The organism is Sphaerisporangium sp. NPDC088356, from assembly GCF_040685555.1.
Lineage (GTDB): Bacteria > Actinomycetota > Actinomycetes > Streptosporangiales > Streptosporangiaceae > Sphaerisporangium.
In genome coordinates, this window is sequence record NZ_JBFBIK010000023.1 from 1 (window position 1) to 55,500 (window position 55,500).

56 protein-coding genes and 1 pseudogene (1 of these 57 only partly in view) are annotated in these 55,500 nt (G+C 70.0%); 37 read left to right on the forward strand and 20 right to left on the reverse strand.

The window, feature by feature from the left end:
* Positions 1–57 precede the first annotated feature (57 nt).
* Entirely contained in the window at positions 58–1,506 is a 1,449-nt protein-coding gene (locus tag AB0O34_RS11625; protein ID WP_363915278.1) for a catalase, read from the reverse strand.
* A 76-nt stretch (positions 1,507–1,582) separates the two neighbouring features.
* On the reverse strand, positions 1,583–2,008 hold the full coding sequence (locus AB0O34_RS11630) for a Fur family transcriptional regulator (protein ID WP_363915279.1): 426 nt from the start codon (positions 2,006–2,008) through the stop codon (positions 1,583–1,585).
* 116 nt (positions 2,009–2,124) lie between these two features.
* On the opposite strand from AB0O34_RS11630, the gene AB0O34_RS11635 reads away from it, so the two are divergent.
* The 5 genes from AB0O34_RS11635 to AB0O34_RS11655 all read left to right on the forward strand — a co-directional run bounded on the left by AB0O34_RS11635 (position 2,125) and on the right by AB0O34_RS11655 (position 7,611).
* The gene (locus AB0O34_RS11635; RefSeq protein ID WP_363915280.1) at positions 2,125–3,267 is read left to right on the forward strand and encodes a CapA family protein; all 1,143 of its coding nucleotides are present in this window, start codon (positions 2,125–2,127) and stop codon (positions 3,265–3,267) included.
* Between the two features lie 70 nt (positions 3,268–3,337).
* The gene (locus tag AB0O34_RS11640; RefSeq protein ID WP_363915281.1) at positions 3,338–5,053 is read left to right on the forward strand and encodes an SDR family oxidoreductase; all 1,716 of its coding nucleotides are present in this window, start codon (positions 3,338–3,340) and stop codon (positions 5,051–5,053) included.
* Between the two features lie 23 nt (positions 5,054–5,076).
* Positions 5,077–5,856, forward strand: coding sequence for a TetR/AcrR family transcriptional regulator (locus AB0O34_RS11645; RefSeq protein WP_363915282.1), 780 nt, complete (start codon positions 5,077–5,079; stop codon positions 5,854–5,856).
* Positions 5,857–5,870: 14 nt separating this feature from the next.
* A complete protein-coding gene (locus AB0O34_RS11650) occupies positions 5,871–6,737 on the forward strand; it encodes an aminoglycoside phosphotransferase family protein (protein WP_363915283.1) in 867 nt (288 codons plus the stop codon).
* Positions 6,738–6,768: 31 nt separating this feature from the next.
* Positions 6,769–7,611 carry an alpha/beta hydrolase gene (locus AB0O34_RS11655; RefSeq protein ID WP_363915284.1) on the forward strand — a complete coding sequence of 281 codons (843 nt, stop codon included), beginning with the start codon at positions 6,769–6,771 and terminating at the stop codon, positions 7,609–7,611.
* 8 nt (positions 7,612–7,619) lie between these two features.
* On the opposite strand, the gene AB0O34_RS11660 is transcribed toward AB0O34_RS11655, so the two are convergent.
* Positions 7,620–7,967, reverse strand: coding sequence for a hypothetical protein (locus tag AB0O34_RS11660; RefSeq protein WP_363915285.1), 348 nt, complete (start codon positions 7,965–7,967; stop codon positions 7,620–7,622).
* A gap of 169 nt (positions 7,968–8,136) precedes the next feature.
* On the opposite strand from AB0O34_RS11660, the gene AB0O34_RS11665 reads away from it, so the two are divergent.
* Positions 8,137–8,670 carry a tetratricopeptide repeat protein gene (locus AB0O34_RS11665; protein WP_363915286.1) on the forward strand — a complete coding sequence of 178 codons (534 nt, stop codon included), beginning with the start codon at positions 8,137–8,139 and terminating at the stop codon, positions 8,668–8,670.
* A gap of 136 nt (positions 8,671–8,806) precedes the next feature.
* On the opposite strand, the gene AB0O34_RS11670 is transcribed toward AB0O34_RS11665, so the two are convergent.
* The 8 genes and pseudogenes from AB0O34_RS11670 to AB0O34_RS11705 all read right to left on the reverse strand — a co-directional run bounded on the left by AB0O34_RS11670 (position 8,807) and on the right by AB0O34_RS11705 (position 18,750).
* Positions 8,807–9,445: a hypothetical protein gene (locus tag AB0O34_RS11670; protein ID WP_363915287.1), complete on the reverse strand. Its 639-nt coding sequence runs from the start codon at positions 9,443–9,445 to the stop codon at positions 8,807–8,809.
* A 97-nt stretch (positions 9,446–9,542) separates the two neighbouring features.
* A complete protein-coding gene (gene clpB / locus AB0O34_RS11675) occupies positions 9,543–12,122 on the reverse strand; it encodes an ATP-dependent chaperone ClpB (protein ID WP_363915288.1) in 2,580 nt (859 codons plus the stop codon).
* A gap of 187 nt (positions 12,123–12,309) precedes the next feature.
* Positions 12,310–12,597 (reverse strand): annotated as a pseudogene (locus AB0O34_RS11680) (helix-turn-helix transcriptional regulator); the annotation flags it as partial.
* Positions 12,598–12,617: 20 nt separating this feature from the next.
* Positions 12,618–13,805 (reverse strand): molecular chaperone DnaJ, encoded by a 1,188-nt coding sequence (gene dnaJ / locus AB0O34_RS11685; RefSeq protein WP_363915289.1) that lies wholly within the window; start codon positions 13,803–13,805, stop codon positions 12,618–12,620.
* Between the two features lie 35 nt (positions 13,806–13,840).
* Positions 13,841–14,497 (reverse strand): nucleotide exchange factor GrpE, encoded by a 657-nt coding sequence (grpE, locus tag AB0O34_RS11690; RefSeq protein WP_363915290.1) that lies wholly within the window; start codon positions 14,495–14,497, stop codon positions 13,841–13,843.
* Positions 14,494–16,368, reverse strand: a complete 1,875-nt coding sequence (gene dnaK / locus AB0O34_RS11695) for a molecular chaperone DnaK (RefSeq protein ID WP_363915291.1) — start codon at positions 16,366–16,368, stop codon at positions 14,494–14,496. The genes grpE and dnaK overlap by 4 nt, the downstream gene beginning before the upstream one ends.
* A 233-nt stretch (positions 16,369–16,601) precedes the next feature.
* On the reverse strand, positions 16,602–17,057 hold the full coding sequence (locus AB0O34_RS11700; RefSeq protein WP_363915292.1) for a hypothetical protein: 456 nt from the start codon (positions 17,055–17,057) through the stop codon (positions 16,602–16,604).
* Positions 17,058–17,187: 130 nt separating this feature from the next.
* Positions 17,188–18,750, reverse strand: coding sequence for an alpha/beta hydrolase (locus tag AB0O34_RS11705; protein WP_363915293.1), 1,563 nt, complete (start codon positions 18,748–18,750; stop codon positions 17,188–17,190).
* A gap of 282 nt (positions 18,751–19,032) precedes the next feature.
* Between AB0O34_RS11705 and AB0O34_RS11710 the strand changes: the two genes are divergently transcribed.
* Positions 19,033–19,875: a proline dehydrogenase family protein gene (locus AB0O34_RS11710; protein ID WP_363915294.1), complete on the forward strand. Its 843-nt coding sequence runs from the start codon at positions 19,033–19,035 to the stop codon at positions 19,873–19,875.
* 98 nt (positions 19,876–19,973) lie between these two features.
* A complete protein-coding gene (gene proC / locus AB0O34_RS11715; protein WP_363915295.1) occupies positions 19,974–20,768 on the forward strand; it encodes a pyrroline-5-carboxylate reductase in 795 nt (264 codons plus the stop codon).
* Positions 20,769–20,886: 118 nt separating this feature from the next.
* Here proC and AB0O34_RS11720 read toward each other — a convergent pair whose 3' ends face one another.
* Positions 20,887–21,078, reverse strand: a complete 192-nt coding sequence (locus AB0O34_RS11720; RefSeq protein WP_363915296.1) for an EF-hand domain-containing protein — start codon at positions 21,076–21,078, stop codon at positions 20,887–20,889.
* A gap of 197 nt (positions 21,079–21,275) precedes the next feature.
* On the opposite strand from AB0O34_RS11720, the gene AB0O34_RS11725 reads away from it, so the two are divergent.
* The 10 genes from AB0O34_RS11725 to AB0O34_RS11770 all read left to right on the forward strand — a co-directional run bounded on the left by AB0O34_RS11725 (position 21,276) and on the right by AB0O34_RS11770 (position 30,495).
* Positions 21,276–21,779, forward strand: coding sequence for a hypothetical protein (locus AB0O34_RS11725; RefSeq protein ID WP_363915297.1), 504 nt, complete (start codon positions 21,276–21,278; stop codon positions 21,777–21,779).
* Between the two features lie 123 nt (positions 21,780–21,902).
* Positions 21,903–23,315 (forward strand): efflux RND transporter periplasmic adaptor subunit, encoded by a 1,413-nt coding sequence (locus AB0O34_RS11730; protein ID WP_363915298.1) that lies wholly within the window; start codon positions 21,903–21,905, stop codon positions 23,313–23,315.
* Positions 23,312–24,049, forward strand: coding sequence for an ABC transporter ATP-binding protein (locus AB0O34_RS11735; protein ID WP_363915299.1), 738 nt, complete (start codon positions 23,312–23,314; stop codon positions 24,047–24,049). Before AB0O34_RS11730 ends, AB0O34_RS11735 begins: the two co-directional genes overlap by 4 nt.
* On the forward strand, positions 24,046–25,230 hold the full coding sequence (locus AB0O34_RS11740; RefSeq protein ID WP_363915300.1) for an ABC transporter permease: 1,185 nt from the start codon (positions 24,046–24,048) through the stop codon (positions 25,228–25,230). Before AB0O34_RS11735 ends, AB0O34_RS11740 begins: the two co-directional genes overlap by 4 nt.
* A gap of 168 nt (positions 25,231–25,398) precedes the next feature.
* Positions 25,399–26,562, forward strand: a complete 1,164-nt coding sequence (locus AB0O34_RS11745; RefSeq protein WP_363915301.1) for an acetoin utilization protein AcuC — start codon at positions 25,399–25,401, stop codon at positions 26,560–26,562.
* Positions 26,563–26,644: 82 nt separating this feature from the next.
* A complete protein-coding gene (locus tag AB0O34_RS11750; protein WP_363915302.1) occupies positions 26,645–27,442 on the forward strand; it encodes a phosphatase in 798 nt (265 codons plus the stop codon).
* Between the two features lie 321 nt (positions 27,443–27,763).
* Complete coding sequence (locus tag AB0O34_RS11755) at positions 27,764–27,967, forward strand: helix-turn-helix domain-containing protein (protein WP_030456159.1); 204 nt, start codon at positions 27,764–27,766, stop codon at positions 27,965–27,967.
* 342 nt (positions 27,968–28,309) lie between these two features.
* Positions 28,310–28,408 carry an AURKAIP1/COX24 domain-containing protein gene (locus tag AB0O34_RS11760; RefSeq protein ID WP_018654693.1) on the forward strand — a complete coding sequence of 33 codons (99 nt, stop codon included), beginning with the start codon at positions 28,310–28,312 and terminating at the stop codon, positions 28,406–28,408.
* Between the two features lie 105 nt (positions 28,409–28,513).
* Positions 28,514–29,554 (forward strand): NAD-dependent epimerase/dehydratase family protein, encoded by a 1,041-nt coding sequence (locus tag AB0O34_RS11765; RefSeq protein WP_363915303.1) that lies wholly within the window; start codon positions 28,514–28,516, stop codon positions 29,552–29,554.
* Positions 29,555–29,601: 47 nt separating this feature from the next.
* Positions 29,602–30,495, forward strand: coding sequence for a lysophospholipid acyltransferase family protein (locus AB0O34_RS11770; protein ID WP_363915345.1), 894 nt, complete (start codon positions 29,602–29,604; stop codon positions 30,493–30,495).
* Here the strand turns inward: AB0O34_RS11770 and AB0O34_RS11775 are convergent.
* Positions 30,446–30,718, reverse strand: coding sequence for a hypothetical protein (locus tag AB0O34_RS11775; protein WP_363915304.1), 273 nt, complete (start codon positions 30,716–30,718; stop codon positions 30,446–30,448). The genes AB0O34_RS11770 and AB0O34_RS11775 overlap by 50 nt on opposite strands.
* 512 nt (positions 30,719–31,230) lie before the next feature.
* Between AB0O34_RS11775 and AB0O34_RS11780 the strand changes: the two genes are divergently transcribed.
* Positions 31,231–32,382, forward strand: a complete 1,152-nt coding sequence (locus AB0O34_RS11780) for a Fic family protein (protein ID WP_363915305.1) — start codon at positions 31,231–31,233, stop codon at positions 32,380–32,382.
* A 186-nt stretch (positions 32,383–32,568) separates the two neighbouring features.
* Here the strand turns inward: AB0O34_RS11780 and AB0O34_RS11785 are convergent, their stop codons facing one another.
* The 3 genes from AB0O34_RS11785 to AB0O34_RS11795 all read right to left on the reverse strand — a co-directional run bounded on the left by AB0O34_RS11785 (position 32,569) and on the right by AB0O34_RS11795 (position 35,022).
* Positions 32,569–33,435 carry an HAD-IB family hydrolase gene (locus AB0O34_RS11785; protein ID WP_363915306.1) on the reverse strand — a complete coding sequence of 289 codons (867 nt, stop codon included), beginning with the start codon at positions 33,433–33,435 and terminating at the stop codon, positions 32,569–32,571.
* Positions 33,436–33,612: 177 nt separating this feature from the next.
* Positions 33,613–34,302, reverse strand: a complete 690-nt coding sequence (locus AB0O34_RS11790; RefSeq protein WP_363915307.1) for a DUF5667 domain-containing protein — start codon at positions 34,300–34,302, stop codon at positions 33,613–33,615.
* Between the two features lie 120 nt (positions 34,303–34,422).
* Complete coding sequence (locus AB0O34_RS11795) at positions 34,423–35,022, reverse strand: sigma-70 family RNA polymerase sigma factor (RefSeq protein WP_363915308.1); 600 nt, start codon at positions 35,020–35,022, stop codon at positions 34,423–34,425.
* Between the two features lie 229 nt (positions 35,023–35,251).
* Here AB0O34_RS11795 and AB0O34_RS11800 point away from each other — a divergent pair, with 229 nt between their 5' ends.
* Positions 35,252–36,862 (forward strand): antibiotic biosynthesis monooxygenase, encoded by a 1,611-nt coding sequence (locus AB0O34_RS11800; protein ID WP_363915309.1) that lies wholly within the window; start codon positions 35,252–35,254, stop codon positions 36,860–36,862.
* Between the two features lie 16 nt (positions 36,863–36,878).
* Here AB0O34_RS11800 and AB0O34_RS11805 read toward each other — a convergent pair whose 3' ends face one another.
* Positions 36,879–37,127 carry a glutaredoxin family protein gene (locus AB0O34_RS11805; RefSeq protein ID WP_363915310.1) on the reverse strand — a complete coding sequence of 83 codons (249 nt, stop codon included), beginning with the start codon at positions 37,125–37,127 and terminating at the stop codon, positions 36,879–36,881.
* A gap of 241 nt (positions 37,128–37,368) precedes the next feature.
* On the opposite strand from AB0O34_RS11805, the gene AB0O34_RS11810 reads away from it, so the two are divergent.
* The 13 genes from AB0O34_RS11810 (at position 37,369) to ccsB (ending at position 50,900) form a co-directional block, all read left to right on the forward strand.
* Positions 37,369–38,064: a redox-sensing transcriptional repressor Rex gene (locus tag AB0O34_RS11810; RefSeq protein WP_363915311.1), complete on the forward strand. Its 696-nt coding sequence runs from the start codon at positions 37,369–37,371 to the stop codon at positions 38,062–38,064.
* A complete protein-coding gene (locus AB0O34_RS11815) occupies positions 38,061–39,401 on the forward strand; it encodes a glutamyl-tRNA reductase (RefSeq protein WP_363915312.1) in 1,341 nt (446 codons plus the stop codon). The genes AB0O34_RS11810 and AB0O34_RS11815 overlap by 4 nt, the downstream gene beginning before the upstream one ends.
* Positions 39,398–40,330: a hydroxymethylbilane synthase gene (gene hemC, locus AB0O34_RS11820; RefSeq protein WP_363915313.1), complete on the forward strand. Its 933-nt coding sequence runs from the start codon at positions 39,398–39,400 to the stop codon at positions 40,328–40,330. Before AB0O34_RS11815 ends, hemC begins: the two co-directional genes overlap by 4 nt.
* 50 nt (positions 40,331–40,380) lie before the next feature.
* On the forward strand, positions 40,381–42,009 hold the full coding sequence (locus tag AB0O34_RS11825) for a uroporphyrinogen-III synthase (protein WP_363915346.1): 1,629 nt from the start codon (positions 40,381–40,383) through the stop codon (positions 42,007–42,009).
* Positions 42,010–42,085: 76 nt separating this feature from the next.
* Entirely contained in the window at positions 42,086–43,075 is a 990-nt protein-coding gene (hemB, locus tag AB0O34_RS11830) for a porphobilinogen synthase (RefSeq protein ID WP_363915314.1), read from the forward strand.
* A gap of 82 nt (positions 43,076–43,157) precedes the next feature.
* On the forward strand, positions 43,158–43,811 hold the full coding sequence (locus tag AB0O34_RS11835) for a bifunctional DNA primase/polymerase (RefSeq protein ID WP_363915315.1): 654 nt from the start codon (positions 43,158–43,160) through the stop codon (positions 43,809–43,811).
* 68 nt (positions 43,812–43,879) lie between these two features.
* Positions 43,880–45,178, forward strand: a complete 1,299-nt coding sequence (gene hemL / locus AB0O34_RS11840) for a glutamate-1-semialdehyde 2,1-aminomutase (protein WP_363915316.1) — start codon at positions 43,880–43,882, stop codon at positions 45,176–45,178.
* Positions 45,179–45,257: 79 nt separating this feature from the next.
* Complete coding sequence (locus tag AB0O34_RS11845; protein ID WP_363915317.1) at positions 45,258–46,229, forward strand: LysR family transcriptional regulator; 972 nt, start codon at positions 45,258–45,260, stop codon at positions 46,227–46,229.
* 13 nt (positions 46,230–46,242) lie between these two features.
* Complete coding sequence (locus AB0O34_RS11850; protein WP_363915318.1) at positions 46,243–46,884, forward strand: histidine phosphatase family protein; 642 nt, start codon at positions 46,243–46,245, stop codon at positions 46,882–46,884.
* A gap of 89 nt (positions 46,885–46,973) precedes the next feature.
* A complete protein-coding gene (locus tag AB0O34_RS11855) occupies positions 46,974–47,552 on the forward strand; it encodes a TlpA disulfide reductase family protein (RefSeq protein ID WP_363915319.1) in 579 nt (192 codons plus the stop codon).
* Positions 47,553–47,570: 18 nt separating this feature from the next.
* Positions 47,571–48,302, forward strand: coding sequence for a cytochrome c biogenesis protein CcdA (locus tag AB0O34_RS11860; protein WP_363915320.1), 732 nt, complete (start codon positions 47,571–47,573; stop codon positions 48,300–48,302).
* On the forward strand, positions 48,302–49,885 hold the full coding sequence (locus tag AB0O34_RS11865) for a cytochrome c biogenesis protein ResB (protein WP_363915321.1): 1,584 nt from the start codon (positions 48,302–48,304) through the stop codon (positions 49,883–49,885). The genes AB0O34_RS11860 and AB0O34_RS11865 overlap by 1 nt, the downstream gene beginning before the upstream one ends.
* Positions 49,875–50,900 carry a c-type cytochrome biogenesis protein CcsB gene (gene ccsB, locus AB0O34_RS11870; protein ID WP_363915322.1) on the forward strand — a complete coding sequence of 342 codons (1,026 nt, stop codon included), beginning with the start codon at positions 49,875–49,877 and terminating at the stop codon, positions 50,898–50,900. Before AB0O34_RS11865 ends, ccsB begins: the two co-directional genes overlap by 11 nt.
* A gap of 122 nt (positions 50,901–51,022) precedes the next feature.
* Here the strand turns inward: ccsB and AB0O34_RS11875 are convergent, their stop codons facing one another.
* Complete coding sequence (locus tag AB0O34_RS11875; protein ID WP_363915323.1) at positions 51,023–51,331, reverse strand: PLDc N-terminal domain-containing protein; 309 nt, start codon at positions 51,329–51,331, stop codon at positions 51,023–51,025.
* Between the two features lie 380 nt (positions 51,332–51,711).
* Between AB0O34_RS11875 and AB0O34_RS11880 the strand changes: the two genes are divergently transcribed.
* Positions 51,712–52,551 (forward strand): hypothetical protein, encoded by an 840-nt coding sequence (locus tag AB0O34_RS11880; protein WP_363915324.1) that lies wholly within the window; start codon positions 51,712–51,714, stop codon positions 52,549–52,551.
* Between the two features lie 10 nt (positions 52,552–52,561).
* Complete coding sequence (locus tag AB0O34_RS11885; RefSeq protein WP_363915325.1) at positions 52,562–52,807, forward strand: hypothetical protein; 246 nt, start codon at positions 52,562–52,564, stop codon at positions 52,805–52,807.
* Between the two features lie 268 nt (positions 52,808–53,075).
* Here the strand turns inward: AB0O34_RS11885 and AB0O34_RS11890 are convergent, their stop codons facing one another.
* The gene (locus tag AB0O34_RS11890; RefSeq protein WP_262842220.1) at positions 53,076–53,315 is read right to left on the reverse strand and encodes a BldC family transcriptional regulator; all 240 of its coding nucleotides are present in this window, start codon (positions 53,313–53,315) and stop codon (positions 53,076–53,078) included.
* 293 nt (positions 53,316–53,608) lie between these two features.
* Between AB0O34_RS11890 and AB0O34_RS11895 the strand changes: the two genes are divergently transcribed.
* On the forward strand, positions 53,609–53,809 hold the full coding sequence (locus AB0O34_RS11895; protein WP_363915326.1) for a DUF4229 domain-containing protein: 201 nt from the start codon (positions 53,609–53,611) through the stop codon (positions 53,807–53,809).
* On the opposite strand, the gene AB0O34_RS11900 is transcribed toward AB0O34_RS11895, so the two are convergent.
* Positions 53,806–55,056, reverse strand: coding sequence for a delta-60 repeat domain-containing protein (locus AB0O34_RS11900; RefSeq protein ID WP_363915327.1), 1,251 nt, complete (start codon positions 55,054–55,056; stop codon positions 53,806–53,808). The genes AB0O34_RS11895 and AB0O34_RS11900 overlap by 4 nt on opposite strands.
* Positions 55,057–55,169: 113 nt before the next feature.
* Between AB0O34_RS11900 and AB0O34_RS11905 the strand changes: the two genes are divergently transcribed.
* On the forward strand, positions 55,170–55,500 hold the beginning of the coding sequence (locus AB0O34_RS11905) for a demethylmenaquinone methyltransferase (RefSeq protein WP_363915328.1). 404 nt of this gene lie beyond the right edge of the window; the window shows 331 of its 735 coding nt (coding positions 1–331); the start codon lies at positions 55,170–55,172; the stop codon falls past the right edge of the window.

Genomic DNA, 55,500 nt, shown 5'->3' on the forward strand with positions numbered 1-55,500 from the left:
GGCCCACCGCCCGGCGGGGCGGGGTCCCCCCGGCCCCCCCGCCGCTCGACTGACCGGTCAGAGAACGCCCAGGCCGTTGGCGACGCTGTCGCCGAGGTCCTTGTGGACGTTGGTCCAGTACTCGACGACGCGCTTCTTCATGTCGCCGGTGACCTCCGGGGAGGAGGCGTGGCCGACGATGTTGCTCACCAGGTGGGCGCGGTCGACGTCGGACAGGACGTTCTCCCACAGGGCGCGCGGCTGGACGAAGTCGTCGTCCTCCGCGTGCTTCTGGTAGGCGCTACGGATGATCTCGCCCGCCACCTGGTAGTTCTCGCCCGCGAAGAACGCCGGGTCGGCCGCGGGGCCGCCCACGGAGTTGGGCGCGTACACCGGGTCGCCGGGGTTGCTGTAGCGCATCGCGCCGTCCTTGTTGTAGCTGTGGACGGGCGACTTGGGCTGGTTGATCGGGAGCTGGAGGTAGTTCGCCCCGATGCGGTAGCGGTGGGTGTCGGGGTAGGAGAACAGGCGGCCCTGGAGCATCTTGTCCGGGGACGCGCCGATGCCCGGCACGAGGTTGGCCGGCTCGAACGCGGCCTGCTCCACCTCGGCGAAGTAGTTCTCCGGGTTGCGGTTGAGGGTGAACTTGCCGATCGTGATCTCGGGGTAGTCGCCGTGCGGCCACACCTTGGTCAGGTCGAAGGGGTTGAAGCGGTAGTCCGCCGCCTCTTCGAACGGCATGATCTGCACGTTGACGGTCCAGGACGGGTGGTCGCCGTTCCTGATCGCGGTGTGCAGGTCGCGGATGTGGTGGTCGGCGTCCTGCGCGATCACGGCGCCGGCCTCGGCGTCGGTGAAGTTCTCCACGCCCTGGTCGGTCTTGAAGTGGTACTTCACCCAGAACTTCTCGCCGCCGGCGTTGTACCAGAGGAAGGTGTGCGAGCCGAAGCCGTGCATGTGCCGCCAGCTGGTCGGCGTGCCGCGGTCGGTCATGAGGAACGTGACCTGGTGCGCCGACTCGGGCGACAGCGTCCAGAAGTCCCACTGCATGTTGTGGTCGCGCAGGTTGGTGTCCGCGCGCCGCTTCTGGCTGTGGATGAAGTCCGAGAACTTCGAGGGGTCGCGGATGAAGAAGATCGGCGTGTTGTTGCCGACGATGTCGTAGTTGCCCTCGTCGGTGTAGAACTTGATCGCGAAACCGCGGGGGTCGCGCTGGGTGTCGGGGCTGCCGAGCTCGCCCGCTACCGAGGAGAACCGGATGAAGAGGTCGGTCTCCTTGCCCTTCTGGAACAGGTTGGCCTTGGTGTACTGGCTGATGTCCTCGGTGATCTGCAGCACGCCGTGGGCGCCGCCGCCCTTGGCATGCACTACACGCTCGGGAACCCGTTCACGGTTGAACTGGGCCATCTTCTGAATGACGTAGTGGTCCTGCAGCAGCAGGGGGCCGTTGGGTCCAACGGAAAGCGAGAACTCGTCGCTCGGCGCGGGAATGCCCGCGTCCGTGGTGGTGATGGGCCGGTCGGTCATCGCGCGGTCCTCCGGATCGTCGTTGATGGAGTACGGCTTGCGCCCTGAACTCCGTTGAAGTGCTGGGGTGAGGGGGTCAACCGCTCGGAGATCGGCAGTCGGGGCAGGTGCCCCAATAGATCACGTCGGCCTCTTCGACGAGGAAGCCGGCGGCGTCCACGGGATCGAGGCAGGGAGCCTCCCCGGTCGCGCAGTCGACGTCGGTCACCGTGCCGCACCGGCGGCAGACGAGGTGATGGTGGTTGTCGCCCACCCGTGCCTCGTAGCGGGCCGGACTGCCCATGGGCTCGATCTTGTGAAGGAGCCCGGCTCGGTGCAAAGCGTGCAGCCCGTCGTAGATGGCCTGCAGGGAAACCTGGCCGACTCGGTCGCGCACACCGCGATGGATGGCTTCCACATCGAGGTGGTCACCCTCTCGAACGGTGTGCATGATCGCGACTCGGGCCGCGGTCACCCGTAGCCCGGCGTCACGAAGTCGTTCGACATCACCCACGACCTGCACCTTAGGCGGTAAACCTGAATCATTCAAGTAAAGGAATCCTCCCAGTTTGGCGAATGTCGATCGCTCTGGGGTGGCGGTGTCCATCTACGGGCGGAAGATGGCATGCTCTTGGAGCGATGAGAAGTCACCCCGTCACATCCGCCCTGCCCGGCCCGTCGAAGATCCCCCTCGCCCGAGCACGCGCCCGGCGTCTGGTCGCCGCCGCCCTGGCGGCCTCGTTCGCCGCCGTGCCGGCCGCCGCCTGCTCCGCCGCGGAGTCCGCCGGTCCCGGGGCCAAGGAGACCGGTTCGACCGCGTCCGCGTCGGCGGGGGCCAAGGACAAGCCGCAGCGCAAGCCGTTCACCATCTCCTTCGGCGGCGACGTGCACTTCGAGGGCCTGCTCAGGAACCGCCTCGCCGCCCCGCGCACCGCCCTCGGCCCGATCTCCTCGGTGTTGCGGCGGTCCGACCTGGCCATGGTCAACCTGGAGACCGCCATCACCACGGGCGGCACTCCGGCACCGGGCAAGCAGTTCACCTTCCGCGCGCCGCCTGCCGCGCTGACCGCGCTCAAGGCGGCCGGGGTCGACGTCGCCTCCATGGCCAACAACCACGGCATGGACTACATGCAGAGCGGGCTGCGCGACTCCCTCGCGGCGATCCGCGCGTCGAAGTTCCCGATCGTCGGCATCGGTAAGAACGCCGCGGAGGCGTACAAGCCGTTCCGCAGGACCGTCAACGGCAACCGGGTCGCCATCATCGGCGCCACCCAGGTGCTGGACTCCGAGTTCATCCAGGCGTGGACGGCCACCAACACCCAGGGAGGCCTCGCCTCCGCCAAGAACGAGCCGCGGCTCATCCAGGCCGTCAAGCAGGCGCGCAGAACCTCCGACACCGTGATCGTCCACCTCCACTGGGGTACCGAGCTGCAGAAGTGCCCGAACCCCGCGCAGGTCGCGCTCGCGCCCAAGCTGATCGCGGCGGGCGCCGACGTGATCGTCGGCGGTCACGCCCACATCCTGCTCGGCAGCGGGTACCTCCAGGGGCGTTACGTCAACTACGGGATGGGCAACTTCGTCTTCTACAACTCCGGCCCCGAGACCGGCGCGACCGGCGTGCTGACGTTGACGATCAACGGCAGGAAGGTGCTCAAGGACCAGTGGACTCCGGCGCGCATCAGCGGGGGCATCCCGGTCCCTGTGACCGGCGCCGCCAAGCAGCAGGCCGTGACGAGCTGGAAGGCCCTGCGCAGCTGCGCGGGGCTGGGCTCGAAGGCCTGAGGCGCGCTCGCCCCTGAATCTACGTTTGGACGTATTGTCCAATAGCTTTCCAGGGTGTGGAGTGGGGCGTATGCGGTTCATCGAGGCGGGCGACGTACGGCTGGCGCTCTACGAGCAGGGTGACCCGGCGAAGCCCACGCTGTTGCTCGTCCACGGCTACCCCGACACCCACCGGGTGTGGGACGAGGTGGCAGGCCTGCTGGAGCCGGACTTCCACGTCGTCCGGTACGACGTGAGAGGAGCGGGTCTCTCCTCGGCTCCGCGCGACGGCCGCGACTACGCCCTCGGCCGCCTGGTGGACGACCTCGCGCGCGTGCTCGACGCGATCGGCAAGGACACCGTGCACCTGGCGGGCCACGACTGGGGGTCCATCCAGGGATGGGAGGCCGCGCGGCGGTTCCCCCAGCGGTTCGCCTCGTTCACGTCCCTCGGCGGTCCCGGCCTCGACCAGTGGTCCGACTTCATGAGGAACGCGGGCACGCGGGAGGTCGCGGGGCAGGCGCTCAGGTCCTGGTACATGGCGGCGTTCCAGGCGCCGTGGGCGCCCGAGCTGGCCTGGCGCACGGTGATGCCCCGGACGCTCGCCCGCGTCATGCGGCTGTCGGAAGGCATCGTGCCGCGCGACGGTCACCCGGCCGACACGCTCGTCCAGGACGGGATGAACGGGATCAACCTCTACCGGGCGAACATGTTCGCGGAACGTGACGCCGTGGCCGAGCCGTACGTCGAGGTCCCGCTGCAGCTCATCGAGGCCGAGAAGGACGTGTTCGTCTCACCGCGCCTGCTGGCGTCCCTGCACCGCTGGGTGCCCAGCATGTGGCACCGTACGATCCCCGCGGGGCACTGGGCGCAGCGCAGCAGTCCCGGGACGGTGGCCCGCATGATCGCCGAGTTCGCCCGCCACATCGAGTACGGCACGGAGCCCTCGCGCGAGCTCCGGCGCGCGCGGGTCACCGGGGGGCGCAAACCGTACGACCAGAAGCTCGTGGTCGTCACCGGAGCGGGAAGCGGCATCGGCAGGGCCACGGCCAGGGCCTTCGCGGCCAAGGGAGCCGAGGTGATCTGCGCGGACCTCGACCTCGACGCCGCCCGCCATACGGCCGGCGAGATCGGACGCCTCTACGGAACCGCCCACGCCTATCAGGTCGACGTCTCCCGCGCGGAGGAGATGGAACGGTTCGCCGAGGCCGTGCGGGACGGGCACGGCACCCCGGACATCGTGGTCAACAACGCGGGCATCGCCGTCACCGGCCCCTTCCTGGACCACGAGCTCGCCGACTGGGAGCGGACCATCGACGTCAACCTCTGGGGCGTCATCCACGGATGCCGCCTGTTCGGGCGGCAGATGGTCGAGCGCGGCGAGGGCGGGCACATCGTCAACGTCGCCTCGCTCGCCGCCTTCGCGCCGTCGCGGCTGCTGCCCGCGTACTCGACGTCCAAGGCGGCCGTGAAGATGCTCAGCGACTGCCTGCGCGCCGAGCTGGCGGGCAAGGGCGTCGGCGTGAGCGTGATCTGCCCGGGGTTCATCTCCACCGCGATCGCGAGCAACGCGACGTACCGAGGGGGAGACCGGTCGCTGAGCGAGCGGGCGCTCCAGCGGCGCGGGTACCCGCCGGAGCGGGTCGCCGCGCACATCCTGCGCGCCGTCCACCACAACACGGCCGTCGTCCCGGTGAACGCGGAGGGCAGGATCGGGTACGCGCTGTCACGCCTGTCCCCCGGGTTGATGCGGGGATTCGCCAGAATTGCGGCTTCCGATATAGGACGACTGGCCGGTAAGGACTGACCGCTGGACCTGGAAGAGGCAAGATGAACTCTGTGTCCGGCTCACCCACTCACCACTGCGACGACGAACAGGCCCCGTTGCGCCGCAAACCCTCCCAGCGCCGCAGTGCGCGGCGCGTCGAGCGCATGCTCGACGCGTGCGCCGAGTTGCTCGACGAGATCGGCTACGAGGCCCTCTCGACCACACGCATAGCCGAGCGGGCCGACGTCGCGATCGGCTCCGTGTACCAATTCTTCCCCGACAAACGGGCGATCACCCAGGCGCTCACCCAGCGCAACGTGGACCTGTTCATCGCCCGCGTCGGCACGCGCTTCATGACCGAGGACTACCCCGGCTGGTGGCACGCCGTCGACGCCATCATCGGCGAGTACGTCGACATGCATAGGACCGTTCCAGGCTTCCGCTCGCTGCGCTTCGGCGACGCCGTCGACCTCAACCTGCTGGACTCGGTCTTGGAGAACAACACCGTCATCGCCGGGCGGCTGCGCGGCCTGATCCTCGAGGAGTTCGGCATGGCCGACAGCGAGGAGCTCGACCTGAGCCTCACCGTGGCGGTCGAGGCGGGTGGCGCGGTGCTCGCGCTGGCGTTCCGCCGCGACCCCATGGGATGGCCGCCTCTCGTCGACGAGGCCAAGCGGCTGATCCGCGAGTACCTCTCGAGCCAGCTCCGCCGCACGCAGTCGGGCCTCAAGGGTCACTTCACCTCCGAAAACCATTCGGAGAGCTCCGCGGACCCCCAGGCGTCCGCCGCCTCCCACATCGACCCGGCCGTCCCGCCTGACCGGCTACATCGCGCCCGGTAGGCCACAATGTTCGCGTGAGTTCCGCCGTCGCCGTTGCCGCCGCCGTGTCGGTCGCCGCGCGCCACGGGGTGCGCGTCACCGACCCGGTGGTCCTGAAGGACTCGTTCAGCATCCGGGTCCACCTACGTCCGGCGCCGATCGTGGCGCGCGTCCCCACGGTCACGGAGCTCGGCCGTCCCCGCCCCGCGGAGGCGCTGGCGCGCGAGGTGTCCGTCGTCTCCTTCCTGTACGAGCGCGGGGTGCCGGTCGTCCCGGTGAGCGACCTGCTGCCGCCGGGGCCCTTCGAGCACGACGGCTACGCGGTGTCCTTCTGGACCTACGCCGAGCACGACGCCGACCGGCGATACAAGCCCGCGGACGTGGGCCGGGCACTGGCGGAACTGCACGAGGTCCTTCGCGAGTATCCCGGTGAACTGCCTTATCTCGGCCCGGCGCTGGATGAGACGGCCTGCCTGCTCGACCGCCTGGGCACGCTGCCCGGCGCCGACGCCGGGACGCTCGCCGGGCTGCGCGACGACCGCGATCGGCTCGGCGCCGAACTGCGGGGCGCGCCCGGTCCCGCGCAGGCCCTCCACGGTGACGCCCACCCGGGGAACCTCCTCGCCACCGCTCGCGGACCGCTCTGGATCGACTTCGAGGAGACCTGTTCGGGCCCCGTCGGCTGGGACCTCGCGTGCCTGGCGAAGACGGGACTGCTCGACGGGCCGGAGGCACTCCGGGCGTACGGCGCGGACCCGGACGACCCGGGGCTTCGGCTGTTCCTCCGGGCGCGGCGGTTGCAGGGCGCGTTGTGGATGCTCGCGAAGGGGCGGGCGTTCCCCGGTGAGGTCGCGCGGGTGACGGCGGCGCTCGACCAGTGGCGGGAGGGCAGGATCGGCTGACGGTGGGTATTCCCCGCAGGGGAGGAAACCGATGAGCGTCATGAAGAGCGACATGCTGGCCGTGCCCGGTGCCCATATCTACTACGAGGTGCGGGGGACCGGGCCGCTCCTGCTGGTGTCGCAGGGCGGGGAGGGCGACGCCGGGCGTACGGGCGGTCTGGTCACGCGGCTCGCCGCCGACCACACGGTGGTGACCTACGACCGCCGGGGGCTGTCACGGAGCACGCCCGACGATCCGGCGAGCCCGTTGACGATGGAGACGCACGCCGACGACGTCCATCGCCTGCTGGCCGCGCTGACCGCCGAGCCCGCGATCGTCTTCGGCTCCAGCTTCGGCGGCCTCGTCGGGCTCTCGCTCGCCGCACGGCACCCGCACCAGATCGGCACGCTGGTCACCCACGAGCCTCCCGCGGTCCGGCTCCTGCCCGAACCCGCGCGGGCCGGTACGGAGCGCGTCCTGGACGAGCTTGAGGAGACCTACCGCGGCGAGGGCTGGGGCGCCGCCTTCAAGAAGCTGGCGGAGATCACCGGCTCCGGCTCCGAAGGAAGGGAGCCCGATGTCGAGCTGCCTCCGCCGCTCTCCAAGGAGCGCATCGCCAACATGAAGTTCTTCTTCTCGTACGACATCCCCGCGGTGCGCCGCTGCGAGGTGGACGTCGCGGACGTCGCCGGGCTGAAGGACTCACAGGTCCGCGTCGTGCCCGCGGCGGGGCTCACGTCCTCGCGGGAGTTCTTCCACTTCCAGTGCGTCCAGGAGCTGGCACGCATCCTCGGAACCGGCGTGGCGGAGTTCCCCGGCGGGCACAACGGGCCCACGACCCATCCGAAGGCGTTCGCCGTACGGCTGCGCGAGGTCCTCCGCGAATGTCCCTGACGCCCGCGCTACTCCTGATCCCACGCCGGATCGAGCTCCGTGTCCGGAGCCGTCACGTCCGCGGGTTTGTCCGACTTCGCCTGCGGGTGAGCCGGGGCGAGGGCCGGCTGGTCGCCGGAGGGGCCGGTGGCCGGCGTGTCGCCGGAGCGGCCACTGGCCTGCGGCTTGCACGGCGTGGACACCTGCTGGACGACCTGCCGGGCCGCCTGGAGCTCCGCGTGTAACCGGACCATCTCGTGGCGCTGCTGGGCGGCGGTTTCGAGCCGGGCGCTGGTATATCCGAGGGTTCCCGGGACGATCGCGGCGAACACGGCGGCGCAGGCGAGGGCGAAGGTCGTCTGCCAGGACATGTCCATCGCAGCTCCTCGAACGGCGTTTGTGGCCTTCCAGGCGCAACTAATATGCCCACTCGTCTCGGTCGACACGCGGAGAGTAGTCAATCATGTGCGAATCAGTACCGGAGCAATGCCTGCTGTTGTCCGCGCATAGTTGAGCGGCGCTCGGTAATCTCGTCTTGTGGCACATGTGACGCGTGGGCAGCTTGATCGGCTGCTCGAACAGGCGCTCCTGCACGACGATCACGGGGCTCTCGCCGGGAGGCTCGACGATCTGGCGCGCGGCTACGCGTCCGGCGAGGTGTCCCGTGCCGCGATCCTGGTGCTGGCCGCCGAGGAGTGGCGGCAGGCGGGCCAGCCGGCGAGGGCTCTCGAATGCTTCCAGCGGGCGCTGGACGACGGGGGTGAGGTGAGCGTGGATCCCCGGGCCGGCATCGCCGACACCCTGTTCGAGCTCGACCGTCCAGCCGAGGCCCAGGAGCTGGTCGACTCGATCAAGGCGGACGGGCGGGTCGATCCCAGCACCGCCCTGCACGTCGCCGAGACCCTGCTGGCCTACGGCGACCTCAACGGGGCGCACGAGTGGGCCACCGAGGGCGTCCTCGCGGGCGACGGCACGGGCGGCGGCACGCGTGAGGCGCTGCTGCGCACGCGCTACCGCATCCGGGTCGACCTCGGTCTCCCGGAGGACGACATCGACGCGCTCCTCGACGTCTCCTGCTGAGACCTCTGGCGCTGAGAGGTCTGGTGCTGGGCCGTCTGGTGCTGGGCCGCGCCCCCACGTGAGGGGGCCGCACGGGCCGTGACCCCCAAGTGCCACGGCCCGTACGGCGCTGGTGGCCGCCCCTGGGGCGGGCTCGTCAGCGGACTCGGAGGTCCCTGAGTGACGTGCCGAGCGAGGGGACCTCGGCGGTGATGACGGTGCCCTCGTCGTTGCCCGGCGCCACGAGGCCCGGGTCCACGATGGCCGGGTCGACGATGGCCGGGGTCTGGGGCTCGATGGGGAGCACGGCGATCGCCGGCGTGGGGTCCTGGGCCGGCGCGGGGATGACCCCGGGCGTGTCCAGCTCGCCGGAGTCGCCCGGCACGGGCGGGTCCTCGCCACGGAGCACATGCGAGAGGTCCCTGCCGCGGGTCAGGTCGTAGAGGTACTGCCCCCTCGTGGCGCGGGTGAGGCCGGTGCTCCGCACGATCGCGGGGAGATCGGTCAGGCCGACCACCGTGGTCGTGCGGGTGGGCATGCCGGACGACTGCCCGATCTGCTCGAAGCCGAGGAGCAGGTCGCCGCCGTCGCCGTAGCCGCCGTGGCCGGCCACGTGCAGCGACGGCAGCCTGAGCCCGTTGACCGTGTTCGGCGAGATGTCCGCCTTCGACGACGAGGTGAGCGGGCGGCTGTCGGCGGGCGTCGCGGCGAGCGCGCTGCCCATCCCTAGCCAGCTCGCGCCCGCCGTGACCGCGGCCACCGCGAGGACTCCCCGGAAACTGAGTGACGTACGCATGAAGACTCCCTGACTGCTTCCAGTGCTTTGACGAGCACTGAAAGTAGTCAGGGAGCCTCTCCGTCGGCGGGTCGTTAACCCAATGCTGGTGAATTCCTTACCGAGAGGCGCGCACGGTCAAGGTGTCCCCGGCGTCGTCCAGATCGACGGTGACCTCGTCTCCGTCGTGCACCTCGCCCGCCAGCAGGCTCTTGGCGAGCTTGTCGCCGATCGCCGACTGCACCAGCCGGCGGAGCGGCCGCGCGCCGTACATTGGGTCGTAGCCGGTGAGCGCCAGCCAGTCGCGCGCCGCGGGCGTCACGGTCAGCGTGAGCCGCCGGTCGGACAGCCGCCGCGCCAGCCTCGCCACCTGCAGCTCGACGATGTGGGACAGCTCCTCAGAGCCCAGCGCGTCAAAGAGGATCACGTCGTCGAGCCGGTTCAGGAACTCCGGCTTGAACGAGCTCCTGACCGCCTGCAGTACCTTGTCGCGCTTGACCGGAGTGTCGAGCATGGGATCGACGAGGTACTGCGAGCCGATGTTGGAGGTGAGGATCAGGATCGTGTTGCGGAAGTCGACCGTGCGGCCCTGCCCGTCGGTGAGCCGCCCGTCGTCGAGCACCTGGAGCAGGATGTCGAACACCTCGGGGTGGGCCTTCTCGATCTCGTCCAGGAGCACCACGGTGTACGCCCGGCGCCGCACCGCCTCGGTGAGCTGGCCGCCCTCCTCGTAGCCGACGTATCCGGGCGGGGCGCCGACCAGGCGGGCCACGCTGTGCTTCTCGCCGTACTCGCTCATGTCGATGCGCGTCATGGCGCGCTCGTCGTCGAACAGGAACTCCGCGAGGGCCTTGGCCAGCTCGGTCTTGCCGACGCCCGTGGGGCCGAGGAACAGGAACGAGCCGGTCGGCCGGTCGGGGTCGGCCACACCCGCCCGCGCGCGCCGCACGGCGTCCGAGACGGCCTGCACGGCCTCGCGCTGGCCGACGAGCCTGCGGCCCAGCTCCTCCTCCATGCGGAGCAGCTTGGCGGTCTCGCCCTCAAGCAGGCGCCCTGCGGGGATGCCGGTCCACGCGGAGATCACCTGGGCGATGTCGTCGGCGCCGACCTCCTCCTTGACCATGGGGTCCTCGGGCTGGGCCTGGGCGCTCGCCTCCTCCAGCTCCTTCTCCAGGCGGGGAACGTCGCCGTACATCAGGCGGGAGGCCGCCTCGAAGTCGCCGTCGCGCTGGGAGCGCTCGGCCGCCGACCGGGCCTCGTCGAGCTGCTTCTTCAGCTCGCCCACCCGGTTGAGCCCGGCCTTCTCCTTCTGCCAGCGGACCACGAGGGCGTCGAGGTCCTCCTGGCGGTCGCCGAGCTCCTTGTGGAGCTTCTCCAGGCGCTGGACGCTGGCCTCGTCGGTCTCCTTGGTGAGGGCGAGCTCCTCCATCTTGAGCCGGTCGACGGCCCGCTGGAGCTCGTCGATCTCCACGGGACGCGAGTCGATCTCCATGCGGAGGCGGCTGGCGGCCTCGTCGACGAGGTCGATCGCCTTGTCGGGCAGGAAGCGCGCGGTGATGTAGCGGTCGGAGAGGGTGGCGGCGGCCACCAGGGCGCTGTCGGAGATCTGCACCTTGTGGTGGGCCTCGTAGCGCCCCTTGAGGCCGCGCAGGATCGCGATGGTGTCCTCGACCGTCGGCTCGCCCACGTAGATCTGCTGGAAGCGCCGCTCCAGCGCGGGGTCCTTCTCGATGCGCTCGCGGTACTCGTCGAGGGTGGTCGCGCCGATCATGCGCAGCTCGCCCCTGGCCAGCATGGGCTTGAGCATGTTGCCGGCGTCCATCGCGCCCTCGGCGGCGCCCGCGCCGACCATCGTGTGCAGCTCGTCGATGAAGGTGACGACCTGGCCGTCGCTCTCCTTGATCTCGTTCAGCACGGCCTTGAGCCGCTCCTCGAACTCGCCGCGGAACTTGGCGCCCGCGACCATCGCGCCGAGGTCGAGCGAGACCAGGCGCTTGCCGCGCAGGCTCTCGGGGACGTCGCCCGCGACGATGCGCTGGGCGAGACCGTCGACCACGGCGGTCTTGCCGACGCCCGGCTCGCCGATGAGCACCGGGTTGTTCTTGGTCCGGCGGCTCAGCACCTGGATCACGCGGCGGATCTCGTTGTCGCGGCCGATGACCGGGTCGAGCCTGCCGGCCCGCGCCTGCTCGGTGAGGTCGACGCCGTACTTCTCCAGCGCGCGGTAGGTGTCCTCCGGGCTCTCGCTGGTGACCCTGGCATGGCCGCGCACCTTCTCGAAGGCGTCCAGAAGGGCGCTGGGAGTGGCGCCCTGCGCCTTGAGCAGCTGGGCGATCTGGCCGCCGTCGGTGGCGAGGCCGACCAGCAGGTGCTCGGTGGAGACGTACTCGTCCTCCAGCTGCTTGGCACGGGCGGCGGCGGTGTTGAGCGCGACCAGCAGCTGGCGGGAGGTGGACGGCGCGCTGACCGTCGAGCCCTGGGCCTTCGGCAGCTGTTCGAGCTGCTGCTCGGCCTCGGTGCGCAGGCCCTTCCAGTCGGCGCCGACGGCCTCCAGCAGGTGCACGGCGGTGCCGTCGTTCTGGGCGAGGAGGCTGGTGAACAGGTGGGCCGGGGCGACCTCGGGGTGGCCCTCGGCGGCTGCGCGCCGCACGGCTCCCGACAGGGCGTCCTGGCTCTTTCGCGTCAGCTTGTAGTCCACGGTTGCTCGCCTTTCTCGCATGGCGGCCGGCCAGGCGCTCCCCGGGCCGGCGGTGCCGCGCCGCTTCGCTATATGTGCGCCGCAGACCCCGGCGCGGGACGCGCCCGGGGGCTCGGCGTGGATGCCCTCACGCGGGGGGAAGCTGGTACTGGATCAGTGCTCGGATCATCGTCATCTCGCCCCTGAGACGGCTGATCTCCTCGCGCATGCGGAGGTTCTCGGTCTCGAGGGCGAGGATGCGCTTGATGCCCGCCAGGTTGATGCCCTCCTCCTGGGAAAGCCGCTGGACCTCGCGCAGCATGACTATGTCGCGTGTGGAGTAGAGCCGGCCACGGCCGGCCGTACGGCCCGGGCTCACCAGGCCGAGGCGGTCGTACTGCCGGAGTGTCTGCGGGTGCAGCCCGGAGAGCTGGGCGGCGACCGAGATGACGTACACGGGAGTGTCGTCGGACAGGTCGAAGTAGTTGGCGTCCATCGGCGTCGCCTCCCTTCGGGCTACTCGCTACTGGCCTGTTTGAGCAGGTCGGCCCGGGGGTCTGCCGAGTCGGAGACCGACCGGAACTCCTCCAGGGCGGATCGTTCCTTGTCGTCGAGGTGCTGGGGCACCGCGACCTCCACGGTGACGAGCAGATCACCCTTGGTGCCGTCCTTGCGGGTGACACCCCGGCCCCGCACGCGGAATGTGCGGCCGTTGGGCGTGCCCTCGGGGATCCGGAGGGTGACCGGCAGGCCCTGCAGGATCGGCACCCTGATCTCGGCGCCGAGAGCCGCCTCCGTGAAGGTGACCGGCACCGTGATGGTCAGGTTGTCACCCGAGCGACCGAAAATCGTGTGCGGTTTCACATGGATCTGGACGTACAGGTCGCCGGCGGGGCCGCCGTTCTCTCCGGGCGCGCCCTTGGCCTTGAGCCGGATGCGCTGGCCGTCGGCGACCCCGGCGGGGATGCGCGCCTGGAGCGTGCGGGTGCTCTTGCCGCGTCCGCTGCCCTCGCACACCGGGCAGGGATCGTCGACGAGCAGTCCCCGGCCCTTGCAGTCGCGACACGGCTCGGAGAAGGCGAAGTTGCCGAGGTTGCGGCTGGCCGCTCCGGTGCCCTCACAGGTCGGGCAGACCCTCGGGGTCGTGCCGGCCTTGGCTCCCGTGCCGTGACAGGCGGCGCAGGCCGAGGAACTGGTCAGCCGGAGCGCCACCGTGGTGCCGTCGACGGCCTCGGTGAAGGACAGGGTGACCTCGGACTCGATGTCCTGCCCGCGGCGCGGGCGGGTGGTCGTGGTGGTGGAGCTGGGACGCCCGCCACGGTTGAACAGGCCGCCGAACAGGTCGCCGATGCGCTCGCCCGTGCCTCCGCCCTGCGCCGTGCCTCCGAAGAGGTCGCCGAACTCGAACGGGAAACCGCCACCGCCGCCGCGGGGGGCGCCGCCCCCCGCGTACCCACCGAGACCAGAGCCGAACAGCGCGCGCGCCTCGTCGTACTCCTTGCGGCGCTTGGTGTCGGACAGGACGTCATAGGCCTCCGAGACCTGCTTGAACTTGGCCTCGGTCTCGGTGTTGCCCTGGTTGGCGTCCGGGTGGTACTTCCTGGCCAGTCTCCGGTACGCCTTCTTGATCTCTTCGGCGGTGGCGGTCTTCGACACACCAAGGACCGCGTAATAGTCCTTTTCCAGGTAGTCCTTGGTGCTCATCTATCTCTTCCTTCGCGAGCCAAAGGGGTAGTCGCTCAATTGTCCTCGGGGTCGGCCGCGGCTTCCCCCGCCTCGCCCGCCCCCGGCTCGGAACCGGCCGCCGGCCCCTCGGGCTCGGCGACGGCGACCCGCGCCGGGCGCAGGATCCGATCACCGATCTGGTAGCCGGGCTGGAGGATCTCGACGCAGGTGGGCTCGGTGACCTCGGAGGAGTAGCTGTGCATCAGGGCCTCGTGCACGGTCGGGTCGAACGCGTCGCCCTTGGTGCCGAAGGTCGTGAGGCCCAGCTTGCCGACCGCGGTCTCGAGCGCCTCGCTCACCTTGGCGAACCCGCCGTTGAGCTCGCCGTGGTCGCGCGCCCTGCCGATGTCGTCGAGCACCGGGAGCAGCTCGGCCAGCACGTTGGCGACCGCCTGCTCTCGGACGACGACCCGGTCGCGCTCGACGCGCTTGCGGTAGTTGGAGTACTCGGCCTGGAGCCGCTGGAGGTCGGCCGTGCGCTCGGCGAGCTGCGCGGTCAGGTCGGCGGCCAGACCGTCGTCCGGCCTGGGCGCCCCGGCCGGGGCGGCGGGTGACGACTTGTCGGTCGTCTTGCCCGCCCCCTCACGCACCTCCCCGGTCTCGGGGTCGATGCGCCGGTTGTCGCGGATGACCAGGCCTTCGTGCTCGCTCCCAGAGTTCGGGGACGTCACGCGGCACCGCCCTCCCGCTTCGGCTCGTCGTCGACGATCTCGGCCTCGACGACGTCGTCGTCGGAGGACTTGGCGCCGGCTCCGGGCCCACCGGCGGCGTCGGCCGGGGCGTCTCCGGAGGCCTGCGACTGGGCGTAGATCGCCGAGCCCATCTTCTGGCTGACGGTCGCGAGCTTCTCGGCGGAGGCGCGGATGGCGGCCGAGTCGGTGCCCTCCAGCGTCTTCTTGAGCTCGGAGAGTGCCTCCTCGACCTCGGTCTTGACCTCGGCCGGGACCTTCTCGTCGTTCTCGCGCAGGAACTTCTCGGTCTGGTACGCGAGGGCGTCGGCGTTGTTGCGCGTCTCGGCGTCGTCGCGGCGCTGCTTGTCCTCCTCGGCGTAGGACTCGGCCTCGCGCATCATGCGCTCGATGTCGTCCTTCGGCAGCGCGGAGCCGCCGGTGATGGTCATCGACTGCTCCTTGCCGGTGCCGAGGTCCTTGGCGCCGACGTTGACGATGCCGTTCGCGTCGATGTCGAAGGTGACCTCGATCTGCGGGATGCCGCGCGGAGCCGGGGCGATGCCGGTCAGCTCGAAGGTGGCCAGCTTCTTGTTGTAGGCCGCGATCTCGCGCTCACCCTGGAAGACCTGGATCTGCACCGACGGCTGGTTGTCCTCAGCGGTGGTGAAGACCTCCGACCGCTTGGTCGGGATCGTGGTGTTGCGCTCAATGATCTTGGTGAAGATGCCGCCCTTGGTCTCGATGCCGAGGCTGAGCGGGGTGACGTCGAGGAGCAGGACGTCCTTGACCTCGCCCTTGAGGACGCCGGCCTGCAGGGCGGCGCCGATGGCGACGACCTCGTCCGGGTTGACGCCCTTGTTGGGCTCCTTGCCGCCGGTCAGCTCCTTCACCAGCTCGCTGACGGCCGGCATGCGGGTGGACCCGCCGACGAGCACCACGTGGGCGATGTCGGCGACCTTGATGCCGGCGTCCTTGATGACCTGGTGGAACGGGCCCTTGCAGCGCTCGAGCAGGTCGGCGGTGATGCGCTGGAACTCGGAGCGGGTCAGCTTCTCCTCGAGGTGGAGCGGGCCCTCGGCGGAGGCGGTGATGTAGGGCAGGTTGACCGAGGTCTCGGTCTGGGCCGACAGCTCGATCTTCGCCTTCTCGGCGGCCTCGCGCAGGCGCTGGAGCGCCATCTTGTCCTTGGACAGGTCGACACCGTGGGCGTTCTTGAAGCGGGTCACCAGCTCGTCGACGACGCGCTGGTCCCAGTCGTCACCACCGAGGTGGTTGTCGCCGCTGGTGGCCTTGACCTCGACGAAGCCGTGGCCGTCCTCCTGGCCGACGTCCAGCAGCGACACGTCGAAGGTGCCGCCACCGAGGTCGAAGACCAGGATGGTCTGGTCCTTGTCCTTGTCGAGCCCGTAGGCCAGAGCGGCCGAGGTGGGCTCGTTGATGATGCGCAGCACGTTGAGGCCCGCGATGGTGCCGGCCTCCTTGGTGGCCTGGCGCTGCGAGTCGTTGAAGTACGCCGGGACGGTGATCACCGCGTCGGTGATCTTCTCGCCGAGGTAGGCCTCCGCGTCCGTCTTGAGCTTCTGCAGTACAAAGGCGCTGATCTGCTGGGGAGAGAACTTCTTGCCGTCGATCTCGACGCTCCAGTTGGAGCCCATCTCCCGCTTCACGGAACGGATGGTCCGATCGACGTTGGTGACGGCCTGCCGCTTGGCCACCTCGCCGACGAGGACCTCGCCGTTCTTCGCGAAGGCGACCACGGACGGCGTGGTCCGCGAGCCCTGCGCGTTGGCGATGACCGTGGGCTCACCGCCCTCGAGGATCGAGACGACGGAGTTGGTCGTCCCCAGGTCGATACCTACCGCACGTGCCATGAGTACGTCCTTGTAGTCAAAGTTGAGTCTGTATGACTCAATGGTGGAACCCGCTCGGCTGTTTGTCAAGCGACTTGAGTCTAACCGGCTCAACCCTACGCGGGCCTGAGGCATTCCGTGGGTCCGGGGGCAAGAAAGATGGCCGATCTCGGGTGAATACCTGGGAAACGGGCGGCATTCATCGCGAGTTCCGGTAAAAGCCCTGGTAAAGCAACTAATACGGCCCCAAGAAGTCAGTGGCGGGCGCCGTCGATCACCTTGCGCTTGCCGAGGGGCGCCTTGAGCTTCACGGTCGTCGTCTTCTGGATCGCGATGTCTATGCACGCGACGTCCCGTGCGTTGCGTGCCTGCCCCTCGTACAGGGTGACGGTCACGCTCTTGGCGGTCTCCTTGACCTTCACGCGGTCGAGCACGGTGCACGGCTCGACGCCCGACCACCAGACGACCTTGAGCTTGCGTCCGTCGGCCGAGGGGGTCGCCTTCAGCCATCGCACCTTGTGCGGCTTGAGTGTGTGGCCCTTCGGTCTCGTGGGCGAGGGGCTGGTCGCCGGGGTGGCCGTGCCGCTCGCCGAGCCGACGCTCGACGCCACGGGAAGGCTGGGGTTCGGGCTCGTTGTGGTGGCGCTCGGAGCGTTGCCGCAGCCCATGATCAGCAGCAGGGATCCGGTCGCCAGTGTCGCCGTCATCATCCGCATACCTCTTTGACGTATCCGATCTCCGGCGGGTTCGAACGTCGCCCGGCGGACGGATTCGCGCCGCGGTACGGGAAAGGGTCCCCGGCCGTGGCGGCCGGGGACCCTTCCAGGTGTCTCTCGGGGCTCAGCGCTCGCCGGGCACCCAGTCGTCGTCGGCCGTGGGCGTGGAACGCAGGCTCGCCGCGGGCGGGACCGGGTCGGCGAACGGCGCGCAGTGGACGTCCGGACCGGGCAGGCTCGCCGGTAGCGTGCCGTCGGTCAGGTAGGCCTTCCAGATCGTGTCGATGCAGGCGTTGCCCCGGCCGGTGAGGCCGTGGTTGCCGCCGCCGTCCATGACCACCAGGCGCGAGGCCGGGAAGCGCTTGTGCATCTCCACGCCGCCCTGGTACGGCGTGGCCGCGTCCTTGGTGTCCTGGAAGAACAGGGCGTTCTTGATCCACTTGCCGTTGACGCGCAGGTCGTCGTGCCCGCGGGCCGGCCAGGACTGGCACTGGGCGTTGAACCAGGCGTTGCCCCAGCTCAGGAAGGGAGCGGTCCGGTAGGACTCCCACCAGTCACGGTGCCAGGTGCTCCAGTCGCGGGGCCAGCGGGCGTCGCTGCACTCCACGGCGGAGTAGACGGCGAAGGAGTTGTCGTCGCCGCTGCTGTCGCCGTAGGTGGCGTACGCCTGGACGATGGGAGCGGTCTCGCCGGCGGTGACGAACCTCGACAGCGCGTTGGCGAGGAGCGGCCAGCGGCTCTTGAGGTAGCCGCCCGCCAGGTAGGTGTCGTCGAACTCGGACGGGCCGACCCTGCCCTCTGCGGGGGCGGCCTTCAGCTTGGCGCGGGCCGCGTAGAACGCCTTCTCGACGTCGGCCGCGGCCGTGCCGAGGTGGTAGTTCGCGTCGTACTGGGCGATCCAGGCGAAGAAGGCCTTGGCGCGGGCCTCGAACGCGTGGTTCTGGTCGATGTTGGCGCCGTACCAGACACGCTCGGGGTTGACGATGCTGTCCAGGACCAGGCGGCGCACCTTGTCCGGGAACAGGGTGGCGTACGTGGCGCCGAGGTAGGTGCCGTAGGAGTAGCCGACGTAGCTGATCTGCCGCTGGCCGAGCGCCTTGCGGATCTGGTCCATGTCCTTGGCGGCGTCGACCGTGGTCATGTGCTTGAGCAGATCGCCGTAGGCGGCGTCACAGGCCTTGGAGTAGGCCTGCATCTTCTTCACCCAGGCCGCCTCCTCGGCCCAGTTGGCCGGGACGTAGTCCGGGCGCACCGGGTCGAAGAAGTGGGTGTCACAGCGGAGGGCGGGCTCGCTGGAGCCGACGCCGCGGGGGTCGAAGCCGATCAGGTCGTACTGCGCGGCCAGTGGGGCGCCCAGGCGGGTCTGCATCACCGCCGGGTAGCTGAGGCCGCTGCCGCCGGGGCCGCCGGGGTTGAACAGGATCGCGCCCTGGTAGTGGGCCGTGTCGGTCGCCTTCTTGCGTGAGACGGCGATCTTGATCTTCTTGCCCCAGGGGCGGTCGTAGTCGAGCGGGACCGAGATCGCCGCGCACTCGATGCCCTCCGCCATGCCGGCGCACTGCGCCCACTGCGGAGCGGGTGGCGTGTAGTCGGGGGCCTGCTGAGTGCTGGCCGTCGCGGGTCCCGCGACCAACGCTCCGCTCAGACCCAGGCCGGCTGTGGCCAGCGCTATGAGGATCTTCTTCACGTTTACCCCTTCGACGCCCGCGGATCCACCGTTGGAACCGACTTATGGGCACCATCGGGTAGATCATGCGGATAAAGGACCCGTAAGACGACTCGCGTCTTCACTTGGTTGTCAAACCGCAACATGACGTTCTGATCCGATGATCGACGCCTGAACCGCCGTAGGGTGGGGAGGTCTCTCCCCGACAGCCGTCGTGCCGGAAGGGTCCCAATGGTGTTGCGTGAGGTTCTGCTGGCTGCTTCGAGCAGTGACCGTGTCGAGAGTGTCGTCAGGACTGCCGGGGTGACCCGTAGGCTGATGGGCCGCTACGTGGCGGGGAACACCGCGGAGGACGCCGCCTCGGTGGCCGCGGGTCTCATCGCCGACGGCCTGCTGGTGACGTTCGACCACCTCGGTGAGGAGACCCGGCATTCCGACCAGGCCGCCCGCGCGGTCAAGGCGTCTCTGGCCCTTATCGACGGCCTCGCCAGGCGCGGCATCGCGAAGGGCGCCGATTTGTCGCTGAGGCTCACCTCGGTGGGCCTCCACATCGAGGAGAAGCTCGCCAGGGAGAACGCCGCGCGCGTCTGCGAGGCCGCCCGTGAGGTCGGCTCCACGGTCACCCTCGGCACCGAGGACGCCGCGGTGGTCGAGACCGCCCTGGGCGTCCACGCCGCGCTGCTCGCCGACCATCCCACCACGGGCGTTTCCATCTCGTCGTCCCTGCGCCGCGCCGACGACCTCTGCCGGTCGCTGGTGTCGGGCCGTGTACGGCTGACCCGGGGCGCCGTGGACGCGCCTGCCTCGGTCGCCTACACCGAGGCCGCCGACATCGACCGCTCGTACGTGCGTTGCCTCAAGGTGCTCATGGCCGGCCAGGGCCACCCGATGGTGGCCACGCACGACCGGCGGCTCATCGAGGTCGCCTCCGCGCTCGCCGTGCTGAACGAGCGCGAGCCCGGCGGCTTCGAGTACCAAATGTCGTACGGCGTGCGCCTGCCGGAGCAGCGGAGGCTCGCCGATCTCGGCTCGCAGGTGCGCGTGCGCATCCCGTACGGGGTCGACTGGTACAGCCATCTGACGCGCCGCCTGGCCGAGCGCCCGGCCAACCTCACCCTGCTCGCGCGCTCGCTGGTGAGGCGCTGATCCACGGTCGTCCACAGGCGGGCCGGCGGCAGGGCTCGGACCAGCGGGGAGTCGGTAGGCTGCGAGAGTTTCCCGACTCCTACGCGAGGTGCCTTGAGATGATCGCGATTCTCGGAACCGGCAAGATGGGTGAGGCCCTGCTGTCCGGGCTGCTGCGCGCCGGGGTCGATCCGGGCGAGATCATGGCGACCGCCCGGCGTGAGGAGCGGGCCCGGGCGCTCCGCGAGCGCTATGGCGTGCAGGTCGTGTCCAACAGCGAGGCCGCCAAGACCGCGGACACCCTGATCCTCGCCGTCAAGCCGCAGGACATGGGGGCGCTGCTCAGCGAGATCGGTGCCCACGTGCCCGCCGGCAGGCTCGTCATCTCGGTCGCTGCCGGCATCACGACGTCCTTCGTCGAGTCCCGGCTGGGCGACGAGGTGCCGGTGGTGCGGGTCATGTCCAACACCCCGGTGCTGGTCGACGAGGCCATGAGCGTGATCTCCCCGGGAGCGCACGCCTCCGAGATCCACCTGAAGCACACCGAGGACCTGTTGAAGCCGGTCGGCAAGGTGCTGCGCATCCCCGAGTCCCAGCAGGATGCCGCGACCGCCCTGTCCGGCAGCGGCCCGGCCTATTTCTTCTACCTGGTCGAGGCCATGGTCGACGCGGGCATCCTGCTGGGCATGCCCCGGGCGGCGGCGCTCGACATGGTGACCCAGTCGATCGTCGGCGCGGCGATCATGCTCCGCGACTCCGGGGAGCATCCCGTCATCCTGCGCGAGGCCGTCACCTCGCCCGGCGGCACCACGATCTCCGCGATCGCCGAGCTTGAGCGCCACAGCGTCCGGGCCGCGTTCCTCGCCGCCATCGAGGCCGCGCGCGACCGCAGCCGCCAGCTCGCCTCAGGCTGACCCGCGCGCGATCGGAACCCCTCCGGCCGGCGCCCGTACGGCTCGGGCGCCGGCCGGTCCGTACGACCCCTTACGGCCCGGGCCTCCGGGCCGCTTCGAGTCGGTTCGCGCGTGAGTGTCAGTGGCCGGATGCGAGCCTGACGAACTCCTCGAACGACAGGCGGCCGTCGCCGTCCGCGTCGGCGTCCTGGTCCAGCGCTCCGAGCGCCTCGGCCGGGAGGTGCGGGAAGTGCTCGGTGAACTCCGCCTGGGTGATGAAGCCGTCACCGTCGCCGTCGATCGACTCGAACTGCTTCTTGAGCTGGGCCAATTCTGGATCCGCGGGTACTGCCGACAAGGAGATCTGCCTCCGACGCGAGAAGTGACTCTTACGGCGAACACCCTAGTTCGGACATATCCGAAACGAGCAGGGGCCCATCCTCAATGCCCCTGCACGAGAGGTGACGAATGTCTGGGCCGCCAGGTAGCAGGGGAGTCACACCAGGTGGGCGCGGTAGGGCCGGTCCCATGGTTCCGATCGGGTCGGTTTTGATCACCGCCTCTCACCACGCCACCGGATACGGGTTCGTCACCTCGGCCTACGGGGCGGGAACCATCCTCGGGGGCCTGGCCGCCATGAGGGTCAAGCCGGGCCGGCCGCTGGCCGCCGGGGCCACCGCGATGTTCTTCTTCGCGCTCCAACCGCTGTCGATCACACTCGGGCTGCCCCTGGCGCTGATGGCGGCCTGCCACCTCGCCGCGGGCGCGGGGTCCGCGTTCTGGGGCGTGATGTGGATGACCAGCGTGCAGACGCAGGTGGCCCCCGAGGTGCTGAACCGCGTCCATGCCTACGAGGTCGCCGGCTCGGTCATGGCGCTCCCGGTCGGCCAGGCCCTGGCCGGCCCCGTCGCGTCGGTGCTGGGGGAGAGGGAGGTGCTGGCGGTCTCCTCGATGGTGGCCGTCGCCGGGTGCGTCGCCCTGCTCTCGGTCCCCGCGATCCGGGGCCTCCGCCGCGTGTCCGCTTCCTCGTAGCCCACGCCGGCCCGTACGGGCTTCGCACCCCGAGTCGCCAAGAACGCTCCGGTTCGTACGGTCTCCGCATCCGGTTGCCCGGGACCCGAGCGGGGTGGAGGTTCCGCTCCTACGATGGGCCGGGTGACGATTCGTCGCGGTATCCCCCCGCTTCTCATCGGTCTCACGCTGCTGATCTCGGCCTGCTCGCAGGGCGAGACGCCCAAGGTGCAGATCGGTGAGGCCAGGCACGCCCCGGTCAGCGAGGTGGTCGAGGCCCCGGCGTCCGTCGGCGCCCGCGCCACCGCCACGCTGCGGTCCTCAGCGGCCGGCACGGTCACCAAGCTGTACGTCCGCGAGGGCGAGACGGTGGACAAGGGGGAGATCCTCGCGAGGATCGGCTCCCCGCAGGCGCAGGACCAGCTCCAACAGGCGCGCCAGGCCGAGCGGCAGGCGTCCAGGCCCGTGCGGCTCGGGGGCGGGGTCACGGCGCCGGCCATCCGGTTCGCGGGCCTGAGCACCACCTCGTCCCTCGATCGCAAGGTCGCACGGGGCTTCACCAGGGCGCGTGCGGCGGCGAAGAAGATCAAGGACGCCCAGGTGAGGGCGCAACTGCTCGCCGCCATCGACGGCGCCGAGACGCAGCACCGTGCCCAGCGCGCCGCGCTCAACCAGATCACCCAGAGCCTGACGCGATCGGTCAACCAGGTGCTCTCCCAGGTCAGCGGCCAGATCGGGGCGGGGCTGGGTGGGCTGGCGTCATCCATGTCCTCCCTCCAGGCCGCGTCCAAGACCCAGGCGAAGGCCGCGGTGAAGATCGCCGAGACGACCGTCAAGGGCCTGGTGATCAAGGCTCCCTTCGACGGGGTGGTCACCCTGGGCGGGCCGTCGGCCGGCGGCTCCACGAACCTCGGCTCCCTGCTCGGGCAGCTCCCGGCGGGCCTCGCCGGTCAGGCGGGTACGGCCGCGGGGGCGTCCGGCGGCGCGGGAGCCGCCACGTCCGGGGGCACGATCGCCACGGGCGTGCCGGTCGCGGCGGGCGACGCCATCGCGACCGTGACGGACGTGTCCAGGCTGACCCTCTCCGCCGATGTGGACGAGACCGACGTGCTCCTCGTCGCCCCCGGCACCAGGGCCGAGGTCGAGCTCGACGCGGTCTCGGGGGCCACCTACCGGGCGAAGGTCACCGGGGTCGGCGTCACCCCCAAGGAGGGCACCACGGGAGGGGTCAGCTATCCCGTACGCCTCACGCTCGGCCAGGGCGCGTACGACGACGGCGGAGACGCGCCCGTACCGAAGCCCGGTATGAGCGCGGTCGTCCGGCTGACCGTGCGCGAGTCGCCGGACGCGGTGGCCGTGCCGGCGTCGAGCATCGTGACCAGCGGCAGGGAGACCGTGGTGTGGGTGGTCCGCGCCGACGGCTCGGCGGAACGCCGGGTGGTCAAGCTCGGCGCTCAGGGCGACGCCGTGGTGGAGGTCGCGCGCGGCCTCTCGTCCGGCGAGCGGGTCGTCGTCAAGGGCGCCGACACCGTACGCCCGGGTCAGAAGCTCACATGAACGACCCGGAGGGCGCTCCCGCCTTCGAAACCGTCGATCTCGCCCGGTCCTACAAACTGGAGGGGGTGTCGGTCGACGCGCTGCGCGGGGTGAGCCTGCGCATCGACCGTGGGGAGTTCGTCGCCATCATCGGCCCGTCGGGGTCGGGCAAGTCGACGCTCATGCACCTGCTGGGCTGCCTGGACAGGCCCACCTCCGGCACGCTGCGGGTCAACGGTGTCGACGTGGCCACGCTGGACGACACCGGCCTCGCCGAACTGCGCAACCAGGCGGTCGGGTTCGTGTTCCAGTCGTTCCACCTGCTCGGCCGCACGTCGGCGCTGGAGAACGTGGCGCTGCCCCTGGTCTACAGGGGAGTGGGCAAGGCCGAGCGGCGCGAGCGGGCCAGGCGGGCGCTTTCGGCGGTGGGCCTCGCGCACCGGCTGGACCACCGGCCGTCCCAGATGTCCGGGGGCGAGCAGCAGCGGGTGGCCATCGCCCGCGCGCTGGTCGGCGATCCCAAGGTGGTGCTGGCCGACGAGCCGACCGGCAACCTCGACTCGCGCAACGGCCAGGAGGTGATGGGCATCCTGGCCGATCTCAACTCGGCGCGCGGCGTGGCCGTCGTCCTGGTCACCCACGAGCGCGAGGTCGCCGATCTGGCCCGGCGGCGGATCCACGTCCGCGACGGCCTGATCGAGCTCGACACCGCACACCAGGACGGCGACGGGCGTCCGGGACGGGACGCGCTGTGAGGACCGCCGAGGCGTTGCGCATGGCGCTGGAGGCGCTGCGGGTCAACCGGTTGCGGAGCGCGCTGACGATGTTCGGCGTCGTGGTGGGGGTGCTCGCCGTGGTCATCCTGGTGGCGATCGGCACCGGCGCCAAGGAGGCGATCGAGAGGGAGATCGCGGGGCTCGGAAGCAACATCATCCTGGTCGTTCCCGGGCAGGTCGGCCTCGGGGCCGCGCCCACGCAGAGCCGCCTCAACCTCGCGGACGTGGCGTTCGTCCGTCGGGTGGTCGGCGATCCGGCGAAGGTGACGGTGGCCGTCAACTCCGGCGAGTCCGTACGGGTGGGGCGCACCGAGGTCTTCGCGACCATCACCGGGACCGACGAGAACCTGCCGAACATCTTCGACCGGCCGCTCCGCAGGGGCCGCTACCTCAGCGCGACCGACGTGGACACGCGGCGGCGGGTCGCGGTCCTCGGCTCCGAGGTGGGGGCCAAGCTCTTCGGGGACGTGGACCCGGTCGGCCGCCAGGTCACGATCGCGGGCGTGCGGTTCCGGGTGATCGGCCTGTACGAGCCGGTGGGCGCGACGTTCGGCGTGGCCAGGGACCAGGAGGTCCACGTGCCCGTCACCACCGCGCAGCGCCTGATCGGGCTGTCGCGGATCAACGGCATCGCCGTCGGGGCCTCGGGGCCGGACGAGATCGAGCCGCTGCGGCAGCGGGTCGTCCAGGCGCTCGGCGGGCGGTACCCCGGCGAGCGGTTCAGCGCGGTGACGCAGACCCAGCTCCTTGGGACCATCGGGAGCGTGCTGGGCATGCTCACGGGCGTCCTGGCTGCAATCGCGGGCATCTCCCTGCTGGTCGGCGGCGTGGGCGTCTCCAACATCATGCTGGTCAGCGTGCGGGAGCGTACGCGGGAGATCGGCCTGCGCAAGGCACTCGGGGCCCGCCAGCGAGACGTTCTCGGGCAGTTCCTCATCGAGGCCGTGCTGCTCACCACGATCGGCGGTGTGCTCGGCATCCTGATCGGAGTGGGCGGCTCCCTGCTGATCCAGGCGGTCTCGCCGGTGCCGGCCGCGATCACCTGGTGGTCGATCGCTCTGGCCTTCGGCGTCTCGGTGGCGGTCGGCGTCTTCTTCGGCGTCGCTCCGGCGCGCAGGGCCGCCCGCCTCGATCCCGTCATCGCCCTGCGCGCCGAGTGACGCTGCCTGGATTGTTTCGTACGGGTGACGGCCGTCGGCGGGTGATCACCAGGCGTGCGGTACGGTCGTTTTCATGAGCGTGCGCGGTGAGCTTTCGATTCCGCGCCCCCGGCCTGGCCGAGCCTTTACGCTCTGCCGGAGCCGATCCGTCGTGGGCGAGGTGATGGCGTGAGCCGGTCCGTGCGGGTTGTCTGGGACGACGAGCTGGTCTCGTACGACTTCGGGCCGGGCCACCCTCTGGCGCCCGTCAGGGTCGAGCTGACCATGGCGCTCGCCCGGGAGCTCGGGGTGCTCGACAAGGTCGAGCTGGTGGGGTGCGCCCCGGCGACCGACGACGAGCTGGCCCTGGTGCACGAGCGCGACTACATCGACGCGGTCAGGCGCGTGTCCGCGGACGGCAGGCCCGACCTCGCGTGCGGGCTGGGCACGCCCGACAACCCCGCCTTCGCCGGCGTGCACGAGGCGTCGGCCCTCGTCGCGGGCGCCACGCTCGCCGCCGCGCGCGCGGTGTGGACGGGCGAGGCCGAGCACGCGCTGAACGTCGCAGGAGGGCTGCACCACGCCATGCCGCGGTCGGCCAGCGGCTTCTGCGTCTACAACGACCCGGCGCTGGGCATCGCGTGGATGCTCTCGCAGGGCGCGCGGCGCATCGCGTACGTCGACGTCGACGTCCACCACGGGGACGGCGTCCAGGCGATGTTCTACGACGACCCGAGGGTCCTCACGATCAGCCTGCACGAGAGCCCGCGCACGCTGTTCCCCGGCACCGGCTTCCCGACCGAGACCGGCGCGGAGGGTACGGCCGTCAACGTGGCGCTCCCGGCGGGCTGCGGGGACGCCGGGTGGCTGAGGGCGTTCCACGCCGTGGTCCCGCCGCTGCTCCGGGAGTTCGACCCCGAGGTGCTGGTCACCCAGCACGGCTGCGACAGCCACGCCCTCGATCCGCTGGCCCACCTGATGCTGAGCCTCGACGGCCAGCGTCAGGCGTACGCCGCGCTGCACGCGCTGGCCCACGAGACGGCGGGCGGCAGGTGGCTGGTGACGGGCGGTGGCGGCTACGAGCTGGTCCAGGTGGTGCCGCGCGCGTGGAGCCACCTGATCGCCGAGGCCGCGGGCGACCCGATCGAGCCGGCCACGCCGACGCCGCAGAGCTGGCGCGAGTTCGTCAGGGTACGCACGGGCGAGGTCCCGCCGCTGACCATGACCGACGGCCGTAGCCCGGAATTTCAGGATTTCTCCGGTGGTTACGACCCTGGGGACGCTATTGACCGAGCGATCATGGCAACGCGGAAGGCGATCTTCCCTTTCCATGGGCTGGACCCCCAGCCCTGATCCCACCAGGCATGGTGGCCGCCGGTGCGTAGTGCCGTGTTGCACAAAGGTTGCACAACCTGCCAAGTGGACGGAGTGAACGATGGAGACCGCGACTGCTCCTTCGCGGGAAGAGCTGAGAGACCACCTGATCCGGACGAAGATCGCCGGTGATGTGGCCACCAGCCGGGAGAACAACCTAGATCACTACCGTTCGCTCGCCGTACGGGATCCCCACTACATGTTCGGCCTCACCATGGACGGTGACTGGACCTACCGCGACATCCTCGCGCTGATGTCGAAGGCCGCCGGGGTCGTGGCCGACCCCGAGTACCGGCACGGGCAGGACACGATCGACCCCGATCGCACGATCGACGCCCTCGACGTGATGGGCGACCGCATCGCCGCCGTGCTCAAGCGCGACAACCCCCGGGTTTTGATCGCCACGGGCCACCCCACAGGGCTTCTCACCACGCATCTCGCGCTGGCGCGGCTCGCCAGGGAGCACGGGGCCACGATCCTCACCCCAGGGGAGCAGCGGTCCTTCTCGGCCGGCGGCCTCGGACGCAAGCGCCGGATCCGCTACCTGGACGACGTGGCGATGCTCGACGACGGAGGCGCCCTGGTCCACACCCACGACCCCGCCCCGATGCAGGCGATGCTCACGGAGCTCGGGGACGAAAAGCCCGATCTGGTGATCGCCGACCACGGCTGGGCCGGCGCGGCGGGTGAGGCGGGCCTCGAGACCGTCGGATTCGCCGACAGCAACGACCCCGGGCTGTTCGTCGGAGAGGCCGAGGGAAAGATCGCCGTGACCGTGCCGCTCGATGACAACGTGCTGCCACGCCATTACGATCCGTTGACGCGCTATCTGGTCTCACGGGTCGAGAGTGGCCTGTGAGGCGGCCGCCACCCAATCCGGTCCTGCCCTAACCGCTGTTTCGAGCGCGCATTCGAGGCCGGACGTCGACCGTTTGCCAACTTTTTTATGATCCAGGGCGACTCTAATGGGACACAGTTAGACCGTCCTCAAGATCAGGATCAGGGCTCGGCCTGGCTGCTGGCCAGCGATTTTCTCCGTTCTGGTGGCAGGCGTCTCCTCGGACTGGTGGAATAGGGGGTTTGCGCGATCGGAGACGCGTTCTACGCTGACAGCAGTACACGTGCGTGAGCAATGGCACCAGTGGGGATAACCCGGAAACACGTGCGGAAGAGGCGTCCGATGGGTGCAGGCGAAAGACCTCTCAGCGAGGTGAAGTTCCTGACGGTGGCAGAAGTCGCCACCGTCATGCGGGTGTCCAAGATGACGGTGTACCGGCTCGTCCACTCAGGTGAGTTACCGGCCATCCGGGTCGGGCGATCCTTCAGAGTGCCTGAGCAAGCGGTGCACGACTACCTGAGGGATGCGTTCATCGAAGCGGGTTGAATGGATCAGTAGCGACATCACCGGTCACTTGGTCGGAACCGCTGGACTATGAGCGCATGGTTCGCCAGGGTTGCGAAACAGACCGGAACGGGGTGGGTGGCGGACCGCCCACGTCTGGCCGGTCGTGGGGCGCGACCCCTCGGCGGGCTACGCGGGTTCCCCCCGGGGAGCGATCGACCGTGAATCGCCGGTAGGCTGTTGAATCGGTGTGCTTCTTGCGAGGCGCCGATCTGGGTTTCCGGTATGCCGTGGCAACGGCGTGTCCAGACACTCAGGGCGGCGTGCGACTCGCCGGAGGGCACACACCGACTTGACAAAAACCTACCTTCACCTGGGGGTCCCGTGGGCTCTGTGATCAAAAAGCGTCGTAAGCGCATGGCCAAGAAGAAGCACCGCAAGCTTCTGAAGAAGACCCGCATCCAGCGGCGTAACAAGAAGTAAGAGCGCGGACCGACGACGCAGAGCGGCGGGCCGGGTGTGAGGGATCACGAGCCCGGTAAGCACCCGAGCAAGCGCGACCCACAAACGTGATTCTGCGAGGCGCCGATGACCCACACTGTGCTAGTCACCGGGGTCTCCCGACACGTCGGCGCCCGAGTGGCGAGCGTTCTCGCAGCGGACCCGGACATCGACCGGGTCATCGGAGTGGACACCGTGCCGCCGCCCTCGCTCGCGCGAGGCGGCGGCGGCGTCGCGCTGGGCCGTACGGAGTTCGTCCGGGTTGATCTGCGCAGCCCGGACATCGCACAGGTCATCGCGGCGGCCGACATCGACACCGTTGTGCACATGAGCCTGGTCAGCGCTCCCTCCAAGAGCGCCGGCCGGTTGTACATGAAAGAGCACAACGTCATCGGCGCCATGCAGCTGCTGGCGGCCTGTCAGCGGTCGGCGACCGTGCGCAGGGTGGTGGTCCGCTCCACGACCGCGGTGTACGGCTCCTCCTCGCACGACCCGGCGGTCTTCACCGAAGAGGCCGAGCCGATCGAGGTGGCGAGCTCCGGCTACGCCAAGGACGCCACCGAGGTCGAGTCCTACGTCCGCGGCTTCGCCCGGCGGCGGCCCGACGTGACGGTCTCGACTCTTCGCTTCGCGAACTTCATGGGGCCGGGCGTCGACTCGCCGTTGACGCGTTATTTCAGCCAGCCTGTCCTGCCGACCGTGCTCGGCTTCGACCCCCGCCTGCAGTTCGTCCACGAGGACGACGGGGTGGAGGTGCTGCGCCGCATGGCCGTGGAGGACCACCCCGGCACGTACAACGTGGTCGGCGACGGCGTCATGCTGCTGTCGCAGTGCGTCCGCAGGAGCGGACGGCCCACGGTGCCGGTGCCGGCCACCGCCTTCCGCGTCATCGGCGACCTCGCCCGCGGCGTCGGGCGGGTCGACTTCTCCCCCGAGCAGCTCGCCCTGATGAGCTACGGGCGTGCCGTCGACCCGGAAAGGCTCGTGGCGGAGCTCGACTGGCGGCCGAAGTTCAGCACCGCGTCGGCGTTCGATGATTTCCTCCACTCGCGTGGCCTGTTTGGTGGTATGCCACTTGCTGTGATCGACTGGATCACGACAGTAATGGGTGGAGGTGTGAAACGGTGAAGCTACCGCACGACTTCCGCGATGGGGAGTCCCGCGACGCTCAGGTCATTCCCATCACGGCCGCGCGGCGGTGCTCCGGCAACGGCAAGGCCGAAGCCGTCGAGGATCGCGTCGCGGAGTTCCTGGCCTTCTTGCGGCGCCGCTTCGCCGGGGAGTACGAGGTCGACGAGTTCGGCTTCGATCCCGAGCTCAACGACAAGGTGCTCCTTGAGCTGATCCGCCCGCTCTACCGGCACTGGTTTCGGGTGCAGGCCATGGGCCTTGAGAACGTGCCGCACGAGGCGGGGGCGCTCGTCGTCGCCAACCACTCGGGCACCGTGCCGGTCGACGCCCTCATGCTCCAGGTCGCATTGCACGACGAGCATCCCGGGCACCGCCCGCTCCGGCTGCTTGGCGCCGACCTGGTCTACCAGCTTCCCGTGCTCGGCCACCTGTCACGCAAGTCCGGCCACACGCTCGCCTGCCCCGAGGACGCCGATCGCCTGATGCGCAAGGGCGAGCTGGTGGGAGTGTTCCCCGAAGGCTTCAAGGGCGTGGGCAAGCCCTTCTCCGAGCGCTACAAGCTGCAGCGATTCGGCCGAGGCGGCTTCGTGGCCTCGGCGATCAGGGCCCAGGTGCCGATCATCCCGTGCTCGATCGTGGGCGCGGAGGAGATCTATCCCAAGATCGGCGACTTCCGGTCGCTCGCCCGGCTGCTGGGCCTGCCGTACATCCCGATCACGCCACTGTTCCCGTGGCTCGGGCCGCTCGGGCTGCTGCCGCTGCCGTCCAAGTGGATGATCCAGTTCGGCGAGCCGGTGCGCACCGACGAGTACGACCCGGAGGAGGCCGACGATCCGATGCTGGTCTTCAACCTCACCGACCAGGTCCGAGAGCTCGTCCAGCAACAACTCAACCGCCTGCGCCTCCAACGCGGCCATGCCTTCCCGCCGTTCTTCTGATCCACCGGCACGGCGAGACGTCGTCAGGTAGGCCCAGCACCCGCTCGCCGGGCTTCGGAGCAAGGATCTCGATCATGTGATCGGTGAGGCGCTCCCCGGCCTCGGCGAAGGTGCTGGTGTCGTCGGGACCGAGCCAGTACCCGAAATGGATGTTGCCGCCCAGCAGCTCGCCGAGCACGTCCCCCTTCTCGTCGAAGAACCGGCCCACCTCCTCCGGCGCCATCACTGCACGACGCCGATCTGGCGCAGGACGGCGAGGACGTCGTAGTAGTCCGTCTGCCGTTTGATCAGGCCGTTCTCCGTGAACTCCATGAGGCTCAGCCCTCGGTTGTTGATGCGGTGCCGAACCGCTCGAAGCCGTCTTCCCAGGCGGTGGGCGCCGACGGAGTGCTCGTCACGCTCGTTGCCGCCTTCCTGCGTTCGATGGCTTCGCCGGCGGCCGAGGGGCCGCCGCGTCGGCGTAGACGCGCGCCGGGACCTCGGCCCGCGTGCCGAGCGCGCCCGTGAGGCTCAGGCGCTGGGCGATCACAGGCGACCTTCCTGGAAACGGCCCTCGCTCCGCTCGGACTGTGCTTGCCGGAGGAGCTTCGCTCCCAGCACCGGCCCGCCTCGAAGCGTGCCCCGACCGGCAAGTAGTCGTGGGCACGTCCACACGCATGTTGGATATCTAGTTTAGATCTGACCTCACGATGGATAATATCTAACATGGAGTCGGATTGAAAGTGAGTATCTCTCATGCTGTTCGCTACCCCTGAACTGGACGAGCGGGAGTCGGCCGTCCTGCAGCAGATCGAGGATGCCAAGCAGAAGCTTCGTCATCGGCTCTACGAGCCCCGCCGCTGGTCTGGGCAGCTACGCCGTCAGGCATTCGCACGAGCGCTTCAAGGCTCCAACTCCATCGAGGGCTATGTGGCGAGACTCGACGATGCCGCTGCCATCGCAGCCGGTGACGAGCCGCTCGACGCCTCAGATGAGACTCGATTGGCGATCAAGGGCTACAGCGACGCGATGACCTACGTCCTCCAAGTGGCCCAGGAGGACGATTTCGCCTACACAACACAGATGATCAAGAGCCTCCATTTCATGATGACCAGCTACAGCCTGGTCAACCGCCCGGGCCGATGGCGGGCAGGCTCGATCTATGTCCATGATGAGACGGAAGGACGCACCGTCTACGAGGGTCCGGAGGTCGACGAGGTCGCCCCTCTCATGGAGGAGTTCGCTGCGACACTCTCCGTCGAGAACGGCTATGGCGGCCCAGCGGTGGTGCGGGCCTCTATGGCCCACCTCAACCTCGTGATGATCCATCCGTTCAAAGACGGGAACGGCCGGATGGCTCGCTGCCTGCAGAGCCTCGTGCTCGCGCGCGAGGGCGTCCTCTCGCCGATCTTCATGAGCGTGGAGGAATACCTTGGACGCAATACACCCGCCTACTACGCCGTACTGGCCGAAGTCGGTCAGGGTTCGTGGAATCCCGGCAATGACGCCCGTCCATGGCTGCGCTTCATGCTCACAGCCCACCTACGGCAGGCGCGCACCCATCTTGTTCGGGTACGCGAGAGTGAACGGGTGTGGATGGGTCTAGAACGGCTCGCCGAGCGTTACGGTCTCCCCGAGCGTTCTCTGACGGTGCTGTTCGATGCGGCGATGGGTTTCCGGATCCGAAACCAGACCTACCGCACAGCGTTGGAGCGATCAGGCGAAGGCGTGATCACCGAGGCCACCGCTAGTAGAGACCTCCGCCAGCTCGCCGACGTGAAACTCCTGGATCCGCTCGGTGAGAGGCGTGGCCGTTATTACGTCGCCGGCGTGGAGCTCATTTCAGTACGGCGGGAGGTCGTCCAGTCGCGTGAGCCCCGTGACGACTCCGACCCTTTCGCCGCTTGATCCGAAAGAAAGGCTCCCGAAGAGACTTGGCCCGAGCGGAGCCGGGCTCGTCGCTCGGCCTGCGAGGCCCTTCCCTGGAGGGTGACCTCGACCGCACCCGGCTTCGGCCATCCGGCGATCTCTGAGCTCACGCCGGCTCGCTTGCCCGCTCACACCGTCCGCTTCGGTAGTCGTCCGGGGCCCCTGTCAGGCGGAGCGGTAGTGCTTTCGTAGGGCGATGGCGGCGGCTACGCCGCCGGCGATGGCGCCGGCGCCGACTGCGATGGGGAGGCCGATCATGGTGGCCTTGCGGCCGGTGCGGAAGTCCCTGATCATCCAGTTATTGTTCCTGGCGTGTTCCAGCAGCTCGCTGTCGGGATTGATCGCGCAGGGGTGCCCCACGATCTGGAGCAGGGGAAGGTCGTTGGCCGAGTCGCTGTAGGCGGTGCAGCGTGACAGGTCGAGGCCCTCGCGCCGGGCCAGGGCCTTCACGGCCGCGGCCTTGGCAGGTCCGTGCAGCAGGTCGCCCACCAGCCGGCCGGTGTAGACGCCGTCCTGGGTCTCGGCGACCGTGCCGAGCGCGCCCGTGAGGCCGAGGCGCTGGGCGATCACCCGTGAGAGCTCGACCGGGGTGGCGGTCACGAGCCACACGCGCTGGCCGGCGTCCAGGTGGCTCTGGGCCAGGGCACGGGTGCCGGCCCAGATGCGGTCGGCCATGACCTCGTCGTAGATCTCCTCGCCGAGCCGTACGACGTCGTTGACCTTGAGCCCGACGACGAAGGCGAGCGCGGTCTCCTTCGCCTGCGCGATGTGCTCGGCGTTCTCGTTGCCGCGCAGGCGGAACAGCGCCTGGCCCATGGCGAACCTCAGCAGGTCCTTGGTGGTGAACAGCCCTCGGGAGGCCAGGCCACGGGCGAAGTGGTAGATCGAGGCGCCTCGCATCATCGTGTTGTCGACGTCGAAGAACGCCGCCGCGGTCGTGTCGGGATCGGCGACGGGCGCGGGCACAGCGGCCGCGGCGGCGACCTCTCCGGCCATCTCCGCCTCGGTGCGCCGTCGCAGTAACCGCCTCATAGCACCTCAGCTTAACCGGGAGCAGGGGGTGGAGTCGGTGTACGTGGCGTTAGCGCGGCGTGACGTCTGACGCACGTCATGGGTGCGCCCAGGTGGGCGGACATGGCGGCACACGAAGATCGTCCAGGTCATGGACGGCGTTGGGCGTGTCCCGCCGCCTCGCGAACGGGCGCGTACTTACGGCGTCAGGTCGTCGATCATGTCGAGGTACGCGCTGGCCTTCATGCGGTCGTCGTCGCCGAGCTGGGGGATCATCGGCTCCACGACATCCCGCTGCTCTTCGGTGAAGCGCTTCAACGTGGGCGTGTGCGTACCCGGGCGCTTCACGTGGCCCAGGGCGGACAGGGCCGAGCGGGTCGTCGTGGTCATCTCGTCCAGGGTGGGCCCGATCAGCTGGGCGCGCCGGGAGTCGGGGTAGCCGAGCAGCGCCGCGGCCTCGGTGGCGCGGGAGTGGGCGGCGCTCAGCTCGCGCTGCGCGCGCTCCACGTCGTCGGTGGTCACGCTGAGCAGGGTGGCCTCGGCGGCGCGCTTGATCGGGTAGAGGCGGTCACCGGGCACCGAGCCGTAGGTCTCCACGCCTGTGAAGAGCATCAGGCCCGTCACGGTCACGATGAGCGCGCCCGGCCGCAACCGGACCAGCAGGGGCGTACGCCGCCTGTGCCGGGCGGGCTCGGAAGTGGTATCCGGGCCGGTCGCGTGGGCGGTGAGCAGCTCTCCACGGAGCCGGGCGCGGAAGTCGGGGCGTGGGCCGTGGGCGGGCTCGGAGCCGATCTCGTTGAGCCGGGACACGAAATGGGTGTGGGGCTCCCGTCGCGTGACGGCGGCCCAACGCCTGAGCAGCCACCGCGAAGGCCCCCACTTGACCATGAAAGCTCCCTGCCGCGCGCACTACGATGATCCATAGGTGCTACTTGCCCAACGATGCGGGGAGCCTTCAGGTTACGGCCGCCCGGCTCACTCCGGATTCCTCATGAGCGTCACCATAGATCAACTCAGGTCGTCCGGGAGTGCCCTGGCCAGGGCGCGGATCGCGCGGAACTGCAGGGCCTTGATCGCGCCGCTCTTCTTTCCCATGATCAGCGCCGTCTCGGCGAGCGACATTCCGTGCAGGAAGCGCAGAACCACGCATTCCTGCTGTTCGGGGCCGAGATCGCGCACCGCGCGCAGGATGCGCTCGTTGATCATGGTCGTGACCACGGCGTTCTCGGGGATGTGCGGGCCGTCCATCGGGGTGTCCAGCACCTCGGCGGTGGAGACCTCCATGCGGTAGCGGGCGGACTTGAAGTGGTCGGTCACCAGGTTCCTGGCGATCGTCACCAGCCACGCCCCGAAGTCCCTGCCCTGCCAGGTGAAGTCGGCGATGCGCCGCAGCGCGCGCAGGAAAGTCTCGCTGGTCAGATCTTCCGCGAGGGCGTGGCAGCCCACCCGGAAGTAGACATAGCGGTACACAAGATCGACGTACCGGTCGTACAACGCCGCGAAGGCGTCGGCGTCGCCGGTTTTGGCGCGGAGGACGACTCTCCGGAGCTCGTCGATCTCCGGGGAGGGGCGCTCCCGCTGGTCAGCGGCGGCGCGCGTGGGGTTCACTGTGTCGGCCGATCCTGGAGGGGAAAGCCCGGCGACCGACCAAGAGTTCGACATCCGGTATCCCTGGGGAGGAAAGGGAAGGGCGCGTGCGTGCTCGAACACTCTAGAAATCATCGGGAAATTACACAATCCACTTTGCCTCAGTAACTACCACGCGTAACAGGAGTCATGTGGCACTTCGGGCATCAGCTACCGGTTTGGAGGTAATGTCCGGCAGAGTTGGGCCATCATGGAAGTCCTCGTTGCCGTCACCGCCTTCGCCGGTGCTCTGTTCGCCGCCATCACCACTGGCATCCTGGTCGGACGTCTCCGGGACGAACGGAGCGGCTGGCTGATCGCCTGGACCATCACCACGTCCGCGCTCTGCCTGGCGCTCGGCGCGGTCGCCGTCGGGCACCTGATGAAGTTCGGGCCCGTGACGTTCCGCGTCTACCAGATCACCGGAGCCTTCCTGGCGCCGTTCTGGCTCGCCATCGGCATGATCCAGCTGCTCGCGCAGAAGGCGCCGGCGAAGTTCGCCGCCTGGCTCCTCGGCATCGCCTTCACGCTGATCACGATCGTGATCCTGATCCTCGACCCGATCAGCGAGCCGGACAAATTCGCCTACACCTTGCCGCTCGGCGAAACGCACTGGACGATCATCCCGACGTCCCTGCTGAACGCCGCCCACGGCCTCACGTACCTGATCCTGATCGGCTGCCTCATCCTGGCGGTGCTGCGCTGGCGTGGGGGCGACGACCTCGACGCCGACAACATGCACGCGGGCGTGGTCCTGGCGCCGCCCGGCCTCGCCCTGGTGGGCGCCGTCCGCTTCGCGATCCCCGGCGTCTTCGCGGCGCTCGTGATCACGCTCATGGTCGGGGCCGTCTGGTACGCCGTCGCCCGCCCGCTCGCGCCGTACGACGAGGAGCGGGACGGCTCCGACGACGATGACTGGGACGACGAGCGCCCTCCTCCTCGCCGCCAGGCTCCCGAGGCCGCGTACGAGTCCGGGCCCCTGCCCGCCACCCCCGCCGCCGCCTCGCCACCGCCTCCGCGACGTTCCGGCCTCGGCGACCTCGTGGCGGAGTACCGCGCGGGCGACCAGGGGGACGTGGACTTCGCCGCCCGCATGCAGCAGCCGTCCGGCGGGTTCGGCGCCTTCGGCGGGCCGAGGACCGGCGAGTTCATAGCCCCGGACGGGGCCGCCGGCCTTCCCGGGCAGGGGCTTCCTGGCCAAGGGCTCCCAGGGCAGGGTGCGCCCGGCCTCGGCGTGGTGGGGTCCAACATGCCAGGCCAGCCCGGGTCGCGGCACGCTCAGAACCCCCTCCCCGGGGCGTCCGACCCGGCCTACCCGGGGCAGAACGGATCGCACCGCGCGCCAGGGCAGCAGGAGTTCTCCATGCCCGCCACCGGCGCGCTGTTCCCCGGCAACGAGCTCCGGCCGCCGTTCGGAAGCCCGGACCAGGCCGCCACCTCCGGGCACCGCGCCGACGTGCCGCTCGCGTCCTCGGGCTCGGTCAGGCCCTCACCGAGCATCTACGGCCTGCTCACCGTCTTCACGCTGATGGACGGGGCCGGCGAGGCGTTCGACCGCCTCGCCGAGGAGACCGTGGAGGCCGTACGCCGCAGCGAGCCCGACACGCTGATCTTCATCTGCCACGCGGTCAAGTCGGCGCCCCTCCAGCGCATCGTGTACGAGCTCTACCGCGACGAGGTGGCGTTCACCGAGCACCAGCGCCAGGCGCACATGGAGCGCTTCGCCCGCGAGCGGGTGGCCCACGTGCTCGCGGCCAACGTCATAGAGCTGAACGTCAACGCCGCCAAGGTGGTGCCGCTGCCCACGGCGTTCCGCGTCTGAGAAGGTGAAGGCCTGACTAGACGGTCAGGGCGGCGCGCAGGCGGGTCTCGTCGACGCGCCAGAAGTCGTGCTGCACGCCGTCGATCAGCGTGACGGGGATCATCTCCCAGTAGGCCTTCTGGTCGTCCTCGGAGAGGGTGATGTCGCGCTCGTCCCAGGAGACCCCGAGATCGGCGGCCACGCGCTGGATGACGGCCCTGGCGTCGTCGCAGAGGTGGCACCCGGGCTTGCCGAGCAGAGTGATCGTGTGGTCTCGCGGAGCCATGAGCCCAGCCTAACGGCCCCACCGGCCGTGTCATGGCTCACAGTCAGAGGGCCGGATCCCGTACCGCCACCCCTACCTGGGAAAGTTGACACCCGAGAGTGCGCACACGCACTTTGTGCATAGCTTCACAAAGGTACTAACCTGGATGCCTGCGCCCTCTCCTCGACATCCGTCAACCGCGAGCGCGGCCGGGGCGCACCGGCCGCCCGTCCCCTGGAGTACCGGCCAAGTGATACGCCGCATGTCCCAAGCGCGTGAGCGTGGCATCCCCGATGCGACCGTCGCGAGGCTGCCGCTCTACCTGCGCGCGCTGAACGGGCTCGCGGAGCGGGGCACGGCCACGGTCAGCTCGGAGGATCTCGCGGTCGCGGCCGGAGTCAACTCCGCCAAGCTGCGCAAGGACCTGTCGCACCTCGGGTCGTACGGCACGCGCGGCGTCGGCTATGACGTGGAATACCTGATCTACCAGATCTCCCGCGAGCTGGGCCTCACCCAAGATTGGGCCGTGGCCATCGTCGGGGTGGGCAACCTCGGACGGGCGCTGGCGAACTACGGCGGGTTCGTCTCCCGCGGCTTCCGGGTGGCCGCGCTGTTCGACGCCGACAACGGCGTGGTCGGCGAGCGCCTCGTCGGGATGGCCGTGGACCACATAGACCAGCTCGAAAGCGTGATCGACAAGCGGGGCGTCTCCATCGTGGTGATCGCCACGCCCGCGACGGCGGCGCAGCAGGTGGCCGACAGGGTCATCGCCGCGGGGATCACGAGTATCTTGAACTTCGCCCCCGTCGTGCTGACAGTGCCTGACGGAGTCGATGTCCGCAAGGTCGATCTCTCGACCGAACTGCAAATCCTTGCGTTTCATGAGCAGCGCAAAGCGGATCGCGAAACAGGGAGCCCCATGATGGCTGGAGACTGGGCCGAGGCGATGGACGCATGAGCCTACTCGCGGTTGGTCTCAGCCACAGGACCGCGCCGGTGGCATTGCTCGAACGGGTGGCGGTGACCGGTGACGCCCTGGTCAAGCTGCTGCACGACATCCAGAGCCACGCGCACGTGTCCGAGGTGATGATCGTCTCCACGTGCAACCGGGTCGAGGTCTACGCCGACGTCGACCGCTTCCACGGCGGTGTCACCGCCGTCACCGACCTTCTCAGCGACCATTCCGGGGTCCCCCAGGACCAGCTGACCCGCCACCTGTACGTCCACTACGAGGACCGCGTCGTCGAGCACCTGTTCACGATGGCCTGCGGTCTCGACTCGATGGTGGTGGGCGAGGGGCAGATCCTTGGCCAGGTCCGCCAGTCGCTGCGGCTGGCCCAGGAGCAGGGCACCGCCGGCACGACGCTCAACGAGCTGGCCCAGCAGGCGCTCCGCGTCGGCAAGCGCGCCCACACCGAGACCGGCATCGACCGGGCGGGCGCCTCCCTCGTCGGCGTCGGCCTCACCCTCGCCGAGCGGGTCCTCGGCCCGATCGCCGGCAGGCGGGCGCTCGTAGTGGGCGCCGGGTCGATGAGCGCGCTGTCCGCAGCGACGCTCGTCCGCGCCGGGGTCACCGACATCGTGGTCGCCAACCGCACCTTCGAGCGCGCCGCCCGCCTGGCCCAGACCGTCGGCGGCCGTGCCGTCGAGCTGGCGGAGGTCGAGCGCGAGCTGGCGGGCGCCGACCTGGTCATCTCCTGCACAGGAGCAGGTAGCGTTGTCATCGGCACCGACATGGTGGCGAGAGCTGCACGTGAGAGGCCGCTCTTCCTGCTCGATCTCGCGCTCCCGCACGACGTGGACCCGGGCGTGCGCACGCTTCCGGGCGTCACGCTCGTCGACCTCGAGTCGATGCAGGAGGCCGGGCTCGGGGAGCAGGGCCAGGGCGGCTCGGACGACGTCGTCGCGGTCCGGTCCATCGTGGCCGCCGAGGTATGCGAGTACCTCAGGGCCGAGCGCGCGGCCAAGGTCACGCCGACCGTGGTGGCGCTGCGGGCCAAGGCGGCGGACGTCGTCGAGGCCGAGCTGGGACGCCTGGTCACGCGGGTGCCCGAGATCGACGGGCGGTTGCGGGGCGAGATCTCCCAGACCGTCCGCAGGGTCGTGGACAAACTGCTCCACGAGCCGACTGTGCGTGTCAAGCGGTTGGCGGCGTCTCCAGCGGGCGATCATTATGCTGAGGCGCTGCGCGAGCTGTTCGACCTGAACCCGAAGGTGCCCGAGGCAGTGACCAGAGCCGACGTGGCCGAGGTGGAGACCGACTTGACCGGTCGAGCCGGCGAGGAGGAGGCATGACCGAGGGCCTGATCACGGCGCGGGGCGTCGTCCGGCTGGGCACGCGGCGGAGCCTGATGGCGACCACCCAGTCGCAGCTCGTGGCCGACCGGCTCACCGAGCTGACGGGGCGCCCTGTGGAGCTCGTCGGCGTCACGACCTTCGGCGACGTCACCAGGACGCACCTGGCGCAGCTCGGCGGCACCGGCGTGTTCGTCAGCGCCCTTCGCGACAAGCTCATCGAGGGCGAGATCGACTTCGCGGTCCACTCCCTCAAGGATCTTCCGACCAAGCCTGATCCCCGCGTGGTGATCGCGGCCATCCCGCCGCGGGACGACCCGAGGGACGCGCTCGTCGGTTCCGCAAAGCTGGCCGACCTGGCGCCCGGCGACCAGGTGGGCACCGGTTCGCCGCGCCGCGTGGCCCAGCTGCGCGTGCTGCGGCCCGATCTCGAGTACGTCCCGATCCGCGGCAACGCCGACACCCGCATAGGCAAGGTGACCTCCGGAGAGTTGCGGGCCATCGTGCTGGCCGCCGCCGGGCTCGGCCGCATCGGGCGCGAGGCCGAGATCTCCCAGCTCTTCGAAGTCTCCGAGATGCTTCCCGCGCCGGGCCAGGGGGCGCTCGCGGTCGAGTGCCGCGCCGGCGACGCGGCCATGATCGACCTGCTCGGCGTGCTCGACGACCCGCGCACACGCGCCGCGGTCACCGCCGAGCGTGCCGTGCTCGCCACCCTGGAAGCCGGCTGCAGCGCGCCTGTAGGTGCGTACGCGGCCGATGACGGGCACATTCTCAACCTGACCGCCGCCGTGGTCGCCTTCGATGGCACGCGGTCGGTGCGCAAGTCCACCGCCGGTGATCCCTCGGCAGCCATGGAGCTCGGACGCGAACTCGCGACCGCCATGATCTCCGAGGGGGCCGGCATGTTGATGGGGGAGCGGACCCATTGAGCTCCGGAAGCAAGACCGGCAAGACGGCCGACACCATGACGGCCGACACCATGACGGATGAGAGCGGCGAGGCCGTGGAGAGGAGGCCCGCCACGACGGGCGCCACGGAGACGGCCGGCGAGCGCCGCGCCGGGTTCGTCGCCTTCGTGGGGGCCGGGCCGGGTGACGAGAACCTCCTCACCCTGCGTGGCGCCGACCTGCTGTCACGGGCCGACGTCGTCGTCCTGGACAAGGAGGCGTACGGGGCACTGCTGCGCCACTGCCCCGAGGACGTCAAGATCGTGGACGTCGCGGAGGACACGGGCGCGGTGTCGCTGAAGGCCGTCCAGGAGGCCAAGGCGGGGTGCCGGGTAGTGCGGCTGTGCGCGGGAGATCCCGGCTTCTTCTCCTCGGTCACCGAGGAGGTGGCGGCCTGCGCCAAGGCGGACGTCGACTTCGAGATCGTCCCGGGCGTGCCGCCGGCGACGGCGGTGCTCACCTACGCGGGCATCGCGCCGGCCGTGGCGGTGCCGGAGTTCCGCATCGTGGACGCCACCCAGGTCGACGACTGGTCCGTCCACGCCGCTTCCGCGGGCACGGTGGTGATCTACAACGGCATCGCCGAGGCGGTCGCGATCGGCAAGGCGCTCATCGCCGGGGGCAAGCCCGACACCACTCCGGTGGCCGTGACCCAGAGCGGCACCACGACCGAGCAGTACACCGTGGTGTCCTCGCTCGGCAGGCTCGCCGCCGACCTCAAGCACGCCGGCATCGCCGAGCCCGCGCTGATCGTCGTGGGCGAGGCCGTCGGCACGCGCGACCGGCTGTCGTGGTTCGAGAACAAGCCGCTGTTCGGCTGGCGCGTCCTCGTCCCGCGCACCAAGGAGCAGGCGGCCGGGCTGTCCGAGCAGCTCCGGTCGTACGGCGCGGTGCCCGAGGAGGTGCCGACGATCTCCGTGGAGCCGCCGCGCACCCCCCAGCAGATGGACCGCGCCATCAAGGGCCTGGTGACCGGCCGCTACGAGTGGGTGGCCTTCACCTCGGCCAACGCCGTCAAGGCGATCAGGGAGAAGTTCGAGGAGTACGGCCTCGACGCGCGGGCTTTCGCCGGGCTGAAGGTCGCGGCCGTCGGCGAGGCGACCTCGAAGGCGCTGGTCGAGTTCGGGGTCAAGCCCGACCTCGTGCCCGTGGGCGAGCACTCCTCCGAGGGGCTGCTGGCCGAGTGGCCGCCGTACGACTCCATGCTCGACCCGATCAACCGGGTCCTGCTACCCAGGGCGGACATCGCGACCGAGACGCTCATCGCCGGGCTCACCGAGCTCGGCTGGGAGTGCGACGACGTGACCGCCTACCGCACCGTACGGGCGGCCCCGCCGCCCGCGCCGATCCGCGAGGCGATCAAGGGCGGCGGCTTCGACGCCGTGCTGTTCACCTCGTCCAGCACGGTCAGGAACCTCGTCGGCATCGCGGGCAAGCCGCACAACGTCACGGTGATCGCGGTGATCGGTCCGCAAACCGCCAAGACCGCCGAGGAGTTCGGCCTGCGGGTCGACATCATGGCCGACAACCCGTCGGCCTCGGCGCTGGCGTCCGCGCTCGCGGAGTACGGTGCCAAGCAGCGTCAGGCGGCCGTCGCGGCCGGTGACGTCCCCCGGCGGCCCTCGCAGACGCGCAGGGGTGCTCGCCGCCGGGCCAAATAACCGAACAGTCGATTTCCCCATCGTCGCGCCTCGCGCGTACGCGAGATCCGGGACAGGGTCGGGGAGGGGAGACAGGATGAGCAACGCGGAGTTTCCGGTGGCACGGCCTCGGAGGCTGCGGCGCACCGCGCCGGTCCGCCGCATGGTGGCGGGCACCCGGCTGCACCCGGCCGAGCTGGTGCTGCCGATGTTCGTCAAGGAGGGCGTGAGCGACCCCCAGCCGGTCACGTCGATGCCCGGCGTGTTCCAGCACACGCGCGACTCGCTGCGCAAGGCCGCCCACGACGCCGTCGAGGCGGGCGTGGGCGCGCTCATGATCTTCGGGATCCCGGCCGTCAAGGACGCCAGGGGATCGGCGGGCGACGACCCCGAGGGCATCGTCCAGCTGGCCCTCGGAGACCTGCGCGCCGACCTCGGCGACTCCATCGTGGTGATGAGCGACACCTGCCTCGACGAGTTCACCGACCACGGGCACTGCGGCATCCTCACCGCCGACGGCGAGGTCGACAACGACGCGACCCTTGAGCGCTACGCGTCGGTGGCGGTCGCCCAGGCCACGGCCGGGTCCGAGGTGATCGCCCCCAGCGGCATGATGGACGGCCAGGTCGGCGCGATCCGCGCCGCGCTGGACACCAACGGCTTCTCGCACATCCCGATCCTCGCGTACTCGGCGAAGTACGCCTCGGCCTTCTACGGGCCGTTCAGGGAGGCCGCCGAGTGCGCCCCGCAGTTCGGTGACCGCAGCGGCTACCAGCAGGATCCCGCCGGCCCGGTGGGCGAGGCGCTCCGTGAGGTACGCCTCGATCTGGCCGAGGGCGCGGACGCCGTCATGGTCAAGCCCGCGCTGGCCTACCTGGACATCCTGCGGCAGGTGCGTGACACCGTCGACGTGCCCGTGGCGGCCTACCAGGTGAGCGGCGAGTACGCCATGGTCGAGGCGGCGGCGGCGAACGGCTGGATCGACCGCGAGCGCATCATCATGGAGTCGCTCATCGCCATCAGGCGGGCCGGGGCTGACATGATCCTCACCTATTGGGCTACTGAAGTGGCCAGGAGACTATCCTGACGGGCCATTTCCGGGGGTCGGGTCACCTTACGAGGTCGCCATCGGGCATCATCGGGGAAAGGCAGGGTGGGGGAGGAACACGATGGTGGGGGTACCGCTGACGGCTCGCCGGGCGAAAAGGCGAGGGCGTTCTCATGCGAAAGCGCAGACGATCGCCTCGGTGCTCGAGTATGCCGAGCTGGGGTGGGCGAGCTGCCTGGGCGCCCACCCACTGCGTGAGGGACGGCGGGCCTGTTCGTGCGACCGCGTCGGCTGTCCCGACCCGGGGGCGCATCCGCTCTCGCCGGCCTGGCAGATGATGGCGACCACGGACGCCGCGCTGCTCACCCGGTGGTGGGAGCAGAATCCCGAGGCCAGCGTGATCCTTCCCACGGGCAGGGTGTTCGACGTGTTCGACGTACCCGCGGCGGCGGGCCAGACGGCCCTCGCCGCCATGGAGGCCTCTGGCTTCGCGACGGGCCCGGTTGCCGCAGGCGGCGACCGGGTCCTTTTTTACGTCGCCACGCGAGGCGCTCCCGAGGACGAGGACGAGTGGTGGTCCTGCCACCTCGACTACGGCCCCGAGACCATAGAGGACTCCCCTGGGCTCCGCTGGCACTGCCGTGACAGCTACGTCCTCGCCCCGCCGTCGTCGCTGGCCGACGGCAGCCAGGCCCGCTGGCTGCGGCCCCCCGACGGGCGTCCGCTCCCCGACCCCCTGCACGTCCTCGACCGGCTGGCCGACGCGATCGACTGAGCCGTCGCGCTCACCCCCGGCCCCGACTCGGCCGACCGGCCTGGCGTCGCGGGGACTAACCTTGACGCGTGAGCCTTACGAAGATCTCAGAGGACCTGTTCGAGCGATCCCGGGCCGTGGTCCCGGGAGGCGTCAACTCGCCGGTGCGCGCCTTCGGCGCCGTCGGCGGCACCCCGAGGTTCATGGAGTCCGGCGACGGCCCCTACATCGTCGACGTCGACGGCAACCGCTACGTCGACCTAGTCTGCTCCTGGGGCCCGATGATCCTCGGCCACCGGCACCCCGCCGTGGTGGAGGCGCTCACCGAGGCCCTGTCACGCGGCATGTCCTTCGGCACGGCCACGCCCGGTGAGGTCGAGCTGGCGGAGGAGATCGTCTCCCGGGTCGACCCGGTCGAGAAGGTCCGGCTGGTCAGCTCCGGCACCGAGGCCACCATGTCGGCGGTACGGCTGGCGCGCGGCTTCACCGGGCGCTCGCGCGTCGTCAAGTTCGCCGGGTGCTACCACGGGCACGTGGACGCGCTGCTCGCCTCCGCGGGCTCGGGTGTGGTCACCTTCGGGCTGCCCGACACCCCCGGTGTGACCGGCGCGTCGGCGGCCGACACGATCGTCCTGCCGTACAACTCGCCCGAGGCGGTCACCGAGGCGTTCGAGGCGTACGGCGACGAGATCGCGTGCGTGATCACCGAGGCCTGCCCGTCCAACATGGGCGTGGTGCCGCCGAACCCCGGGTTCAACGCCCTGCTGCGCGAGCTGTGCACGGCCAGGGGCGCCCTTCTCATCATGGACGAGGTCCTCACGGGCTTCCGGGTCTCCGCCTCCGGCTGGTACGGCCTGGACCCGGTGGACGCCGACCTGATGACGTTCGGCAAGGTCATGGGTGGCGGGCTGCCGGCCGCGGCGTTCGGCGGGCGGGCCGAGGTCATGGACCGGCTCGCGCCGGAGGGCCCGGTCTACCAGGCGGGCACTCTCTCGGGTAACCCCCTGGCCTGTGCCGCCGGTCTCGCCACCCTGCGGGCCTGCGACGACGAGGTGTACGACCGGGTGGACGCGGCGGCCCTGATCATCGGCCGCGCCGCGTCGGACGCCCTGGCCACCGCCGGGGTGCCCCACCGGCTGCAGACGGCCGGCAACCTGTTCTCGATCTTCTTCACGGCCGACGCGGTCACCGACTTCTCCGGCGCCCGCACCCAGAACACCTCGGCGTACCGCGCGTTCTTCCACTCCATGCTCGACCAGGGCGTCTACCTGCCGCCGTCGGCGTACGAGGCGTGGTTCCTGTCGGCGGCGCACGACGAGGAGGCGCTCACCCGGGTGGCCGAGGCCCTGCCCGCCGCCGCGAAAGCCGCCGCTTCGGCCCAGGACTGACAGCTCGGTACTGAGCCCGTATGGAATGACCCTTCAGCTCGGGCGGGACTTACAGCGATTAATCGTTTAGCATCGCTATATGCTGGATCTCCACCGCCTGAAGGCCCTGCACGCCGTCGCCGTGTACGGTTCGGTCGGCGCCGCCGCCGAGGCGCTCATGGTGACACCGTCGGCGATCTCCCAGCAGCTCGCCAAGCTCGAACGCGAGACCGGTTCCACGCTGATCGAGCGCAGCGGGCGCGGGGTGAGGCTCACCGATGCCGCCGGCCTGCTCGCCGAGCACGCCGAGCGCATCCTGGCGCTGGTGGAGACCGCGGAGGCCGACTTCGAGGCGCTGCGCGGCACGGTTGTCGGGCGCCTGTCGATCGCCGCGTTCCCCACCGCCGCCCGGGGCGTGCTCCCCGGCGCGCTGAGGGAGCTCAAGCACCGCCACCCCGATCTCGACCTCGTGCTCTACGAGCGCGAGCCCGAGCGGCAGATCCGCGAGGTGGCCAGGGGCGAGCTGGACCTCGCCCTGGTCCAGGACTGGCTGAACCGTCCGATGGCCATCCCCGAGGGGCTCTCGCGCGTTCCGCTCTTCGACGACGTGGCCGACGTGGTGGTGCCCGCGAGTCACCCTCTGGCCGACCGGCGCGAGATCGACCTGTCCGAGCTGCACGGCGAGCGGTGGATCAGCTCCTCACCGGGCACCGTCTGCCACGACTGGCTGGTGTTCACGCTGAGGACGGCGTCGCTGGAGCCGGAGTTCTCGTGCATGGCCGACGAGTACCCCACGCAGATCGCCCTGGTCGGAGCCGGGCACGGCTGTGCCATCGTGCCGCGCCTCGGCAGGGACGTCCTGCCGGCCGATGTCCGGGCGGTGCCGATACTGCCGCGCCCGACCCGCCGCATCTTCGCGCTGTGGCGTACGGACGCCGCCCGGCGCCCGGCGATCCGCGCGGCCGTCGAGGTGCTGCGGCAGGTGAGCCCGCCCTCGGGGCTGCTGTCCGTCTCCGCTGATGTCGGCAGGTCCGCCACGTCAGGTCATGCGACGGCCCCCTTGGCCCAGTAGGCTGGTGTCCGTCATGACTGAAAGCACCGTTGTTCACCTGCTCCGCCATGGAGAGGTGCACAATCCCCAGGGTCTGCTTTACGGCAGGTTGCCCGGATATCACCTCTCCGAGAACGGCCGCTTGATGGCCGAGATGGTGGCCAAGGCGCTCGCCGGCCGCGACATAGTCGCGCTGTACAGCTCCCCTCTGGAGCGCGCCCAGGAGACGGCCACCCCGCTCGCGACGACGCTGGAGCTCCCGATCAAGACCGACGACAGGCTGATCGAGGCGGACAACGTCTTCGAGGGCCTGGCCGTCGGCGGCATGTTCCGGGCGCCCCGCAACTACCGCCACCTGTGGAACCCCACCCGGCCCTCCTGGGGCGAGCCGTACGTCGACATCGTGAAGCGCATGCGGCCGATGATCGACGACGCGCGTGCGGACGCGCGGGGGCACGAGGTCGTCCTGGTCAGCCACCAGCTCCCGATCTGGATCATCCGGCTCGCCGCGGAGGGCCGCAGGCTGGCGCACGACCCCCGCCGGCGCCAGTGCGCGCTCGCGAGCCTCACCAGCTTCACCTTCGAGGGCGACCGGCTGACGAGCGTGGGATACAGCGAACCGGCAGGGGCGCTCATCAAACCGCCTAAACTGCTCAAACCGGCCAAACGTCGGTAGTCACCGGTGCCGCCCCGATTTCGAGGGCGCGCGGTGCGCTCGGTAGGGTTTGAAGCTCTACCGCTTGTAGTGCAAGGAGATCCTCCTCCGTGTCCGCGAAGTCACGTGCCCTCGTCACCATGGTGCTGGCCATGACGGCTCTCGCGGGCTGCGCCGGAACCCAGGGATCGCAGCCCCAGTCCGGCGACACGCGCTTCGTGGCGGGCAACGGCGCGGTACAGCTCTTCCCGGCCGGGCAGCGCCAGGCCGCCCCGGCGATCCAGGGGGAGACGCTGGAAGGCACCCCCGCGAGCCTCGCCGACCACAAGGGCCGGGTCGTGGTACTCAACTTCTGGGCCTCCTGGTGCGCGCCCTGCCGCAGCGAGGCCCCGGTGCTCAAGGACATCGCCGCCAAGACCAAGGACCTCGGCGTCCAGTTCCTCGGCGTCGACTTCAAGGACGACAAGGCGCAGGCCATTGCCTTCCAGCGCACGCAGCAGCCCGGCTACCCCAGCCTGTACGACCAGCCGGGCAAGGTCGCGCTCGCGTTCCACGGCATGGTCAACCCCGCGGCGATCCCCTCCACGCTGGTCCTCGACCGGCAGGGCAGGGTCGCCGCCCGTGCCCTCGGAGAGGTCAAGTACGCAGACCTCTACGACGTGGTCACCAAGGTCGGCGATGAGAAGTAACGACCACGTGGGTGCGCCGTGAGCGACCTCGCGACCACCGTCGCGGCCGGCTCGCTGATCGTCGCCCTGCCCGTCGCGATCGCGGCCGGGCTGGTGTCGTTCCTCTCGCCGTGCGTGCTGCCGCTGGTCCCCGGATACCTGTCGTACGTCACCGGCATGAGCGGCGACCCCAGGCGCGGGCGCATGGTGGCGGGCAGCGCCCTGTTCGTGCTCGGCTTCTCGCTGGTCTTCGTGCTGGGGGGCGCGCTGTTCGGCGGCCTCGGGGCGATGCTGTTCGGCAACGCCGAGGTGGTCACCCGCGTGCTCGGCGGCCTCACGATCGTGCTCGGCCTCGGCTTCCTCGGCCTGATCCCCGGCCTGCAGCGTGACGTGCGCATCCACCGCTTCCCCGCCGCCGGGATGGCGGGCGCGCCCCTGCTCGGCGTCGTGTTCGGCCTCGGCTGGACGCCGTGCATCGGCCCCACGCTGTCCGCGGTGCTGACGCTGTCGCTCGACCAGGCCAGCGCGGTGCGGGGCGCGATGCTGGCCTTCGCGTACGCGCTGGGCCTCGGCCTGCCGTTCATCCTCGCGGCCCTCGCCTACCGCAGGGCGCTCCACACGTTCAAGGCGGTGCGCCGCCACTCCCAGCTCATCACCCGCGTCGGAGGCGCCATGCTCGTCCTCGTCGGCGTGCTGCTGGTGACCGGCCTCTGGGGCCAGATCATCGCCGGCATGCAGGGCTGGGTGGGCGGATTCGAGCCGGTGATCTGATGACATTCACCCAGGAGGTCCGGGCGGACCCGGTGCGCCCGGCCGGTCTCGGGCCGGTGGGCTGGCTGCGCTGGGCCTGGCGCCTGCTCACCTCGATGCGCACGGCGCTGATCCTGCTGTTCCTGTTCGCGCTCGCGTCCGTGCCCGGCTCGATCTACCCGCAGCGGTCGATCAGCCCCGAGAAGGTCGCGCAGTACTTTAAGGACAGCCCCGGCGCGGCGAAGTGGCTCGACCGTCTCGGGCTCTTCGACGTCTTCACCTCGCCGTGGTTCGCGGCGACCTACCTGCTGCTGTTCCTCTCGCTGGCCGGGTGCGTCATCCCCCGGGCGGCGGCCCACCTGCGCGAGGTCAGGCGCACGCCACCCGCAGCCCCGCGCAACCTTTCCCGGCTTCCCCAGCACGCGTCCTTCGAGGCCCCCGGCGCCACGGTGGAGGCGATCGTCGCCCAGCTCAGGAAGAAGCGCTTCCGCACGGTGACCGGGCCCGGCTGGGTGTCCGCCGAGAAGGGCTACCTGCGCGAGACCGGCAACCTGCTGTTCCACGTCGCCCTGCTCGCCCTGCTGGTCGCGGTCGGCGCGGGCGGTCTGTACGGCTACCGGGGCAACGTGCTGCTCGTCGAGGGGAACGGCTTCGCCAACACCGTCGCCGCCTACGACAGGTACATCCCCGGCCAGAACGTGTCGGCCGAGTCGCTGGAGCCGTTCTCCTTCACGCTCTCGGACTTCCAGGCCACCTACGTCGCCACCGGGGACCGGCGCGGGCAGCCACTCGACTTCTCCGCCAAGCTCATGGTGACCGACCGCCCAGGGGGGCGTGAGCGGCCGTACGACCTGCGGGTGAACGAGCCGCTGGACGTCAACGGCACCCAGACCTACCTGATCGGCCACGGGTACGCGCCCAGCTTCAAGGTCCTCGACGGGAAGGGGCAGGTGGCCTTCGAGGGGGCGGTGCCCTGCCTTACCGCCGACCAGATGACCTACACGTCCGAGTGCGTGATCAAGGTGCCGGACGCCGTGCCCGACCAGCTCGGGTTCCTGGTGCGCTTCCTGCCGACCACCGTGCCCGCGCAGGACGGCTCCTACGTCTCGGTCTTCCCCGGCGCCGCCAACCCGACGGCCCAGGTGTTCGCCTTCTCCGGCGACCTCGGGATGAAGTCGGGGCAGCCGCAGTCGGTCTACCAGCTCGACACCAAGAAGCTCAAGCCCCTGGTCATGGGGCTCAACACCAAGCCGCTGGGCGTCGGCGAGACCCTCCCGCTGCCCGGCGGCGCCGGGTCCATCCAGCTCACCGGCGTGCGCGAATGGATCAGCCTCCAGATCGCCTATGACCCCGGCCGGATTCCGGCCCTGCTCGCCGCGGGCCTTTCGGTCCTCGGGCTCGTGCTCTCCCTCACCGTTCGCCGCCGCCGGGTCTGGGCGCGGGTGAAGGAAGGGGAGGGGGCCACCGAGGTCGAGGTCGGCGGGCTGACGCGCACCGAGGGCGGCCCCGGCTTCGCCGAGGAGTTCTCCCAGATCGTCACGGCCCTTCGAGGTCCCGAGGCCGGCGATGCCGCCTCGCGTCAAGGAGTAAAGGATGCCCACTGACGTCAACTCAGGGCTCGCCACGCTCAGCGATCAGCTGATCCTCGCGACCGTCCTGCTGTATGTCCTCGCCATGATCGGCTACGCGCTCGATCTCGGCTTCGGCCGGGCACGGGCGGCCGCTCCGGCCCGCGAGCTCGTCCCCGCCGGCGTCGGCGTGGCCGGCGACGCCCAGACGGCCGACGCCCAGACGGCCGACGCCCAGACGGCCGACGCCCAGACGGCCGACGCCCGTACGGGCGGGGCCGGGACGGGCTCCACGGGGCCGGGTGACGGCACCCGCACGCCGCCCGCATGGGCCGCCCGGGCGGGCACCCTCGCGATCGCGCTGAGCTGTCTCGGGTGGGCCACCAACCTCGGGGCCATCATCACCCGGGGCTTCGCCGTGGGCCGCTGGCCGTGGGGCAACATGTACGAGTTCGTGGTGGCGATCTGCTTCGCCGCCGTGACCGCGTTCCTGGTGATGCAGGCCCGCCAGCCGGTGCGGTTCCTCGGGGCCTTTGTCTCGGTCGCGGCGGCGCTCGGGCTCGGCTTCGCCGTCCGCTACCTGCACGTGCAGGCGGGGCCGGTCGTGCCCGCGCTCAACTCGTACTGGATCGCCATCCACGTCACCGCCGCGATCTTCGCGAGCGGCCTGTTCATCGTCGCCGGAGTCTCGGGCATCCTGTTCCTGGCGCGTAAGGACGGCCCGTCACGGCTGCCCGGGCGGGACGATCTGGAGCGTGTCGCCCACCAGGCCATCGTGATCGCCTTCCCGATCTGGACGTTCGCGGTGATCGCGGGCGCCCTGTGGGCCGACAAGGCGTGGGGCCGCTACTGGGGCTGGGACCCCAAGGAGGTCTGGGCGTTCATCACCTGGATCGCGTACGCGGCGTACCTGCACGCGAGGGCCACCGCCGGGTGGCGCGGCAGGGCAGCGGTGATCGTGCAGCTGATCGCGTTCGGCTGCCTGCTGTTCAACCTGATCGGTGTGAACATCTTCCTGTCGGGCCTGCATTCCTACGCGCAGGTGCCCTAGCCCCTAGGTGTCCCCTGTCAGTGCCGACGCTCCCTTACCAGAGGGCCGCGCCGACGCCCGTGCCCGCCGATGAGGCCGGCACGGGCGTGCTGTCGCTGTGGGTCAGGGCGACGCGCGGGGGGTCAGTCGTCCTCCCGGCGGAGGCGGCGGTCTAGGTCGCGGAGGAAGTCGGGGTCGTCGTCGGGTCCACGGGGCACGGAGGGCCGGGGGCGGCCGGCGCGGCCCATGCGCTGCCGCTGAACTGCCTGCTCACTCTGGGGACGGCCCAGCAGCAGCCACAGAAGGCCGCCGAGGTCGACCAGGAGGACGACGATGAGAACCCACAGAAGCTTGGGGAGGTTCCTTACGTCCTCCTCCGGTGTGGTGATCACATCGAACAGGCAGTAAAGCCAGAAGGCTAACAGGGCCAGGCCAAGAAGCACGCTAGGCATGTCCGCAGCGTAAGCCATTCGACGGTAGATCGTGTTTTCGGGGCGTAACAGCGTCGCCCGGATCCATCCCCGTAGGACATTCCAGGTGACTTCCCGAGCGGGCTCGTCGTACCGTGGACCGTGACCACGCTTCGCGGACGGGAGAGGTGCGTGCTGATGTTCGCGCTCGCTCGGGCCCCCTGGCCATCGCATTGACGGCGTATTCCGGCGACAGGGGTCGCCATCGCAGAGGGCCACGCTGGCGGCAGAAGGCGCCGTACGGCCTTCCCCGCCGTGGAGAGGCCCCTCGCGAGGGCACCCCGGAGCCCTCGGACGGCAGGCCCGACTCACTCCGTGAGGGCCGCGAGGGTCGTGACGGCCGTGATGGCCGCCCGGAGTCCTTGCGGGAGGGCCGCGGGGATTCGGCGCGGGACCGCGCGGACTACCGCGACAGCGGGCGCAGGGCGAACCGCCGCGAGAGCCGCGCCGACGCGTTCTGGGAGGGCGAGCAGCCCCGGGTCGACGCCATGCGGGCCGTCACCGCCCCCGTGGTCGACCGGCCGCAGTACATCTGGCGCGACTTCGAGCTGGACGACGAGCTTCCCCTGGCCCAGCCCAACTCGCCCGACACACCCGACCTGCGCGACGGGCTGAGGCACTGCGGCCCGCTGGAGCAGATCCTCTACCGCCAGTGGGACGCCGTGGACGGCCCCCCGTCGGCCGACGCGGTGCGTGCCGTCGACAGCCTCGCCCGGCTCCCCGAGCGCCTCAAGGCCCTCCTGGCCGTCGGACTCGACGGCATCTACGTCGGGCCCGGCGGCGTGCCCGATCTGGACGACATGGGCTATCTCCGGGGCGCGCCGCTGCCCTCCGGCAAGGCGACGTGGGACGTCTGCGCCGGCGCGTACGGCGACCGCAAGATCGTGGTTGGCGACCGGCCCTCGCCCACGCCCGACGTGATGATGCACGAGACCGGTCACGCTCTCGACGACATCGATGCCGCGACCGGCGAATGGGTGTCCGACTCGCCGGAGTTCGTCGCCCTCTACGAGGAATGTGGGCATCTGTTCGCCTCGGCGTTCCACAAGCAGCCGGGTGGCCTCGGCCGCAAGGAGTTCTTCGCCGACGCCTTCGCGGCCATCGCCTCACGGCAGCGGCCGGCGCTGCTCGACATGCTGAATGGAGACACCCGCGCCGCTCTCAATGTCATGCTCTTCTTCAACCGGCGCTACGGAATCTAGGTGATCCGCCATGTACGTCATCCGGCTCGCGGACGGGACGTTGCGGATACCGCATTCCCTCACCAGTGACGACGGCCGCCTGATCGGCAACGCCTACGTGGAGCTCGCCCCCAGCGACCCCGACTACGACCGCTGGCTGCCCGAGTCGATCACCGAGGAGCAGGACGCCGAGCGGCGCAGGCGCTGGAAGGACGAGAACGACGACCTGGAGCGCGAATTTCTGGCGTTCAAGGAGTCACAGGCCACCGACCGCTGAACCGCGGCTGTGGGGGAGTTGCGCCGGCCGGTCGCGTGCCGATGGGCGTGCCGGCTCGCGGCGCCGGGAAGCGGAGCCACTCGCAAGGCGGCACCGGCCGGACACAGAACACAGATCGCACCCCAAAAGGCATTAAAGGCGCGTCCTAAAAAAGAACAGTGACCCTGCGGCTTCCGGGGGCACGCAGGATCACCGGGTGGTGCGACTTGGCTTTGAGATCACCGCGCCCCACGATGGTCGCCGGGGGCGGCGTTCTCTCGCCTGTACATCAGACACGCGGTGAGTCGCCGCTCGGCCGGTCGGCCGTTAGGACTTCCTCGCCACGCAGGAGAGCGTGCACCTCCGACTCGCGGAAACGCCGGTGCCCTCCGGGGGTACGGATGCTGCTGATGCGGCCTGCCGCTGCCCAGCGCGTCACCGTTTTTGGATCGACCCGGAAGAGGGCGGCAACCTCTCCGGGGGTCAGCAGACGTTCGCTGCTACTCTCCACAATCTCTCCCCCTCGCATCCCGCATCCTGAAGCGGGCGGACAGGTATCCAGTTTGCCGAGCGAAATCTGATATATCCGTGATTTAGATCGAAAGATCACGGGTTGTTATCAGCTGACTGCCCGTTTGTTATATGATAGAGCCTCTTTGGGGCGCTCGTGGGTGTTTCTTTACAAAAGCGCCGTGTTGGGAACACTAGCAGTGCTCGCTCCCGATGCGAAGTGAGCGGTGTAAAGCTCCACGGACGTAATCAGCTCCCGTCCAGTGGCGGCCGTAGACCGCTCCACCGGGCCGGTGACGTAACCTCGACGTTGTGCGATCGTTTCTCGTTTACACCGCGTCACGGCTCGGTCTGTTCGCCGTCACCCTTGGTGTCCTCTTCCTGATCGGCATCCACAACGCCTTCTGGCTCATCGTGATCAGCTTCGTGATCAGCGGCATAGCCAGCTACGTGCTGCTGTCCAAGCAGCGAGACGCGGTGAGTGAGCAGATCAGCAAGGGGCACAGGGCTTAGGGAAGCGGGAACATGCCGACCCGGGCATGGTACTCGTGTCCGAGGTGCGTGGTGTCGCTTCCGACGAGAAGGCCGCCTTTGTGAGCCAGGAACGCCTTGACACCGATGCCCCGGTCGCGAGTTGGGTTCCATGTGAGCGCTCTGCCGGTGGCCGGGTGAATCGCTCCAATGCCGGGTCGCGCCACCGCTCCGGGCCCCGCCGAGTCTGAGCCCTTGGGGTTGTTCAGCCACCGCTGATGGCCGCCCACGTAGACGGCGGCCCCGGTCACCGCGACCGAGTACAGCGAGTCGCCGCCGGTGTAGTTGATCCACGTGGGCCTGATGGCGTCGCCGCGTGAATAGGTCTCGAAGCGCGCCGCTGAATCGCACAGCTTCTTGGCGCCCTTGGCGCCTCCTGTCGTCACGATGACGAAATACTGCCCGTCAGGTGAGAAATCCAGCCCTCGCACGTAAGAGGGGAACACGTCCTTACAGTCGGCCGCGTACGCCTCGGTGTGCCAGTCGGTTACCGAGGGCCGCGCGGCGCCGATGTCGATGAGGCCCACCTGTGGGCGGCGCAGCCCGTCCAGGGTGGTGAAGGAGCCGTCGACCGCGAGCCGGTCGCGGGTGGCGGCCATCGCGTAGACCTTGAGGGTGCCGCCGCGCCCGCCGCCCGGGGTGACGGTGAAGGAGGGGTCGACCGCTCCGGTGGCCGCGTCCACCCGGGCCAGCGCCGCCCGGCCGGTGCGGCCGATGCCGGTGAAGTCGCCGCCGACGTACAGCTTGCCGCCGTGGAACGCGAGGGCGGACACGTCGCCGCCGCGCACCGGCGCGGAGAAGCCGGCGACGGGCGAGCCGTCCGCGAGGCTGAACCGCGCCAGGCCGCGGCCGGCCCCGCCCGCGCCGCCGGCGCCGATGAACGCCCCGCCGGCGTAGACCGAGCCGTCCGGGCCCGCCGCCAGCGCGTTGACCGGGCCGTCCAGCCGCGGTGTGAAGCGGGTGTCGATCTTGCCGGTGGCGAGGTCGTAGGCGAAGAGGTTGCTTTTCCGCAGCTTCGTGGAGGTGCCCGCCTCGCGCACCTCACTGAACGCGCCGCCGACGACGACGGTGCCCCCGACCAGGGCGAAGGCGTTGACGATGCCGTCGAGCACATGGGGGGTGGTGCCGACGGGGTGGGCCGAGACGACGCCGGCCTGCGCGACGTCGCCCGCCGAAGCGGGGGTGCAGGGAAGGACGGTGAGGGCTCCCGCGAGCAGCGGGACGGCCATGGCGGTCGACTTTCGGGTCGACTTTCGGGCAAACATTCACCAAGTCCTAGCAGACGCCGAGTAATGAGGCGGCTACTTTGGGTCGATCACCTCATGCGCACTAAGCTTGACGCATGACGCGTGCATCCCTGGACAAACAGCCGCACGAGGTGGCGGCGATGTTCGACCGCACGGCCCGGCGCTATGACTTGGTCAACGATGTCCTGTCGCTGGGCCAAGACCGGTTCTGGCGCAGGGCCACCTCGGTCGCCGTCGACGCCGGTCCGGGGGAGCTCGTCCTCGACCTCGCGGCCGGCACCGGCACCTCGACCGACGCCTTCACCGGCCTGGGGGCGCGGGCGATCGCCTGCGACTTCTCGCTCGGCATGCTCCGCACCGGTGCCGAGCGGCGTGGGGGGTCCGGGCTGCACGGCGGGGGAGTGCGCGGCGTCACGTTCATCGGAG

What these genes read in the sequence shown, in the direction of transcription:
- hemB (WP_363915314.1), top strand. Translation starts at nt 42,086, where the DNA reads ATGAGCAACGCGGAGTTTCCGGTGGCACGGCCTCGGAGGCTGCGGCGC.
- AB0O34_RS11805 (WP_363915310.1), bottom strand. Translation starts at nt 37,127, where the DNA reads ATGGCTCCGCGAGACCACACGATCACTCTGCTCGGCAAGCCCGGGTGC.
- AB0O34_RS11625 (WP_363915278.1), bottom strand. Translation starts at nt 1,506, where the DNA reads ATGACCGACCGGCCCATCACCACCACGGACGCGGGCATTCCCGCGCCG.
- AB0O34_RS11890 (WP_262842220.1), bottom strand. Translation starts at nt 53,315, where the DNA reads ATGCGAGGGGGAGAGATTGTGGAGAGTAGCAGCGAACGTCTGCTGACC.
- AB0O34_RS11780 (WP_363915305.1), top strand. Translation starts at nt 31,231, where the DNA reads ATGCTGTTCGCTACCCCTGAACTGGACGAGCGGGAGTCGGCCGTCCTG.
- AB0O34_RS11750 (WP_363915302.1), top strand. Translation starts at nt 26,645, where the DNA reads ATGGAGACCGCGACTGCTCCTTCGCGGGAAGAGCTGAGAGACCACCTG.
- AB0O34_RS11850 (WP_363915318.1), top strand. Translation starts at nt 46,243, where the DNA reads ATGACTGAAAGCACCGTTGTTCACCTGCTCCGCCATGGAGAGGTGCAC.
- AB0O34_RS11645 (WP_363915282.1), top strand. Translation starts at nt 5,077, where the DNA reads ATGAACTCTGTGTCCGGCTCACCCACTCACCACTGCGACGACGAACAG.
- AB0O34_RS11765 (WP_363915303.1), top strand. Translation starts at nt 28,514, where the DNA reads ATGACCCACACTGTGCTAGTCACCGGGGTCTCCCGACACGTCGGCGCC.
- AB0O34_RS11885 (WP_363915325.1), top strand. Translation starts at nt 52,562, where the DNA reads ATGTACGTCATCCGGCTCGCGGACGGGACGTTGCGGATACCGCATTCC.
- AB0O34_RS11815 (WP_363915312.1), top strand. Translation starts at nt 38,061, where the DNA reads ATGAGCCTACTCGCGGTTGGTCTCAGCCACAGGACCGCGCCGGTGGCA.
- AB0O34_RS11635 (WP_363915280.1), top strand. Translation starts at nt 2,125, where the DNA reads ATGAGAAGTCACCCCGTCACATCCGCCCTGCCCGGCCCGTCGAAGATC.
- AB0O34_RS11825 (WP_363915346.1), top strand. Translation starts at nt 40,381, where the DNA reads ATGACGGATGAGAGCGGCGAGGCCGTGGAGAGGAGGCCCGCCACGACG.
- AB0O34_RS11725 (WP_363915297.1), top strand. Translation starts at nt 21,276, where the DNA reads ATGGTTCCGATCGGGTCGGTTTTGATCACCGCCTCTCACCACGCCACC.
- AB0O34_RS11700 (WP_363915292.1), bottom strand. Translation starts at nt 17,057, where the DNA reads ATGATGACGGCGACACTGGCGACCGGATCCCTGCTGCTGATCATGGGC.
- AB0O34_RS11655 (WP_363915284.1), top strand. Translation starts at nt 6,769, where the DNA reads ATGAGCGTCATGAAGAGCGACATGCTGGCCGTGCCCGGTGCCCATATC.
- AB0O34_RS11800 (WP_363915309.1), top strand. Translation starts at nt 35,252, where the DNA reads ATGGAAGTCCTCGTTGCCGTCACCGCCTTCGCCGGTGCTCTGTTCGCC.
- AB0O34_RS11810 (WP_363915311.1), top strand. Translation starts at nt 37,369, where the DNA reads ATGTCCCAAGCGCGTGAGCGTGGCATCCCCGATGCGACCGTCGCGAGG.
- dnaK (WP_363915291.1), bottom strand. Translation starts at nt 16,368, where the DNA reads ATGGCACGTGCGGTAGGTATCGACCTGGGGACGACCAACTCCGTCGTC.
- AB0O34_RS11835 (WP_363915315.1), top strand. Translation starts at nt 43,158, where the DNA reads ATGGTGGGGGTACCGCTGACGGCTCGCCGGGCGAAAAGGCGAGGGCGT.
- AB0O34_RS11785 (WP_363915306.1), bottom strand. Translation starts at nt 33,435, where the DNA reads ATGAGGCGGTTACTGCGACGGCGCACCGAGGCGGAGATGGCCGGAGAG.
- AB0O34_RS11640 (WP_363915281.1), top strand. Translation starts at nt 3,338, where the DNA reads ATGCGGTTCATCGAGGCGGGCGACGTACGGCTGGCGCTCTACGAGCAG.
- AB0O34_RS11670 (WP_363915287.1), bottom strand. Translation starts at nt 9,445, where the DNA reads ATGCGTACGTCACTCAGTTTCCGGGGAGTCCTCGCGGTGGCCGCGGTC.
- AB0O34_RS11775 (WP_363915304.1), bottom strand. Translation starts at nt 30,718, where the DNA reads ATGGCGCCGGAGGAGGTGGGCCGGTTCTTCGACGAGAAGGGGGACGTG.
- AB0O34_RS11845 (WP_363915317.1), top strand. Translation starts at nt 45,258, where the DNA reads ATGCTGGATCTCCACCGCCTGAAGGCCCTGCACGCCGTCGCCGTGTAC.
- proC (WP_363915295.1), top strand. Translation starts at nt 19,974, where the DNA reads ATGATCGCGATTCTCGGAACCGGCAAGATGGGTGAGGCCCTGCTGTCC.
- ccsB (WP_363915322.1), top strand. Translation starts at nt 49,875, where the DNA reads ATGCCCACTGACGTCAACTCAGGGCTCGCCACGCTCAGCGATCAGCTG.
- AB0O34_RS11735 (WP_363915299.1), top strand. Translation starts at nt 23,312, where the DNA reads ATGAACGACCCGGAGGGCGCTCCCGCCTTCGAAACCGTCGATCTCGCC.
- AB0O34_RS11865 (WP_363915321.1), top strand. Translation starts at nt 48,302, where the DNA reads ATGACATTCACCCAGGAGGTCCGGGCGGACCCGGTGCGCCCGGCCGGT.
- AB0O34_RS11900 (WP_363915327.1), bottom strand. Translation starts at nt 55,056, where the DNA reads ATGGCCGTCCCGCTGCTCGCGGGAGCCCTCACCGTCCTTCCCTGCACC.
- dnaJ (WP_363915289.1), bottom strand. Translation starts at nt 13,805, where the DNA reads ATGAGCACCAAGGACTACCTGGAAAAGGACTATTACGCGGTCCTTGGT.
- AB0O34_RS11755 (WP_030456159.1), top strand. Translation starts at nt 27,764, where the DNA reads ATGGGTGCAGGCGAAAGACCTCTCAGCGAGGTGAAGTTCCTGACGGTG.
- hemC (WP_363915313.1), top strand. Translation starts at nt 39,398, where the DNA reads ATGACCGAGGGCCTGATCACGGCGCGGGGCGTCGTCCGGCTGGGCACG.
- AB0O34_RS11660 (WP_363915285.1), bottom strand. Translation starts at nt 7,967, where the DNA reads ATGGACATGTCCTGGCAGACGACCTTCGCCCTCGCCTGCGCCGCCGTG.
- AB0O34_RS11875 (WP_363915323.1), bottom strand. Translation starts at nt 51,331, where the DNA reads ATGCCTAGCGTGCTTCTTGGCCTGGCCCTGTTAGCCTTCTGGCTTTAC.
- AB0O34_RS11790 (WP_363915307.1), bottom strand. Translation starts at nt 34,302, where the DNA reads ATGGTCAAGTGGGGGCCTTCGCGGTGGCTGCTCAGGCGTTGGGCCGCC.